This is a genomic window from Nitrobacter hamburgensis X14 (genome assembly GCF_000013885.1).
In the GTDB taxonomy this organism is placed as follows: domain Bacteria; phylum Pseudomonadota; class Alphaproteobacteria; order Rhizobiales; family Xanthobacteraceae; genus Nitrobacter; species Nitrobacter hamburgensis.
This window is the reverse complement of the sequence record NC_007964.1, coordinates 2,621,537-2,675,294: the sequence shown is the minus strand read 5'-3', so window position 1 is coordinate 2,675,294 and position 53,758 is coordinate 2,621,537. Positions and strand designations below refer to the sequence as shown.

At 60.0% G+C, this 53,758-nt stretch carries 71 protein-coding genes (2 of these 71 cut by a window edge); 49 read left to right on the top strand and 22 right to left on the bottom strand.

The features are described 5' to 3' along the window. From rplI to NHAM_RS12295, 9 genes are all read right to left on the bottom strand, one after another. Nucleotides 1–456 carry the 5' portion of a 50S ribosomal protein L9 gene (rplI, locus tag NHAM_RS12330; RefSeq protein ID WP_011510878.1) on the bottom strand. 153 nt of this gene lie to the left of the window's left edge, so only the first 456 of its 609 coding nucleotides appear in the window; the start codon lies at nt 454–456; the stop codon falls past the left edge of the window. Between the two features lie 42 nt (nt 457–498). Continuing rightward, nucleotides 499–1,485 carry a hypothetical protein gene (locus NHAM_RS12325; protein WP_011510877.1) on the bottom strand — a complete coding sequence of 329 codons (987 nt, stop codon included), beginning with the start codon at nt 1,483–1,485 and terminating at the stop codon, nt 499–501. A gap of 712 nt (nt 1,486–2,197) precedes the next feature. Then, entirely contained in the window at nt 2,198–3,163 is a 966-nt protein-coding gene (locus NHAM_RS24030) for a hypothetical protein (protein WP_081434995.1), read from the bottom strand. 23 nt (nt 3,164–3,186) lie between these two features. Continuing rightward, entirely contained in the window at nt 3,187–3,597 is a 411-nt protein-coding gene (locus tag NHAM_RS24910) for an excisionase (RefSeq protein ID WP_198136928.1), read from the bottom strand. A 94-nt stretch (nt 3,598–3,691) separates the two neighbouring features. Then, complete coding sequence (locus tag NHAM_RS12315; RefSeq protein ID WP_011510875.1) at nt 3,692–4,282, bottom strand: hypothetical protein; 591 nt, start codon at nt 4,280–4,282, stop codon at nt 3,692–3,694. Between the two features lie 2 nt (nt 4,283–4,284). Further along, complete coding sequence (locus tag NHAM_RS12310; RefSeq protein ID WP_011510874.1) at nt 4,285–5,007, bottom strand: hypothetical protein; 723 nt, start codon at nt 5,005–5,007, stop codon at nt 4,285–4,287. Nucleotides 5,008–5,033: 26 nt separating this feature from the next. After that, nucleotides 5,034–5,255 (bottom strand): hypothetical protein, encoded by a 222-nt coding sequence (locus NHAM_RS12305; protein ID WP_041358062.1) that lies wholly within the window; start codon nt 5,253–5,255, stop codon nt 5,034–5,036. Beyond that, nucleotides 5,245–5,574, bottom strand: a complete 330-nt coding sequence (locus NHAM_RS12300) for a hypothetical protein (RefSeq protein WP_011510873.1) — start codon at nt 5,572–5,574, stop codon at nt 5,245–5,247. The genes NHAM_RS12305 and NHAM_RS12300 overlap by 11 nt, the downstream gene beginning before the upstream one ends. Further along, entirely contained in the window at nt 5,571–6,227 is a 657-nt protein-coding gene (locus NHAM_RS12295) for a Rha family transcriptional regulator (protein ID WP_049769333.1), read from the bottom strand. The genes NHAM_RS12300 and NHAM_RS12295 overlap by 4 nt, the downstream gene beginning before the upstream one ends. A gap of 596 nt (nt 6,228–6,823) precedes the next feature. On the opposite strand from NHAM_RS12295, the gene NHAM_RS12290 reads away from it, so the two are divergent. Further along, nucleotides 6,824–7,285, top strand: coding sequence for a hypothetical protein (locus tag NHAM_RS12290; RefSeq protein WP_011508810.1), 462 nt, complete (start codon nt 6,824–6,826; stop codon nt 7,283–7,285). A 724-nt stretch (nt 7,286–8,009) separates the two neighbouring features. Here the strand turns inward: NHAM_RS12290 and NHAM_RS12285 are convergent. Continuing rightward, nucleotides 8,010–8,525: a hypothetical protein gene (locus tag NHAM_RS12285; protein WP_041357530.1), complete on the bottom strand. Its 516-nt coding sequence runs from the start codon at nt 8,523–8,525 to the stop codon at nt 8,010–8,012. Between the two features lie 547 nt (nt 8,526–9,072). Further along, the gene (locus tag NHAM_RS24025) at nt 9,073–9,735 is read right to left on the bottom strand and encodes a LexA family transcriptional regulator (protein WP_011510871.1); all 663 of its coding nucleotides are present in this window, start codon (nt 9,733–9,735) and stop codon (nt 9,073–9,075) included. 570 nt (nt 9,736–10,305) lie between these two features. Here NHAM_RS24025 and NHAM_RS12270 point away from each other — a divergent pair. Genes NHAM_RS12270 through NHAM_RS12230 form a run of 10 tightly spaced genes read left to right on the top strand, consistent with a single transcriptional unit; the run spans nt 10,306 to nt 15,711 of the window. After that, nucleotides 10,306–10,893 carry a hypothetical protein gene (locus NHAM_RS12270; protein ID WP_157043617.1) on the top strand — a complete coding sequence of 196 codons (588 nt, stop codon included), beginning with the start codon at nt 10,306–10,308 and terminating at the stop codon, nt 10,891–10,893. Continuing rightward, nucleotides 10,890–11,096, top strand: coding sequence for a hypothetical protein (locus tag NHAM_RS26720; protein WP_157043616.1), 207 nt, complete (start codon nt 10,890–10,892; stop codon nt 11,094–11,096). Before NHAM_RS12270 ends, NHAM_RS26720 begins: the two co-directional genes overlap by 4 nt. Beyond that, nucleotides 11,093–12,106 carry a hypothetical protein gene (locus NHAM_RS24020; protein WP_157043615.1) on the top strand — a complete coding sequence of 338 codons (1,014 nt, stop codon included), beginning with the start codon at nt 11,093–11,095 and terminating at the stop codon, nt 12,104–12,106. The genes NHAM_RS26720 and NHAM_RS24020 overlap by 4 nt, the downstream gene beginning before the upstream one ends. Further along, complete coding sequence (locus NHAM_RS12260; protein WP_157043614.1) at nt 12,018–12,749, top strand: hypothetical protein; 732 nt, start codon at nt 12,018–12,020, stop codon at nt 12,747–12,749. Before NHAM_RS24020 ends, NHAM_RS12260 begins: the two co-directional genes overlap by 89 nt. Continuing rightward, complete coding sequence (locus NHAM_RS12255) at nt 12,746–13,879, top strand: hypothetical protein (RefSeq protein WP_011510866.1); 1,134 nt, start codon at nt 12,746–12,748, stop codon at nt 13,877–13,879. The genes NHAM_RS12260 and NHAM_RS12255 overlap by 4 nt, the downstream gene beginning before the upstream one ends. After that, nucleotides 13,876–14,157, top strand: coding sequence for a hypothetical protein (locus tag NHAM_RS12250; RefSeq protein WP_041358055.1), 282 nt, complete (start codon nt 13,876–13,878; stop codon nt 14,155–14,157). Before NHAM_RS12255 ends, NHAM_RS12250 begins: the two co-directional genes overlap by 4 nt. Continuing rightward, nucleotides 14,154–14,348 (top strand): hypothetical protein, encoded by a 195-nt coding sequence (locus NHAM_RS12245; RefSeq protein ID WP_157043613.1) that lies wholly within the window; start codon nt 14,154–14,156, stop codon nt 14,346–14,348. Before NHAM_RS12250 ends, NHAM_RS12245 begins: the two co-directional genes overlap by 4 nt. Further along, nucleotides 14,345–14,680: a hypothetical protein gene (locus NHAM_RS12240; protein ID WP_011510865.1), complete on the top strand. Its 336-nt coding sequence runs from the start codon at nt 14,345–14,347 to the stop codon at nt 14,678–14,680. Before NHAM_RS12245 ends, NHAM_RS12240 begins: the two co-directional genes overlap by 4 nt. Nucleotides 14,681–14,701: 21 nt before the next feature. After that, nucleotides 14,702–15,292: a transcription termination/antitermination protein NusG gene (nusG, locus tag NHAM_RS12235; RefSeq protein WP_011510864.1), complete on the top strand. Its 591-nt coding sequence runs from the start codon at nt 14,702–14,704 to the stop codon at nt 15,290–15,292. Further along, a complete protein-coding gene (locus NHAM_RS12230; protein WP_011510863.1) occupies nt 15,289–15,711 on the top strand; it encodes a hypothetical protein in 423 nt (140 codons plus the stop codon). Before nusG ends, NHAM_RS12230 begins: the two co-directional genes overlap by 4 nt. Nucleotides 15,712–16,248: 537 nt before the next feature. Here the strand turns inward: NHAM_RS12230 and NHAM_RS27590 are convergent. Next, entirely contained in the window at nt 16,249–16,422 is a 174-nt protein-coding gene (locus NHAM_RS27590) for a hypothetical protein (protein ID WP_011510862.1), read from the bottom strand. A gap of 447 nt (nt 16,423–16,869) precedes the next feature. Next, a complete protein-coding gene (locus NHAM_RS12225) occupies nt 16,870–17,070 on the bottom strand; it encodes a hypothetical protein (RefSeq protein ID WP_011510861.1) in 201 nt (66 codons plus the stop codon). A 53-nt stretch (nt 17,071–17,123) separates the two neighbouring features. On the opposite strand from NHAM_RS12225, the gene NHAM_RS12220 reads away from it, so the two are divergent. From NHAM_RS12220 to NHAM_RS12085, 28 genes are all read left to right on the top strand, one after another. Next, nucleotides 17,124–17,699 (top strand): hypothetical protein, encoded by a 576-nt coding sequence (locus NHAM_RS12220; protein ID WP_011510860.1) that lies wholly within the window; start codon nt 17,124–17,126, stop codon nt 17,697–17,699. Nucleotides 17,700–17,928: 229 nt separating this feature from the next. Next, a complete protein-coding gene (locus tag NHAM_RS12215) occupies nt 17,929–18,477 on the top strand; it encodes a hypothetical protein (protein WP_011510859.1) in 549 nt (182 codons plus the stop codon). Next, entirely contained in the window at nt 18,407–20,188 is a 1,782-nt protein-coding gene (locus tag NHAM_RS12210; protein ID WP_245269877.1) for a phage terminase large subunit family protein, read from the top strand. The genes NHAM_RS12215 and NHAM_RS12210 overlap by 71 nt, the downstream gene beginning before the upstream one ends. Before the next feature lie 107 nt (nt 20,189–20,295). Next, the gene (locus NHAM_RS12205; RefSeq protein ID WP_245269876.1) at nt 20,296–21,801 is read left to right on the top strand and encodes a phage portal protein; all 1,506 of its coding nucleotides are present in this window, start codon (nt 20,296–20,298) and stop codon (nt 21,799–21,801) included. Further along, nucleotides 21,801–22,037, top strand: a complete 237-nt coding sequence (locus tag NHAM_RS12200) for a hypothetical protein (RefSeq protein WP_041358049.1) — start codon at nt 21,801–21,803, stop codon at nt 22,035–22,037. The genes NHAM_RS12205 and NHAM_RS12200 overlap by 1 nt, the downstream gene beginning before the upstream one ends. 15 nt (nt 22,038–22,052) lie before the next feature. Then, nucleotides 22,053–23,108, top strand: coding sequence for a head maturation protease, ClpP-related (locus NHAM_RS12195; protein WP_011510855.1), 1,056 nt, complete (start codon nt 22,053–22,055; stop codon nt 23,106–23,108). A 14-nt stretch (nt 23,109–23,122) separates the two neighbouring features. Further along, a complete protein-coding gene (locus NHAM_RS12190) occupies nt 23,123–23,776 on the top strand; it encodes a head decoration protein (RefSeq protein ID WP_011510854.1) in 654 nt (217 codons plus the stop codon). Between the two features lie 85 nt (nt 23,777–23,861). Next, nucleotides 23,862–24,893, top strand: coding sequence for a major capsid protein (locus NHAM_RS12185; RefSeq protein WP_011510853.1), 1,032 nt, complete (start codon nt 23,862–23,864; stop codon nt 24,891–24,893). A 51-nt stretch (nt 24,894–24,944) separates the two neighbouring features. Next, nucleotides 24,945–25,325: a hypothetical protein gene (locus NHAM_RS12180; RefSeq protein WP_011510852.1), complete on the top strand. Its 381-nt coding sequence runs from the start codon at nt 24,945–24,947 to the stop codon at nt 25,323–25,325. Then, the gene (locus tag NHAM_RS12175; protein ID WP_011510851.1) at nt 25,325–26,110 is read left to right on the top strand and encodes a hypothetical protein; all 786 of its coding nucleotides are present in this window, start codon (nt 25,325–25,327) and stop codon (nt 26,108–26,110) included. Before NHAM_RS12180 ends, NHAM_RS12175 begins: the two co-directional genes overlap by 1 nt. Before the next feature lie 3 nt (nt 26,111–26,113). Beyond that, on the top strand, nt 26,114–26,638 hold the full coding sequence (locus NHAM_RS12170) for a phage baseplate assembly protein V (protein ID WP_011510850.1): 525 nt from the start codon (nt 26,114–26,116) through the stop codon (nt 26,636–26,638). Between the two features lie 12 nt (nt 26,639–26,650). Next, a complete protein-coding gene (locus NHAM_RS27585; protein ID WP_041358047.1) occupies nt 26,651–26,845 on the top strand; it encodes a hypothetical protein in 195 nt (64 codons plus the stop codon). Nucleotide 26,846: 1 nt separating this feature from the next. Further along, the gene (locus NHAM_RS12160; RefSeq protein ID WP_011510849.1) at nt 26,847–27,224 is read left to right on the top strand and encodes a GPW/gp25 family protein; all 378 of its coding nucleotides are present in this window, start codon (nt 26,847–26,849) and stop codon (nt 27,222–27,224) included. Then, nucleotides 27,221–28,270 carry a baseplate assembly protein gene (locus tag NHAM_RS12155; RefSeq protein ID WP_011510848.1) on the top strand — a complete coding sequence of 350 codons (1,050 nt, stop codon included), beginning with the start codon at nt 27,221–27,223 and terminating at the stop codon, nt 28,268–28,270. The genes NHAM_RS12160 and NHAM_RS12155 overlap by 4 nt, the downstream gene beginning before the upstream one ends. Next, nucleotides 28,267–28,929 carry a phage tail protein I gene (locus tag NHAM_RS12150; protein ID WP_011510847.1) on the top strand — a complete coding sequence of 221 codons (663 nt, stop codon included), beginning with the start codon at nt 28,267–28,269 and terminating at the stop codon, nt 28,927–28,929. Before NHAM_RS12155 ends, NHAM_RS12150 begins: the two co-directional genes overlap by 4 nt. Further along, entirely contained in the window at nt 28,930–30,702 is a 1,773-nt protein-coding gene (locus NHAM_RS24015; protein WP_011510846.1) for a phage tail protein, read from the top strand. Beyond that, a complete protein-coding gene (locus NHAM_RS12140) occupies nt 30,699–31,235 on the top strand; it encodes a DUF4376 domain-containing protein (RefSeq protein ID WP_011510845.1) in 537 nt (178 codons plus the stop codon). The genes NHAM_RS24015 and NHAM_RS12140 overlap by 4 nt, the downstream gene beginning before the upstream one ends. Before the next feature lie 42 nt (nt 31,236–31,277). Then, nucleotides 31,278–32,714: a phage tail sheath subtilisin-like domain-containing protein gene (locus NHAM_RS12135; RefSeq protein ID WP_011510844.1), complete on the top strand. Its 1,437-nt coding sequence runs from the start codon at nt 31,278–31,280 to the stop codon at nt 32,712–32,714. A gap of 59 nt (nt 32,715–32,773) precedes the next feature. Continuing rightward, entirely contained in the window at nt 32,774–33,289 is a 516-nt protein-coding gene (locus NHAM_RS12130; protein ID WP_011510843.1) for a phage major tail tube protein, read from the top strand. A gap of 9 nt (nt 33,290–33,298) precedes the next feature. Beyond that, nucleotides 33,299–33,592, top strand: a complete 294-nt coding sequence (locus NHAM_RS12125; RefSeq protein ID WP_011510842.1) for a phage tail assembly protein — start codon at nt 33,299–33,301, stop codon at nt 33,590–33,592. A gap of 17 nt (nt 33,593–33,609) precedes the next feature. Further along, nucleotides 33,610–33,849 carry a hypothetical protein gene (locus NHAM_RS12120; protein WP_011510841.1) on the top strand — a complete coding sequence of 80 codons (240 nt, stop codon included), beginning with the start codon at nt 33,610–33,612 and terminating at the stop codon, nt 33,847–33,849. Continuing rightward, nucleotides 33,850–34,098, top strand: a complete 249-nt coding sequence (locus NHAM_RS12115; protein ID WP_041358046.1) for a hypothetical protein — start codon at nt 33,850–33,852, stop codon at nt 34,096–34,098. It begins immediately after the preceding gene. After that, nucleotides 34,077–36,098, top strand: a complete 2,022-nt coding sequence (locus NHAM_RS12110) for a phage tail tape measure protein (protein ID WP_041358045.1) — start codon at nt 34,077–34,079, stop codon at nt 36,096–36,098. The genes NHAM_RS12115 and NHAM_RS12110 overlap by 22 nt, the downstream gene beginning before the upstream one ends. Next, nucleotides 36,098–36,523: a phage tail protein gene (locus NHAM_RS12105; protein ID WP_011510840.1), complete on the top strand. Its 426-nt coding sequence runs from the start codon at nt 36,098–36,100 to the stop codon at nt 36,521–36,523. The genes NHAM_RS12110 and NHAM_RS12105 overlap by 1 nt, the downstream gene beginning before the upstream one ends. 6 nt (nt 36,524–36,529) lie before the next feature. Continuing rightward, on the top strand, nt 36,530–36,742 hold the full coding sequence (locus NHAM_RS12100; RefSeq protein WP_011510839.1) for a tail protein X: 213 nt from the start codon (nt 36,530–36,532) through the stop codon (nt 36,740–36,742). Between the two features lie 3 nt (nt 36,743–36,745). Continuing rightward, nucleotides 36,746–37,816 carry a phage late control D family protein gene (locus tag NHAM_RS12095; protein WP_011510838.1) on the top strand — a complete coding sequence of 357 codons (1,071 nt, stop codon included), beginning with the start codon at nt 36,746–36,748 and terminating at the stop codon, nt 37,814–37,816. A 237-nt stretch (nt 37,817–38,053) separates the two neighbouring features. Continuing rightward, complete coding sequence (locus NHAM_RS12090; protein ID WP_041358044.1) at nt 38,054–39,088, top strand: FkbM family methyltransferase; 1,035 nt, start codon at nt 38,054–38,056, stop codon at nt 39,086–39,088. Beyond that, complete coding sequence (locus tag NHAM_RS12085) at nt 39,048–41,384, top strand: glycosyltransferase (protein WP_081434993.1); 2,337 nt, start codon at nt 39,048–39,050, stop codon at nt 41,382–41,384. Before NHAM_RS12090 ends, NHAM_RS12085 begins: the two co-directional genes overlap by 41 nt. Before the next feature lie 184 nt (nt 41,385–41,568). Here the strand turns inward: NHAM_RS12085 and NHAM_RS12080 are convergent, their stop codons facing one another. Further along, complete coding sequence (locus tag NHAM_RS12080) at nt 41,569–42,606, bottom strand: class I SAM-dependent methyltransferase (RefSeq protein ID WP_011510835.1); 1,038 nt, start codon at nt 42,604–42,606, stop codon at nt 41,569–41,571. A gap of 202 nt (nt 42,607–42,808) precedes the next feature. Between NHAM_RS12080 and NHAM_RS12075 the strand changes: the two genes are divergently transcribed. The 7 genes from NHAM_RS12075 (at nt 42,809) to NHAM_RS12045 (ending at nt 46,370) form a co-directional block, all read left to right on the top strand. Next, on the top strand, nt 42,809–43,579 hold the full coding sequence (locus tag NHAM_RS12075; RefSeq protein ID WP_011510834.1) for a M15 family metallopeptidase: 771 nt from the start codon (nt 42,809–42,811) through the stop codon (nt 43,577–43,579). Next, nucleotides 43,579–44,016, top strand: a complete 438-nt coding sequence (locus NHAM_RS12070; protein WP_011510833.1) for a hypothetical protein — start codon at nt 43,579–43,581, stop codon at nt 44,014–44,016. Before NHAM_RS12075 ends, NHAM_RS12070 begins: the two co-directional genes overlap by 1 nt. Continuing rightward, nucleotides 44,016–44,456, top strand: a complete 441-nt coding sequence (locus NHAM_RS12065; protein WP_011510832.1) for a hypothetical protein — start codon at nt 44,016–44,018, stop codon at nt 44,454–44,456. Before NHAM_RS12070 ends, NHAM_RS12065 begins: the two co-directional genes overlap by 1 nt. 16 nt (nt 44,457–44,472) lie before the next feature. Beyond that, nucleotides 44,473–44,658, top strand: coding sequence for a hypothetical protein (locus NHAM_RS12060; protein ID WP_157043611.1), 186 nt, complete (start codon nt 44,473–44,475; stop codon nt 44,656–44,658). Next, complete coding sequence (locus tag NHAM_RS12055) at nt 44,658–44,888, top strand: hypothetical protein (protein WP_011510831.1); 231 nt, start codon at nt 44,658–44,660, stop codon at nt 44,886–44,888. Before NHAM_RS12060 ends, NHAM_RS12055 begins: the two co-directional genes overlap by 1 nt. Before the next feature lie 115 nt (nt 44,889–45,003). Beyond that, entirely contained in the window at nt 45,004–45,627 is a 624-nt protein-coding gene (locus tag NHAM_RS28215; RefSeq protein ID WP_011510830.1) for a hypothetical protein, read from the top strand. Between the two features lie 227 nt (nt 45,628–45,854). Next, complete coding sequence (locus NHAM_RS12045) at nt 45,855–46,370, top strand: HNH endonuclease (RefSeq protein ID WP_245270062.1); 516 nt, start codon at nt 45,855–45,857, stop codon at nt 46,368–46,370. Nucleotides 46,371–47,029: 659 nt separating this feature from the next. Here NHAM_RS12045 and NHAM_RS27580 read toward each other — a convergent pair. Together NHAM_RS27580 and NHAM_RS12030 are read right to left on the bottom strand one after the other, a co-directional pair. Beyond that, nucleotides 47,030–47,182, bottom strand: a complete 153-nt coding sequence (locus tag NHAM_RS27580; protein WP_198136925.1) for a hypothetical protein — start codon at nt 47,180–47,182, stop codon at nt 47,030–47,032. An 87-nt stretch (nt 47,183–47,269) separates the two neighbouring features. Then, nucleotides 47,270–47,713, bottom strand: a complete 444-nt coding sequence (locus NHAM_RS12030; RefSeq protein ID WP_011510828.1) for a PRC-barrel domain-containing protein — start codon at nt 47,711–47,713, stop codon at nt 47,270–47,272. A 527-nt stretch (nt 47,714–48,240) separates the two neighbouring features. Between NHAM_RS12030 and NHAM_RS12025 the strand changes: the two genes are divergently transcribed. Then, nucleotides 48,241–49,185 carry a hypothetical protein gene (locus NHAM_RS12025; protein WP_011510827.1) on the top strand — a complete coding sequence of 315 codons (945 nt, stop codon included), beginning with the start codon at nt 48,241–48,243 and terminating at the stop codon, nt 49,183–49,185. 36 nt (nt 49,186–49,221) lie between these two features. On the opposite strand, the gene NHAM_RS12020 is transcribed toward NHAM_RS12025, so the two are convergent. The 6 genes from NHAM_RS12020 to rpsF form a co-directional block, all read right to left on the bottom strand. After that, nucleotides 49,222–49,518, bottom strand: a complete 297-nt coding sequence (locus tag NHAM_RS12020) for a hypothetical protein (RefSeq protein ID WP_011510826.1) — start codon at nt 49,516–49,518, stop codon at nt 49,222–49,224. Between the two features lie 266 nt (nt 49,519–49,784). Beyond that, nucleotides 49,785–50,063, bottom strand: a complete 279-nt coding sequence (locus NHAM_RS12015) for a hypothetical protein (protein WP_157043610.1) — start codon at nt 50,061–50,063, stop codon at nt 49,785–49,787. Nucleotides 50,064–50,381: 318 nt separating this feature from the next. Beyond that, on the bottom strand, nt 50,382–50,708 hold the full coding sequence (locus NHAM_RS24895) for a hypothetical protein (RefSeq protein ID WP_081434992.1): 327 nt from the start codon (nt 50,706–50,708) through the stop codon (nt 50,382–50,384). A 76-nt stretch (nt 50,709–50,784) separates the two neighbouring features. After that, the gene (locus tag NHAM_RS12010; protein WP_011510824.1) at nt 50,785–51,132 is read right to left on the bottom strand and encodes a hypothetical protein; all 348 of its coding nucleotides are present in this window, start codon (nt 51,130–51,132) and stop codon (nt 50,785–50,787) included. Nucleotides 51,133–51,571: 439 nt separating this feature from the next. Beyond that, the gene (gene rpsR, locus NHAM_RS12005; protein WP_011510823.1) at nt 51,572–51,811 is read right to left on the bottom strand and encodes a 30S ribosomal protein S18; all 240 of its coding nucleotides are present in this window, start codon (nt 51,809–51,811) and stop codon (nt 51,572–51,574) included. Between the two features lie 5 nt (nt 51,812–51,816). Further along, nucleotides 51,817–52,260: a 30S ribosomal protein S6 gene (gene rpsF / locus NHAM_RS12000; protein ID WP_011510822.1), complete on the bottom strand. Its 444-nt coding sequence runs from the start codon at nt 52,258–52,260 to the stop codon at nt 51,817–51,819. A gap of 384 nt (nt 52,261–52,644) precedes the next feature. On the opposite strand from rpsF, the gene fabD reads away from it, so the two are divergent. Both fabD and fabG read left to right on the top strand, forming a co-directional pair. After that, the gene (gene fabD, locus NHAM_RS11995) at nt 52,645–53,604 is read left to right on the top strand and encodes an ACP S-malonyltransferase (protein ID WP_011510821.1); all 960 of its coding nucleotides are present in this window, start codon (nt 52,645–52,647) and stop codon (nt 53,602–53,604) included. 19 nt (nt 53,605–53,623) lie between these two features. Further along, on the top strand, nt 53,624–53,758 hold the 5' portion of the coding sequence (gene fabG, locus NHAM_RS11990; protein ID WP_011510820.1) for a 3-oxoacyl-[acyl-carrier-protein] reductase. Its footprint extends 603 nt past the window's final position; only the first 135 of its 738 coding nucleotides appear in the window; its start codon is at nt 53,624–53,626; its stop codon lies beyond the right edge, outside the window.

Genomic DNA, 53,758 nt, shown 5'->3' with positions numbered 1-53,758 from the left:
CTCGGCTTCGTCGGCGCTGCGGGCGACGGTCACCATGACATGGGCTTCCACCTCCGGATGGACCGCGACCGTCAGCTTCTGCTGACCGATCGTCTTGATCGGCGCATCGAGCCAGACCTGTGGGCGGCTGACAGTGATGCCGTCCTCGGCCAGCGCGGCCACGATGTCGCGTACCGTGACCGAGCCAAATAGCTGACCGGTCTCGGACGCCTGGCGGATGATGACGATGTCGCGGCCGTCGATCTTCTCGGCGACTTTGGCGGCTTCGCCCTTGGCCTTGATGTTGTTGATTTCAAGTTCGGCTTTCATGCCGTCGTATTTGGTTCGATTCTCGGCGGTCGCACGCAGGGCCTTGCCGCGTTTGAGAAGGAAGTTGCGGGCGAAACCGTGCTTCACCTTCACGACATCGCCCATCTGGCCGAGCTTGGCCACGCGTTCCAGCAGAATGACTTCCATGTTCGATCCCCTTGTTCGGAGTTGAGCGGGTTTGCGTTGAATTCACGATTTAGGTGCGAGCGGCGGAGGCATGTGCCGTTGCAGGTAGCGTTGGCGAAATCCGAAAATCGCGTCGCCGATGCCGATGCCGACCATCGTGATGAGGGGCCAGACGAACACCAGCACGACGGCGTAGATGCAGGCGAGCCACAGCGTGCGGCCGCGTTGCGCGAGCGTGATCGTGTGCAGTACGGCGAAACCCACGAGCGCATACGCCATCATCAGGCACGCGGTGACGATCTGGGCCAGCATGGCCGGCAGTCCGCCGACGAAGCACAGCGCCAGAGCCACGGTCGTCGCAACCAGCGCCATTGGCGGGAGCGTTGTTGTTTTCATATCAGGCCAGGGGCGTCGCAGCCGGCCAGAGGTGGCGGTGACCTTGGCCGCGAGCCACACGTTGAGCGTCAGCGTCGTCATCGCGATCGTTGCGGCTGCGGCGGGAGCGATGGCCACAAACGCATCGACGAACTCCGAGCTGCGATCGCGTGACGCCGCATCCTGCACATTGACAATGTGCTGCAATCCGCGGCGCAGCGTATCCGCAATCGTCGATGCGTCGGAACCGAGCGTGAGCAGCGCGGCGGTCGTGGTCAGGGCGGCGAAGCACGCGATCCAGATCAGAATGCGTCCGAGTGGATACCAGTCAACAGGCGGCGGCCCGGCCGGAGCCGCGCCGGTGCCGTGCTGCGGCGCATCGGCCGTGACAGGGCGGCCGAGCAGGACCAGGTGCCCGAGCCACCACGCCGGTAGTGCGACGGTCAACACGAAGGCGGCGGAATAGGACGGGCCGAAGATGCCGCCGAGCCCGGCGCCGGCCAGAGCGCCGCCGATCGCCGCGCAGGTCGGTCCCCATCCCATCGCCGCGACCATCAGCGGCAGTGGGGCCAGATAGAACAGCAGCAGTGAGACGAGCGCTCCCGAAATGATCGAGGCGAACATCAGCGCCGACGCGCAGCCGGCTGCAACTGCAATGAGAAGGTTTCTGATCATCAGCTGTCCCGCTCCTTTCGAGCGGTTAGATTGCGGTCAGCGAAATATCGCAGCCGAACCAACTATTTAGAGTTCTGAGGGGGTGGTCCGTACCAGTTACCGTACCAGAAACACCCCTGAAATGTTCATGGCCCCCTACGGGGCCATGGCGGCTTGTAGGGCATCTTGCCCGGCGGATCAACTTCATTGGCGGAGGTACAGGCGAGGGTTTCTACGCGCGGACGCATGCGCAGTCCGATTCAAATATTGACGGAGCCAGACCCAAAGAAGTAACGGGAACGTCACTGAACGCGGCAGGACGGTCATTTCCACCGAGCAACTGACCTGCTCAAAATGCTGGCGAGCTGAAGCCGCCGGACTAATCCTCTGAAGTTTTGATCCGATTGTTGGTCCACACTCCTGATTTGTTAGGAACTGTACTAAATTAGCGACGTTATAGCCTCATCATCGACCGTCCCCTGGTAACCATCGATGACTGAGAGCAGCGGCTCCCGCCAAGCGGAGCGGATCGATGTGCAGTAAATGCGAAAATCTGCGTCAAACGATTGCCCGCATTCGCGGGTTTCTAGTGGATCTAACAGATCCGAGCAGCATCTGCCTGACTAAGGCAGACATGCACGCCTTCGAAGAAAAACTGGCTGTGTTGGTCGTCGAGCACCAACATGCGCTGAAGTAAGGCCGCCTCAGCGGGCCGGCCTCTTTCGTCGCATCCTTAACGTCCGAACGTCTGCGCGGCGCCGAGCAAGGTGTCGAAGGTTCCCGGCATGACGTGCCGGTACGTCTTCCGGATCGTGGCGACGGATACCCCGCAATAAAGGCTCACCGTCTCAATATCGACGGCCCGGCCGGTCCGCCGGTCCGGCGTCAGATACCAGGTGATCGCCGTGTGCCGGAGGGTATGGCGCAGAATCTTACGCTCCTTCACGTCCGTGTCGAGCCCTGCCGCCTTTACGGTCGTGGCCCACGCCTCTTTAACGACCGACACCGGCCGGCCCTGCCATTCGATCACCGAATGCTCTGAGATACCCAGGCGCTTCCAGCGGCGCATGTGAGCCAGCAGCCGCGGCGGCAGCGGAACTGTCGGCTGCTTTTTGCTGGTCGCCTCCTTGTTGTCCGGCTTCCGTTTGAAGATGCCGCTGTCGAGATCGACATAGCCGCGGCCGATCGTCGGCATCACCGCTGCGTTGCAGATGTCGCCATTCCGACTGCCGGTGTAGATGCCCACCAGGATATAGCGGGCGACATGGCGGGCGGTGAGCTGGCCGCGCCGGCCGAACCCGTTCGACTTCTGCCGCGCGCGCCAGGCTGCCCAGATCAAGCGGGCAGCCTCGTCCCGGGTCAGCCAGCGCTCGCGCGCCTTCGACGGCGCCGGCAGCACCGGCCGGAATTTGGCCTGCACCCCGCCGACCTTGTGCTTGATGTGCCGGTTGATCGCGGCGGCGAGGATCTTCAGATCTCGGTAGGCGGCGCTTGGGGCGGGCAGGTCGGTCCCGACCACAATCCGCTTCTCGCCGACCTTTTTCATGACTGAGGCGTTGCGCTGCGCGGCGTATTCTTGCTGCAACTCGCCATCGAGGTCGCCTACAGTGCGGTCACCAAACCAGTTTCCCATGTTCTGGCAAACGGTGATCAATTCGCGCTTGCGGTGCGCCGGCATTGATGAAGCCGCGATGCGCATAATCTCGACAGCGAGGGCATCCGCTATCTTGATGCTATTCGGATCACTTTGGCTGATCGCTTTTTGCGGGTTGTGCTTTTTGAGGATGTAGGCCGCAAGTTTTCTTTCAGCCCCTCCGCGATCGCGTTCATCGCAGCCAGTGCCGAGGGTCCGTTGTCCGTCTCGGATGACCCAGGTTGGATGCCGGTCGCTGGATCTTTGGAGGGCAAGTCGGGGGCCTTTGCTGGGACGCGGCATAACGCTCTCATTTCCTCAATCGCCGACAGGGTGACGAAATACTTTCCGGCGATCTTTTCGTGTGCGAGCTTTTTCGCGACAACCAGCCGCCGCAACGAAGCCGCGGTCATCGACCCGCCAGGGAAGCCCAGTTCGGCCGCTACCTCAAGCCTCAGGGGCGTGGTTGGCGTGACAGTCTCGGGTGCCGGAAAATTCATGTCCGCTATCCACAGGCCCTACGACCAATCCCCCCGGACTCCGGGACCGGGGAGGGGGATAGTCGCGGATCGCGGGCCGGCCATGCGTACAGCATCAGATGGTTCCATGGAGGCGTTGTGGACCGTCCGGCGACAACACCTTGGCAATTCCCCGGAGGCAATCGCATGCGAGTTCATCGAACTCACACCCATCGTAAAACTCCAGGAGGTAGAAGATCAGCGCTGACGCTGCTTTCGCGGTGCGCGGCGGCTCATCAATGAACGACTGGATGATATTCCAACGTTCCTTGACGAAGGCTTTGATTTGCCGGTCGATCTGGTAGACACCCGCCGCCTTGTTCCAGCGCAGGCACTCAGCCTTCCGTTCCCGGTAGCGACGCTTGGCATCCAGATACTCTCGCTCGACGACATCCGCAGGCATGCCCTGGTCAAAGAACTCGCGGCGCGCCCTCTTGATCTCATCGCCACCGATGGCGGAATAGTAATGCCACGCGATGAGGGCGAGGGGCCGCTTACCGTAAATCTGCTGCGCTGCTGCGATGGTCTGATCTTCCGCCTCCGAGAGAGCCAGGACCTGTTCGCCAAGAACCTTGTGACGACGGATGCGGTCGAACGTGGTGTCCTTAAGAGGCGGCGAAGACGTCGGAATGGCTTTGCTGGGACTGGAAAAAGGAAGCTGCAGCATGATCAGCGCCCCACATTCTCAGTGTCGATTTTGAGGGACTTCAAGACCGATCGAGCGCGTGAAGTCAGGCTAACGGAATCCAGAAAAACGTCAGTTCGTTTGCGCGTCCCTGTTTTGAGGGCCTTGTGCACCGCGTCATCGAATAAAACGTATTGCAGCGCATATTGTGGATCGCCATAGAGCTCGCAGCTCAGAGTGAAAAGTTCCTCGATTAGAAAAGACTGATATCGCTGTAGTAACCCCGCGCGCGTTAACCGCCGTCCCTTTGAGGCTTTACCCGGAATCTTCTTCGGTTGCCGAAAAGCCGTGGCGCGCTTCAGGTTGGCCGCGATTTTCCGAAACTGAGTTGCATCAACCGCTTCCTCGATGCTGTCGGTCTCGAGACAGTCAAGGTAGTCCACGACAGCCTGCACTTGCCATGCAACGTCAGAAGCCGAGTTGCACTCAGCATTCACAATGGCGTCGAAAATCTGATTGAAGGGCGTCATCGCAGCAGCCAGATCAGCTTCGGAATATTCGCCCGCTGTGAGCGCATCCGCTGTGATCCCGTCCACTTTCGCTCTGGCCTTTTTCAGCCAATAGACCAGCATCGGAATGGGCTGGTTGTTCAGGTCGAAGCCAGCCGGCGTTGTGCCGAAGATCGCATCGACTGCATCGACACCGGCCGGTTTGGCGACTTGCGGACAAGGGACAGTCTCAGCCGGTCTTTGTGGAAGCTGAAGCATTGCTGTTCTCCGATCGGACGCGCCGATCACGCTCCGCAGAAGATTGCGGACCAGAGTGCGGCGGTTGAAATGAAGAGGGCGATGGCGACGATCAACGCGGCGCCCTTGTGGGAGGTTTCCACCGACGGTGTAAACCTGCTGACGCCCCTTGCACCCAGAAGCTCCATCCTGCGCTTATCGACAGGAGCGCTATTGCCGACCGTGGACCAAACAAGCTCGGTAAAATTCGCGACGCGCCTATTGAGCATCGATCTGCTCCACGAGCGCGCGGAAGATGTTGGCGCAGTCCCGAACCGCGCGGATATTCGACGCCTGGCTGTCATCCCGTTCGCGCAGGCCGGTGGTCGCGAGGTTGATGTTTGCGTCGGTCGCCCATTCCACGAATGCACGCGCCGTGCCATAGACGTGGGTCCATGCAGCGTCTGCCGGTGTCGGCGGCACATACAGCGGGTTCTTTCGGGACGGCGTTCTACGGCGTCTAAGGCCGCACATCGCCGCATCCACAACAGCCTCGCGAATGGCGGCCGGGGTCGGTCCTTCGCCGCGATTTGAGGATTTATCGATCACGGCTTCACCTCCCGCGGGGTGATCCGAATCCAGTCGGGAGCATGCTTTGCAAAATGCTCGACGCCTTTCGCCGTAACCCAGCCCCGCAGATGCGACTCGCCGTTGGCGTCGAGTTCTGGCCGGATCTCAAAAAGACCACGGCGGACGAATTGCGACCGCGGCATCAACTTCTTGCCGCGATAAAACAGATGGTCGATCTTCAGCCAGTTGCAGAACTTGTTCGGGTAGCAGCCGGCGGCGGTGCCAGCTTCTTGATACCCGAGCAAGCCATCGGCTTTTACGAACTGGTCGTAAAACTCGACCTTAGGCTGTTGCTCAATGAGTAGCGTGTGCTGTTGTTCGATCTGACGCGCTTGGTCTGCCGCGAGCTGCAAGGCATCGGCAAAGGATTGCGGTAGGGCGCGGCCACTGGTGGACTCCAGCTCCTGCCAGCGGTCGACGAGCCGGGCAGTGAACTCCGGGGAGAGTTGGGCGACGACAATGTAGCTGTCGCGCTTGCCTATCCGGTACTCAGTAGCCTTCCGCCCTAGCGTGTCGGGGTATTCCACCGTTGGTGGAAGACCGATTACACCCCGCTCAACCAGGCGTTCGACCGTGCGCTTGACGCTGTCGTGCCGGCTCTCGACCAGCTCCGCGATCTCGCGGCTCGACATCGTCGGCGCGACGCCAGTGGCGAACGGGGTGGGCTGTGCGGCGGTTGCTGGAAGGTGAAGCGCCGGGACAGTCGATGACTGGCTGTGCGCGGATACTGCGGATCGCATTCACTCTCTCCCCGGTCCCTGTGGTGTTGGATCGTGAGAAGAGTATTTCGAAAAACAGAAAATCAGTCAACTATAAAATTTCGATAATCAGAAAATACATTCAGGCCCTGTCTCCGAATCAGGGGACTCGACTCTCGTCCGCGATCAAGGTTTTATGAGAACATAAGAAGAACAAACGGGGCGGGCTGTTGGAAGCGTTTTTGTTGAATTGCTCGGATTGCGGCCGGGCAAGGCGGATTACGACGGAGGCATTGGCAGCGATCGGATTGGAGCCCGGTCGGGATACCTGGGGGCGGTTTCACTGCTCGGAATGCCGACATGCCGGCGGTGAGGGCAGAAACATCGTGGTCATCAAAGTGGAGAGTAGAAATGAGCCAGATCACCTATTACGTCGTTCAGCCGTTCGAGTTGGATAAGAACGGTATTAGGTAGCAAACTCACCAAGCAATGGATGGTCTAGCGAGCCGCGTTTTGCGACCTTCCTGCCTATGTCCGACTCCATCCGCCTTGCCCGCACCGATACCTACGAGCACACCATTTCGGGCTTGCTCAAAAAGCGCGCCGATCTGTTCAACGAAGCCGAGCGCATCCGCGATCGAATGGCCGAAATCAAAAACGACATTAGCGCGCTGGATCGGGTGCTAGGGACGCTCGGTTATACCGGCGATCTGGACGCCGAAATGCCACGCCAGAAGCGGCAAGTCCTGTTCGGGCGCGGAGAGCTAACGCGGGCGATTTTGGACGAGCTACGGGATGCGCCGCGACCGTTAGGAAGCCGAGAGATAGCTCAAGGAATTGTTGCGCTGAGCGGTCAGGACGCGCGGGATCGTAAGTACGTAACGGACCTGACAAGGCGGGTCAGCAAGGCGCTTCGGATGCTCAAAGAGAGCGGGTCGGTACGGTCTCTCGGGGATTGCAAGGGTAATTTGCGATGGACGTTGCAGTCTTGAAACTTCTATCCTAAAACCTACCTGCTCGCGCATTGGAATAGGGGTATCTTCACTCCAACGAATCATTGACATTCTGAGCGATCTTTGATGCTTGGAGTTGATTCGTTGCGCCTGTTCCCTTAAGCATCTCAAATCGTTGAGGTTCCAATAGAGAGCTGGAACCTTTGCGGCTGGTTTTTGTTTTTTTACGTTCGGCCGCTACAGATCGTAGTGTCCTTACCTGGAGTGGACACCATGCCTAACTCAACAGACCTTCGCCTTCTCGCCCCAAAGGCTTTCCCTTCCCATGCTTATAAGCAGGAAAGTGAAATCCGAAATGACAATAACAGCGAGAAAACACGCGAAGATTTGTGGCTTGAAGCTGCTCGGCTTCAACGGGCTGAAATTTCGGCAAGCCAAGTCGACTTTCTTACGGAACTTCGCAGGCGCACCCGATAGTAATTTAGCAATTTTGAGGTAAGCGTGCCTGTCGTAAATGTCGCGGCGGATGATATTATCGCGCGTGCGAAGTATTTCCGGCAGCGGGTGGAAATCCAGCTAGCGGCACCAGCCCCGGCCCGTCTCAGAAGCTACCAGTCACGCGCCAACGCGACCGATAGCCTCTGACGGTACTGAATAGCCTTATATTATCATGTACCACCTACCTTTCGACCCGCCTTCAACGGGTGCCGCACTTGGTTAGAGATCAGCCGGACCCTTGCGGGTCCGGTTTTCGTTTAAACGGTCAGTCAAGGATCGACTCGCCCGTATTGTCATTCGTCGGCGGCTCTTCAATCTCGTCTTCGCCGCGAACGGCTGCGCTAGCTTTTGGCTTCTTCACATTCGGGTACCACGCCAACAGTCCAAATTGGCCGTTCGGCAGCTTGTGAAACAATGCCGTATTCTTCGCGAGCGAATTGCGCAGAGATTTTTGCGCGATGTCCTCCGACTTCGTATCGAACTCGTACCCACCGGCAACCAACGAATCGTAGATTTCACGATTAGCTGCCGCGCCGAGGTTCTGTGCGCGCCTCATCTCCAGAATCGTCCGAACCGATGCAGCGAGTGGCTGGCCGTAAAACTGATCTGACCGAATCTGAGTAGGCAGCGCCGTAGCAGCGCTCTCCAATGAATAGGCTGGCGGACGGCCGATAGCGCCGCAGAGCGTGTTGACCGTCTCTTTCTTCTTTCGCAGCGACGCTTCTTCCGCCGTGATTTCGGCGGCCAGCTCGCTGATGACCTGATCGACCGTTTTGGACATGGAATCGGCTTCCGGTTTTAAGACTTCACCCGTATATGGTGAGTCGGGTTCCCCTGCAACGGATATTTCAATGCACTTTTCCATCATCAACACCGTTGATTGTGTTGCGAATTTCGCAACATGTTCAAGTTGATGCGTCCCAAAGAAGGTAACGCGATGATTTCTAACAGATTCACAGAATCAAAATGGCCGCGCGTTGCGGCCTGTGGGGTGGCTAATAAGTCGCTTGGTGAGTTTGCTACCTAATACCGATGAAATCCCGAAAGGCAGGGATTACCGCTCGGGCGTGTTCGGCGGCTTCTCGAGTGAGCCAGACAGAGAGCCCCCAGCTTTTACATTTTGCTTTGTCGCACGGCCGTCCAATTTCGGCGTGCGATTGGATATCGCGGGCTCTCATAGGCAATCTTTTGACTGCTTTCAGTAAGGGCCCTGCGTAGGGCTGTGATGAAGGTGGCGGACAATAGAACGGGCAGTCAGAATGGAAAGGTTCAACCATAAATCTCGCTTAGCCCCTAACACGTTGTAGTTAAAACACTTATAACGATACTCACCCCAACAAATCCCGCAGCGTCAGCACGCGCCAGACGTTCTTCACCTCGCCCATATCAAACTCGATATCGGCCGGCGGGTTGAACTGCTGGCAGTAGAGCCGCAACCCGGTTCGTCTCACCAGCCGTTTTAGGAAGCCTTTGGACTGGTCGCCCTCCTTCTCGGGGTAGATCTCGACCACGATGTCATCGCCTGGCGCCGGCGGTCGAAGCTGGATGTAGATCAGTTCCCCTGGTCCGAAGCGGGGAGCCATACTTTCGCCAGCCACGTTAAGGGCTTCCACGTCCTTTGCGTTGGCGATGCCGGGCGGACGTTTCACCCTATCAATCACATCTCCGAAGTAGAAAAACCCGTCGTCGCCACCGACGGCGACACCGCGGACGCTGACGGTGCGTTCCCCGGTATTAGGCCAGCCTTCGCTGACCTTGGTGACTTCGGACTGTTCCGGACCGGAGGGGTGGATGATTTTGGTCTGTTTTGGCGGCGGCGGCGCCGACTCAAGGTATTCTTTCACGATCGGGATTTCTCGCGCTTTTAGCTCGCGCGTTCCCTTGAGTAGACTTGTGATGGCCGAGGGTGCCCGGCCAAGCGCCTTTGCTAGGCCGGTCTGGCTTTTGCCCGGCTTCTTTAGCCCCTCAATAATCCATTCAACGTCAGACATTTACACAGCTTCCTGAATTTCAGAAAGGCTGTCGATTACGAAAATCGGAAATTTATCTTGACGCAATGTTCTGATTATCAGAACATTGCAGTTATGGAGCCAGCTCATTCGATCATCCACCGCCTCGGAGGCGAGGCCGTCGTTGCCACAATCACGGGGACCGCCTCTACGGCTCCGTACCGCTGGCAATACCCTCGTGACAAAGGCGGCACCAACGGCGTCATTCCGCAGCGTCATCACCTGGCGCTACTGGATTATGCAAACGCGAATTCGATCGCCCTGACCGCATCGGACTTTCTCCCGACCAGAGCCGCCCCCTCCGAGCCGGAGCGTGCGGCATGACGGCGGCATCCATCAATGCACCGTCCACCCCATCACCCGATAGTACAGCGCCCCGTGCTGGCGCTGCATCGCCCGATCCCATTCCCGAAACTTCCGAATCGCTAACGCCCGGTCATGACACCGGCGATCGCGCAGCAACGCCTGCCGCCGCGGTCGGCTGATCGATCGGCGTGCGCGCCGGTCTGTCTGTGTGCGTTCCATTTTTCCAACCTCGTGTGAGTGAACTCGATGCACGAAGCCTACGCAGGAACGGCGGGTTCGCCAAAAAAGGGGAGTGACAGATTGGGTAATGTTTTTCCCAGTTTGAGTACCATTTCCCCTCTTCAGGCGGCGATCACCAACGTCTTCAAAGTCAAACAACCCCATAAAACGTGGGCTTTAATCGCAAACACACTGAAGGTCAGTGAGCGTACCGCCAAACACCGGGTAGCAAACGCCCGGGCGTACACAGTCGAAGAACTGCAGGTGATTCTGCAGGGTGAGAACGGTCTCGAATTCCTGAACGTGCTCATGGCCGATGCAGAGCCGCGTTGGTGGTGGTGGGCGAAGCGCGTGATGGCGATTGCCGCGCGGCGTCGGCAGGCCGCCGAGATTGATCAAGAAATCCTCAAACTCGAAACAAGCCCGCTGGCTGAGGCTGGCGCGCGCCGTCGTATCAAAGGTGACATCGATGCCAGTAAAAACGTCGGTGCCAAACTCGCCCGCGCGGAAACCGCCTTGGGGTTTTTGGCTCCGAACACTGATCGCGCTGGGCGTGGCGCCATGGCTCCGACCAAAGCCCAAACCGTCCGAACAGTCGGAGGGCGAGGGCGATGAATAGATCCTGCCCGCCTAATGTTGCCAGCCTGTTTTGCAGCAAGGCAATCGCTGTTGCTCTTGGCGCAGGGTTGGTGCCGGCGCCGACGAGCCCGACGGCTGAACCGCGCGAGATCGTCGACAGCGTCCGCGCCGGCAACGTCATCGCCGTGGCGACGCCGTCGGGTGAGTATTTCCTGTGGCCCTTGTGGAGGGCCTCATGAGCATGAACTACGGCGTCGTCAAGCCATCGTTCTGGACCGGAGCCACCGGCCGGGCATTGCGTCAGGATGTCGATGCCCAGGTGGTGGCGCTGTACTTGATGACGTCGCCACACGCGAACATCATCGGCGTGTTTCGATGCCCCATCGACTACATCAAAATCGAAACAGGAAGGACCATCGAAGGGGCTTCGAAGGGGCTTACCAAGCTCTGCGAACTGGGCTTCTGCAGCTTCGATCCCGAGACCGAGACGGTCTGGGTCCGCGAAATGGCACGTTTCCAGATCGGTGATGCCTTGAAGGGGGGCGACAAGCGCATCAAGCACGTCATTCGGTTCTTCGATGAAATTGAAAATCCCCGCTTCAAACGGGCGTTTTTCGAAAAGTACGGTGCCGCGTACCAACTTCCAGAACCACCAAAAGCGCCCGATGATGAAAGCCCCATCGAAGGGGCTTCGAAGCCCATTCAAAGCCCCATCGAAGCCACTGTCACTGTCACAGTCACTAGCACTGACACAGTCACACCTCATCCTTCGGATGAGGATGCAAGCCCCATCGAAGGGGCTTCGAAGGCCCTTCGTAACATCAAGCCAATCAGCAAGCGAAAAGCTTCGCCTCAAAAATCATCCGTGCCGGCCGATCTGCGGCTGCAAGGCCTTCGCGATTACTTCACCGAGCAAGCCGACCGACTTGGAGTGACCGACGGCGCCAACGAGTTTGATCGCTTCATCGATCACCATCGCGCCAAGGGCAGTACGTTTGCTGATTGGGAGGCAGCGAGCCGCACTTGGCTGCGCAACTCGGTGAAGTTTGCCCAGACCTCGCCCGCCCTGCGGAGCGGTAGCCACCCCCAACAATTCCAGGAACGCGTCACCAACGGCTTCGCAACAATCCTCATGGATCGCAAGCGACAGGAGCAACAGCATGCAGATGGTCCGATCATCGACGTCACCCCAAATCAGCCAGGCGGATCGAGCGGCACTGACCGACGCAAAGAACTCACTGGTCGGTGACGAACTCACGCGACCGCTGGCGCCCGATGTCCGACAGCGGCTTGCTGCGTTCGTCGACAACACCGAGTGCTTCAGGGTACCGGCAACCACCGACCAGATCACAGGCGAGATCGCTGCGCTCATGCTGGCGTTCAAGTCGGCGAGGGCGGTCTCAAGCGACGAGGCTGTGGCGATGACGCTGGCCTACACCGATCTGCTGTCGGACCTGCCGTTGTGGGCGATCCAGCGAGGCTTCCGGAAGATCAAACTGGGCCAGGCTGAGGACGTGAGCCTTGATTTCCCGCCTTCTGCACCACGGCTGCGCAAGGTCGTCGCCGACGAGATGATTCCGCTGCTGACTGACCGCACCAACATCCAGCGCGTACTCACGGCGCGTGTCGGTTTGCCGGATAATCCCGACCGCGTTGTCCGGCCAACGCTTCGGCAAATGAAGGAAAAATACGGTGAGAACTGGGGATTAAACCTCAGCGAACCACCGCGCGAAGCCAAGCCAGAGTTCAGGTCGCTTCAAGGGGATGCGCTCAAAGCGCACTATGACCGGTATGGCCTGGGTTTCGAGCCAAAGCCGCAACGTCATGATGACGTAACGGAGAACGTAACGGTCGACGTAACGTTTCAGGATCAAAAGGCGGTGGCGCGGTGACCCATCGCCCGATCGCTCCCATCGAGATCAACGGTTTCATCCCCGGCGGCACGCCGCGGGCGAAGCCGATCTTTGAGTGGGTCGATCCGGCAACGTTGCTCGTCGACGAAGGCTATCAGCGCGACAGCAGCGAACGCAGCCTGAAACTGGTCCGCAAGATCGTGGCCGGATGGGATTGGGCCAAGTTCAAGGCGCCGTGCGCGGTGCTGACCGATGCCGGGCTCGAACTGATCGACGGCCAGCACACCGCCATCGCAGCCGCCACTCATCCCGAGGTCGACCAGATACCTATCATGATCGTGGACGTCGACGAGCGCGCCGAACGGGCGGCGGCCTTCATCGGTCACAACAAGGACCGCGTTGCCGTCACCGCCGCCCAAATCCACGTTGCGGCTATTGCCGCCGGCGACGCTGAAGCGGTCGGCATCGAGGCCGTCTGTGACGCTGCGGGTGTTCGCACGCTGCGCGCACCGTCGAAAGAACCGAAGCCGGCCGAGACCATGGCGATATCGGCGATCGGAGCCGTCATTCGCGGGCGAGGGTGCGATGATGCGGTCAGGGTGCTCAAGATTGCGGTGGAGGCCAAGGTCGCGCCGCTGACGCAGATCGAGATCAAGGCCATCGATCTCCTGCTCTTCGGCGCGGACTACCGCGGCCAGATCAGCGACGGGACCTTTGTGGCGACGATCAGTGCGATGGGCCGAAAGGCATACAACGACGCGAACGTGTTCCGCGCCGCCCATCCGACCACGCCGCTCTGGAAGGCGCTGGCGATCACTTGGTTCAAGGGTCGCAGGTCGGCAGCGCTGAAATCCCAGCCGTCCGCTGCCCTCAAAATTGAGGCATCCAAAAAGACACTCGGCAAAGCCGTGGCGAAGATTTCCCAAATCGTGCCTGCGCCTATCAGCGACAATGAGGATAGGCCGCGCTCGCTCTTGCCGCCGGAGCGCAAGGGCCAATCTGTGGCCGACGGGGCGAAGCGGGACGACCGCCCCTCGTTGCGTGGCTGGGTCGCAGGCAACCACCTTCGGCGTTGCGGCCCGTGCGGCTCGCCATTTGTCGGCGGGCTGAGGGCAACGGAGTGTGCCGACTGCGCCTATCGAGCCGAAGAGGTTTCGAGGGCGTCATGAGCAACGTCGTGCAGTTTATCCCGCGCCGATCCGACCGGGTCGTCATCGACTGCGCGCGCGTCGCCGAAAGCACGGTCCTGTCTTGTCGGGGTGAGAAGCGGATTGTCCACGCTCCACCCGTGTTGAGGTACTTCGTCACGCTGTACGAGGCGTGTGGAGGTGAGATCGGACTTTGGGATGGCGCGTCTTACGGGGAGGCTCGCGAGGCCGCGCGCGAGGCCAGCGCCGATTGGCGCAACTGCACGATCATAGACCACGTCCGCGAGGTGCCGGTGTGATGCGCGCCCAGGTTAACCCCAACGTTAAGGCCGGGGAGATTCCGGTGATCAAGTTTGACGACGTCGGCAAGCTGACGCTGATGGCCGCCGCGGGTGGGTTCGTCATGTGCCGCCGTCCTGGCTGCTATCCAGTCATCCGGACGATGAAGGAATGGCGATCGCTCAGCGATAAACCGTGGTGCGCTGAATGATGACCCGCCAGATCCTGCCCCAGCGTCGCGCCTGCGAAACCTTCCAGATCAGGTTCTGGAACCAGCAGTTCTACGTCACCGTGGGTTTCTATCCCGACGGCAATCCCGGTGAGGTCTTCATCGACGGCGGCAAGACCGGGCAGGGCGTGCAGGCGACCGCCCGTGACGCGGCCGTGGTGTTGTCACTGGCCCTGCAGCACGGCACGCCCCTGGAAACCATCAAGCGCGCCATTTCACGCGACGGGGCCGGTAATCCGACGGCGATTATCGGTGCCATCATCGACCGACTGACGGAGGATCACGCCGCTGCGAATCCGGCGAGCCGGGCTTGAGTTGCGAAAGGGCTATTGTCGATGACAGGCAAATCAATTTGGTACGTTCTTCAAACGAGACCAGCGCACGAAGACAAGGCGGCGCGCGGCCTGGTGGCGCGTGGGTTTGATCCTTACGCGCCAGTCGTTTATCGCCGCGTTCCGACCGGCCGGCGGGACGACAAGGGGCGCAAGCTGACCCGCGAGATCGCCCGACCTATGTTCCCCGGTTATATTTTCGTTCAGTTCGATGCCGGCGATGAGAAATTCGCGGAGGTTCGGATCGTCCCGGGAATCACCGGCTACCTCAAGGACGAAGCGGGTGAACCGCAGGCGGTACCGGACGTGGCCATGGACCTCATCGCTGTGAGCGAAACAGAGGAATTTGGTCGCTACCTCGATGAAGAAGAGCGCGCGCGGCGGGCGGCGTTGCGGGCATCGAAGCGCAAGCGGGGTCCGCCTGAATTTAAAGCCGGCGATGACGTTCGCGTAGTCCGCGGCGAGTGGAAGGACTGGATCATGAAGGTATCGAAGGCGGATGACCTCGGTCGGGTTGTCCTCCTGTTCCATATCTTCGGGCGAGAAACAAAAATCCATGCAGATCAAGCGGACTTGGAGGTCGCGGGCGTATGAATGTGGGATGGGCTCCTAGCAAAGACGAGCGTTTGCTTGCGGTAAAAGGTGACGGCGCGTCGTTTCAGGAAGCTTGCGAACGTCTTGGCGTCTCGCGCAGTGCCGCTATCGGTCGGTATCATCGGATTAAGGGCACGGTTTTCCCGTCGCAGGCACAGCGCCGCGCCCGGCAGGCTGAAGAGACCCGCCGCCAACGGCGCATCAAGTCTGAACGCGAGAAGGTGCACGCCGCAATACTGGACGCGATGGAGGAAGCCATCAACAACGGCATGAAACGCAACGACGCCATTGTGTCAGCGGCAAAGGCCAAGTGTCCGATCGGGCTTGTAGCCAAGCGTCTTCAGCTTTCGCGGCAGCGTGTGGATAAAATACTCCGAGACTACGAAGTTGCATTTGGTAACAAATCAAATCACCCGTAAATGGTAAGGCGTTCGGTCGGCGCCACGTTGGAACGCTCGACCGCTGCGCAGGCATTCAAGGTAGAGGCCTGACGACTGTGCGGCAGGTGCTAGTCACCGTGACAGACCGCAGCCTTAAGGGCTGTGGACCGCGCGGAGCGTCCTTCAACGGTTTCGAGGATTGTTGCGTTAGTACCTCGATCGCGTTTGGGCCAGACGCCAGACGCCCTCTGGACAACGATCTTTAATCGAGCGTCAGCCTTTGATGCGGATTCCGGATTTTGGCTCCAGCAATCGGATTACGTAAACCGTAGCGACGAGTTGCAAATCCCGCCTTGACGGGCGTCGACGGCGACCCTCGCTAACTTTTGTATTTGGGATCGTGAGAGTGATGTTTGTCGCGCTCACCGCCACCACCAGACACCTTAGAGGAGCGGCCGCTTGTTGGCTCCCCGGGTCGCGGTGTTTTCTCTTTGATAGACTTCTCGGGATGCTTCCTGTCCTGCTGTGAAGAACCAGGCCCGCCAAAACGCTCCACACTCTCGTTTTTGTGCGCCATCATCGATCCTGCTGGTAGCCTTGGTGTGTCGTGTTTACCTTGATGTTGCCGTGTCGACCTTGTTGATCAAAGTTCTCTCGCTCAGGGATTTCATCGTCCCGCTTCACCTTTGGGTCGCTTCCTGTGCCCTTCGGGCTGCGCTGTTCAGGTGGCACCCGCGGCATCTTTGTCATTGCTAAACCTCCATCGTTTAGAGGGGTCAATGCTGGTAGAGTTTGATTGTTCCGAATGGCGGCGGATCGGTTGTGGAGGTCGCAAGGTCTCTTTGTGAACAATCAGAGAAAGCGGAACCGTGATTGATAAAGCCTGTCTCGCAGAAACGACCTAGCCCTCAGCGCGTTCAATCCGGCAGTTGAGTGCGGGAGGTGGGCGTGCGGAATTCGCATTGGCTGATGTTGGGTGCGATCGCGGTGATCGTGATAGCTGCGGTGTTGGTAATGTTCCCGCGCAAGGTGCGGGAGGATCACGAAAGTTGGCGGGTGCCGCGCTGTTCGTCCGAAGTCGGCGACTGCGCACCAACTATCCGACCCGAGGGATCGGGCGGCCCATGGATACCGAAGCCATCAAGCGCCGAGCGTTTGAGAAGCAGTTCGCAAGCTCATTGATGGGCTCCAGTTCCGTCAGTCCTTTTTCTTTGCAAGCGCGTCCCGTTTGTTGGCCAACAGTTCCAGTTCTTTCGATTGTTGAGCAATCCTGTCTGACACCAAGGCATCGATTTCAGCCCCTGACGCCGCCGCGGCCTGTTCGATCAATTGCCGGATATTGTCCCGAATGATACTCATCCGGGCCTCGATCTCTGCGATGGCATGCGTTCTGACCATCGGCGCTTCTCCGCATCTCGGACGGATATTAACTCACTTTGGGGTTAAATTCTATGACCGCCAGTGTCGTTAAGGTCCGTTGGGCCGACCAAAACCTGAAGCACTTCGGCAAGAAGCTGGTCCAACTCAACACGCGGTTTCCGAAGGTGTTACCGCGCATCGTCAACCAGGTCGGCGACCGCGCCAAGACGCAGGTCATTCGCAACCTGACGCGCCAGACCGGGTTGCCGCGCAAGACGATCGTAAATGCGGTCGGCGATCCGGGTAGGGCGCATGCCCGCCGGCTGTCCTACGAGATGGTCACGCGCGGCGGAAACATTCGCCTAAAATTCCTCGCACCGCGCGAAACGCGGCCCGGTGTGACGGCAAAGCCTTGGGGCAAGCGCCAGCTCTTTCCCGGCACCTTCATGAAGGGTGGTCGGTTTCCCCACCGCAAGGTGGTCGAGAAGTTCAACGGTCATGTCTATCGACGGCTCAACACGTCAGGCACCAGGATCACACAGGCGAGATCAGGAATGTTCATCCCGACCGAGATGACCACAGGCTCCACCAAGGCCGCGTTCGAGCGCATCGCTGCGCCGCTGCTTCAGCAGCGCGTCGAGGCTGCCATTCACAAGCTGCTCGGGTGACGGAATCGGTAGGGTTGAGCGGGGGTGCGGCTTCTGTGGCGGATCAGCAACATCGTTGCCGATGGGACACACCCCCAGGTTGGGTCCCTTTCCAGCCTCTGCCGGCCTAGCGGGGACGGGTACCTGCGGGATTTCAGTCTATGCAAAAAATCCTAAGGGGGTTCCGCCGCCATTGATAAATAAGGGGAATTTCGACGCTCTATTTTGGGTCGTCGATTGAGCGTTCAAAATGGTCAAAACTCAGTCGTTGAATGGCGAGGTTTCAGCGAAGGAACTGGCTGAATTATTTGGGATTTCGGACCGTTCTGTCCGCGAGTTGCACGATCGCGGGACCGTCAAGAAATCGGCACGCGGCCGCTACCTGCTCACCGAGAGCGTCCAGCTTTACACGGCGCATCTGCGCGGCGTTGCGGCGGGGCGCGGCGGCGAGGGTGGCGTTCTTGATCTGACGGTGGAGCGTGCGCGGCTTGCGAAGGAGCAGGCCGATGCGGTGTCCTTGAAAAATGCGGTGATGCGGCGCGAGTTGGTGCCTGTTTCGGACGTGGAGCGGGAATGGATGTCTGTTGGCCGTCAGGTCCGCAGTGGAATGCTGGCTGTGCCTTCGCGTGTTCGCCAATCTCTCCCGCACCTCACTGCCTTTGACGCCGATCTGATTGATCGTGAAATCCGCGATGCTCTGACTGGCTTGGCTGATAATGACAGCGATCATGAAGTTGCGGTCGGCGATGTGGTCGAGTCTGACGCCGCCGCCAAAGCTAAAGTTGTCGGAGTGGATTGAACGAAACGTCCACCTCCCGGCCGAGGTATCGTCATTGTCTGGCCTGATGCGACTGTGGCGGTTTCAGCGCGATATCGCGGATGCGATCGGCGACACGGCAGTCGAAAGGGTGACGTTGGTCAAGTCGGTTCGCATCGGCTTCACATCGCTCCTGACAGGCGCGATCGCGAGCTATTGTTCGAACGATCCGGCACCTATCCTGGCCTTACTGCCAACGGAGTCCGACTGCCGCCGTTACGTGGTGGCTGACATCGAGCCGATCTTTGATGAATCGCCTTCGCTTCGTGGCATGTTGTCTGATGGGAGTGACGAGTCTGGCCGCAACACGATCCTGGCTCGCAGGTTCCCGGGAGGCTCTCTGACGTTGGTCGCGGCCAAGGCGCCACGCAACCTTCGCGCTCACAATGCCCGCGTCCTGTTCATGGACGAAGTGGATGGCATGGAGATGACTAAGGAAGGGCCGCCAACGATTCTCGCTGAAAAGCGAACCATGTCTTTCGCGGATCGAAAGATCGTGACGGGATCGACGCCGATCTTCGAAGAAACCAGCCCGGTCATTCGGGCTTACGCGAAATCGGATCAACGTATCTTTGAAGTCCGCTGCGTTGAATGCGGCGAGTTCCACGAAATCGTTTGGAGGGACATCCACTGGCCCGAAAGTGAGCCGGAAAAGGCGCACTGGTGCTGCCCTGGTTGCGGAAGCGTGGTTGAAGAAAAGCACAAGCCGGCAATGGTAGAGGCGGGGCGATGGCGGGTGACGAAGCCGGAAGTTGTTGGGCACGCCGGCTTCCGCGTCAACGCTCTGGTGTCGCCCCACAAGAATGCGGCGTGGGGCATCCTCGCGAAGGAATTTCTTGAGGCGAAGTCGGACCCCGGCTCGCTGCAAATCTTCGTCAACACGATCCTTGCAGAAGGTTGGCGCGAGGAAGGCGAGGAGCTCGATGAGGCAGAACTCTCAACCCGGGCCGAGCTGTTCGGCTTGGTCGCTGACGAGAATGTTGGGTGTACCGGCATCCCAGAGTTGGTGATGGTCATCACCGCCGGCGTCGACGTGCAGCGCAAGGATCGCCTGGAGGTCACCTTCGTCGGCTGGGATGAGGCGGGCAACGCTTACGTCCTCGGGCACACGGTCATCTGGGGTTCGCCGGAAGATGAGACGACGTGGTCCGAACTGGATTCGGTCTTGGGGACGAAATGGAGCCATCCCCTCGGCGGCAAGATCGGCATCGAAGCCGCCTGCGTTGACAGCGGCGACGGCGAGACGATGGAGTCGGTTTACGCCTTCTGTTTTCCCCGCGCCCGCAAGAAGGTGCTGGCGATCAAAGGCGTCAACGGAACGCGCCCCTGGATCGAGCGGTCAAAGCAAAAGATCAAGGGTGGCTATCTCTGGATCGTTGGTGTCGACGGCATCAAAAGCACGGTCTATTCGCGCCTGAGACGGTCGAACATGATCCGCTTTTCGCGCGATCTGCCGACCGTCTGGTACGAGCAATTGGCGAGTGAGCGCGTCGTGGTCAGATATTCGCGGGGCCAGCCGGCGCGACGTTTCGAGCGTATATCCGGCAAGGATGCCGAAGCGCTCGACTGCACGGTCTACGCTTTCGCCGCGAGGCAAGTCGTCAACGTGAACTGGGCTCAGCGTCGCGAAGTTCTGCGGACAAATGAACCAGCGGCGAAGAAGCCGCGCGAGAGATGGGCAGCATACAAATGAACACACGGACGCGCCGACGGCGCAAAGGCCCGGAGCCTTCCGCTGGCGCTGTACCGGTCCAGCCTCGCGCGCAATATTTGCGTGGTGACCGCTCCGGAATCTTGCAGATGCGCCGCGCTATCACGCGCGACGGGACCGTTAATGTGCGGGAGGCGGCGGCGAGGGCGGCGGCGCTGGCCTGGGATTTCATGCACAACTCCGGCTGGCTGGCTGGAGCCGCAACACAGGTCATCACCGACACGATCGGCACCGAACTGAAACTGAACTGCCGCCCTAATCTGTCGCGGCTTGGCTACGATGCGCAAGAGCAGTCGGAGTTCTGCCGGTTGGTTGAGGCCGAATGGCACCGCTACGCGTGGGAGCCGCGCGAGTGCGATCTGGCAGGCAAGGCCACGATTGCTGAAATGCTCGATGGCGTGATCCGCTATTATCTCGCCAGCGGCGAAGCCTTCGGCATTCTCGACTTTTTGCCGACCGGCCAACGGAAGCGTTATGGCATCAGGACCGGGACCAAGATTTCGCTTGTCGCGTCGCATCGCTTGAAGCGAGAAACAAACGAATTCAACGGGATGGACCAGGGCATTTTTCACGACGCGATCGGACGCCCGACCCATTATCGTTTCTGCCGCCGCGAAAGCGGCATGGATGTCGACCACGATATTCCTGCTTATGACGGTCGCGGCTTGCGCCGCGTGGTGCATGTCATGGACCGCGGCGACAACCCCGACAGCCCGCGCGGCATTTCGCCGATGACGCCGGTGATGAAGGTCGCGGCGCAATTCGACCAGCTTGCCGATGCCACACTGGCGACGGCGTTGATGCAGACAATCTTTGCGGCGACGATCAAGAGCCCGGAAGCGTCGGCGGCGGCGTTCGAAGCGATCAACAGCCTTGGCGAAGATTATGACGATCTTCGCGGCGACCTGATGGATGTCTGGGGCCAGCGCCTCTCCGCTCTGAAAGAGGGTGGTATCTCGATGAACGATCCGGCGCGGATCAACCATCTTGGACCAGGCGAAGAATTTACAATGCACACGGCCTCGACGCCAGGGTCGCAGTACCTGCCATTCTCGCAGAATCTTCAGCGCGAAATGGCGCGGTGCATCGGCATCACTTACGAAAGCCTGGCGATGGACCATTCCAGCGCCAGTTATTCGAGTGTGAAAATGTCGATGGCGTCGATCTGGCCGATCGTTCTACGGCGACGGGAGCGGATCGCAGCGCCGTTCTGCCAAGCAATTTATGAAAACTGGCTCGACGAGATGATCTGGTCGGGGGCAATCCCGGTCAAAGGCGGATACGCCGCCTATTCCGCCAATCGCATCGATGTCGTCGATACCGAGTGGCGCGGCCCTGAGCGGCCAAGCGCCGACCCGTACAAAGATGCGCTTTCGAACAAGATCGAGCTGGAGATGGGCGCGACCACGATGCAGCGTATCTACGCCGCCAAGGGGCTGAATTGGGAGGAAGAAACCGACCAGATTGCCCGCGAAATGGACAAGCTGAAGAAAATCGAGATGCCAGCTCCCTTTGGCAGGAGCCAGGGTGGCGGCGCGGGCCCCAATGGCGCGGCCGCCGAAGGTTTGCGCGAGCCGGCGAAGGTAGTCGAGTGATGGCTGGAATCGACTGGTGCGCAAAGGCCGCGGCGTTGCGCACCCGCTATGAGGCATTGCGCGACGGTACCGCAAATTCGGAAGTCCGGTTCGGCGACGACATGATGAAGAAGACCAAGGCCTCTCTGGATCTTCTTCTTGCTGACCTGAGAGAGGCCGAACGTCTTTGCGCGGAAAGCCAAGGCGGGCGGGTGCGGCGCCGCTACGCCGCCACCGGGCGGATGCGCCCTTACTAATCAAGGAACACCGACATGGCTGTCTATCAGGATGGCGAGCTCGTCTTGTACGGGATCGTCGGCGAGAGCTTTTGGGATGAAGGATTTACGGCCAGCGAAGTTCTCGCCGCGCTGGCCGAGCATGGTCGAGACAATGATCTGACTGTGCGGCTCAACTCGGGCGGCGGCATCGTGAATGACGCGATTGCCATTTACAACGCGTTGTCTACCCACAAGGGCAAGGTCACGATCCAGGTTGACGCGATCGCGGCGTCGGCTGCGACGGTGATTGCGATGGCCGGCCAAGAGATCGTCATGAGGGTCGGCTCGATCATGATGATTCATGATCCGATGAACGTAACCTTCGGCAATATTGAAGATCACGAAAAAACCATCGAGCAATTGACCGCCTACGCCAACCAGATGGCGTCGATTTATGCCGAGCGGTCTGGCAACGAGCTCGATGACGTTCGATCCGACATGAAAGCCGAGATTTGGCTCACTGCCGAGCAGGCGGTCGAGAAGGGTTACGCCGACAAGGCCGAAGCGGCCAAAGCTAAGGCCGTTGCTGCATTCGACTATCGCATTTACGCGCACGCGCCGAAGTCACTGACGGCGATGGCGGTGAAGAAGAATTGGTCTTTTGAGGCCAAGGAGCCGGCGGCTTCCGCCCCGGTCAACCCCAGTCAGAAAGGAAATCTCATGACTGATAAAGAGCGGGCGGACCAGTTGGCCGCCGAACTTGATGCCTTGAAGGCGAACAAGGACTCCGCCGCCTCCGCCGCAATGCAGGCAGAGCTTGCAACGCTTCGCGCTGAAAAGGAGGCCCGCACCAACACCGACGCCATCATGGCGCTCGACGAGGCAAAGGGCCGCGAGGCGCAGGCCAAGGCTCTCGCTGACGTTGGTGTGAAGGTCGGCGCGGCCAAGGCCGTTCTGTCTGCGGCGCCCTCTGTCGACGCTGGCACTCCCGGCACTGCCGAGTACGAAGCGGCCCGCGCCGCCGGGGCTGGGCTCAAGGGCAATCATGCGCCGAAGGCAGATGTCAACGCCGGCTGGGCCAAGGCCTTCGCCCGCACCAACGCGTCCTAACAGGAGAAGCGCAAATGACCACTCTTAATGAGGGCCGTCATCCGGGTGAAGCTGTGATGACCGAGGCCAACGGGAACCGCAGTCGCGAATCCCTCACCATCGCCGCCGAGCAGACGATCGAGGCAAACACGATCCTGGCGAAGCGCGCCGTCGCTGCCGATGTCGTCGCGACGCCTTCCGCCGCCGTAGGCAACACAGCGTCGGCTGGCACGGTCGCCATGGGTACGCCGCCCGTTACCTCGAAGGTGAAAGACGGTCGATACAAGGGCATCGCTGTGACCGCGACCACCGTGAGTTGGGAAGATCCTGACGGCAAGGAGATCGGTGTTTCCACCCACGGGACTGAATTCTCAAAAGGCGGCGTCAAATTCACGATCACGGCTGGCGGTAGCGCCAACGTGGCCGGCGACGAATTCTATATCGACGTGGCCGCCGATGCCGAGGACTTCGAGCATATCGCCTATGCCGTTGCCGATGGCTTGCCGATTGGCGGCATCGCAATCTATCCGGCGACCACCGGCGCGAGCGAGACCGCGAAGATCGCCGCGATCGTCCGTGACGCCGAAGTAAACGGTCACTGCATCGCATGGCCCGCCGGCATCACTGCAGCGCAGAAAGCCGACGCTACACAAGAGCTGGCCGCTATCGGCATCATCGTTCGCAACTGATCCAGCCGAGCGGCCAGTACGCCGACCTTCACCCTATCGTGGCCCGCCATTGAGCCGGCCTAATCTTCGAAAAAGGAGAGCCGCCGTGCTCGATATCTTCAACAACGACGCATTTTCGGTCACGTCGCTCACCGACGCGATCAGTGATAAGAAAGTCCGACCCGGCCGTCTTGGCGAGCTTGGCTTGTTCAACACCACTTCTGTCACCACTCTCACCATTGCGCTGGAAAGCATCGGCGACACCATCCAGTTGGTGGCGCCGTCGCCGCGTGGCGCTCCCGGCGAAACGCGCGGGAACGAGAAGCGGTCTGTCCGCAACCTGTCCATCCCGCATTTCCAGCGCGACTGGTCGGTTGTGGCCGACGAAGTTCAGGGTATTCGCGCCTACGGCTCGGAAACGCAGCTTATGACTGTGCAGGGGCTGGTTGCCCAGAAGATCGCGCAGAACATCGCCGATCTGGATCTGACCGACGAGTATTCTCGCATCGGTGCGATCCAGGGCATCGTCACCTATAAGGGCGGGCAGACGCTCAATCTGTTCGACGAGTTCGGCGTGGCTCAGCCGGCCGAGGTCGACTTCGACCTCGACAACGCCAGCCCGGCTTCTGGCGCGCTTCGCAAGAAGTGCGTTGGCATCATTCGCGACACGCACAAGGCGCTGGGCGGCGTGCCGTTCCAATACCTTCATGCCTTTGTCGGCGACACGTTCTTCGATCAGTTGTTGGCGCACAAGGAGGTCACCGCAACCTACGAGGGATGGGGCGACGCGCGCATTCTTCGCGAGAGCTATGTCGGAAAGAACCGGGCATCCAATCCAATGTTCGAATTCGGCGGCATCGTGTGGGAAAACTACGGCGCGATCGACGCCAGTGGCGACGGCGCTCTAATGGGTATCACGGCGACGGCCGCCAAGTTCGTGCCGATTGGCGTCCCTGGCCTGTTCCGCACCTACTACGGCCCAGCCGACTACATGGAGACGGTCAACACCCTTGGGCAGCGCCTCTATGCAAAGCAGTGGCCGATGCAGAATGGCAAGGGCGTGCATGGTGAGACGCAGACCAACGCGCTGCATATCGCAACGCGCCCCGCTGCGCTGCTGCGCGCCAAAAACACCTGATAGCAGCGGCGGCGAGGCAGAATAGCCCCGCCGCCACATTCGGAGGCGATCATGCAGCCAGCTCGCTATCATTCCGCTCGCGATGAGCTTTTCGCGGCTGTTGATGAAGAAATGGCCGAGCCGGTGCGGCTGGCCTTCATGAAAAGTGGTGTCGTCGATCCTGACCGGCCAACGGTTGAGATCGAGGCGATGCTACGTGTCGGCGGCGACAAGGAAACCAGCGTTGCTGGCAGCGCGGCGCAGTCGTGGCGCACGCAGATCGCGGCGCAGCGTGGCGAGTTGAGTATCGACCCCGTCAAATATCCGGCGCTCTCTTTTAGAAGGGGCGACAAGGTCAAGGCGTTGTCGAGGCCGGGCGAGCCGTGGTTCGAGGTCCTCGCCATTGACGATCGTGGCATGGCGCGGCTCGTGTTGCAGTTGGGAGAGGCTTGATGATCGGGCGGACCGCATTGCGCATGGCGGCGATCGAGGCGTTGAAGGGTCACACGATGGTCGGCGGCAACGTGCTGGACAGCGAGATCGGCGCGCTTGATGTCGGCGCCGACGGCAACCTGCGCACGGATCAGGAAAAACCGTTCATTTCGGTCTACGTCGAGGGCGCAAAGCTGGAAGGCGGTGCGGATATCCGCGCGCTGCACAGGTCCGGGCCGACCGAGCTGGTCATCGAGATCGGCATAACCGCCGCGATGGTCGAGACCAATGGCGAGACCGGCGAGTCGTCGATCGTTGGGCTTCAGATCCCGCCGACCGATCCCGCCTTCGAATTCTTCCTCGATTGCACGGGGCAGCAAGTGGTCAACGCACTGACCGATCCGGGCAACGCCTGGGCGGAAATCTGGCGCGGCTTGTCGTCGGGCGTCATCAAGATCGAGCGCCGTCGCACGGCCGATGCCACCCATGGTGTGCGTATCGCGGCTCACCAGATGGTCATCACCGTCGATCTGTTGCCTGACCCGGTCTATGGCGAGCCGGTGGCGGCAACGTCGATCTGGAAGAAATTCTTCGACAAGTTGGCCGGCGACATCAACCCGATCACGGTCAAGAAGCGCGCCGCGCTGCTGGCGCTGCTCGGCGATCCCGACGTGACGTTGAACAGCGAAGCGCAGCGGCGACGGTTCGGCATGACGCTGGAAGAGGTGCGGGCGCTGTTCGATAGCGCGGTGCCCGCGGCTGAGGCGACCGAGCCCAATATCGCGTCGGTCGCGATCGAGGACTGAACCGTGTCCAGCATCATTGATCGCATTGTCGAGTTGGGGCGGCGGATCGCGGATCTTGAGCGGCGCAACCGCAATCGGCGGCGCACCGGCGTCATCACCGAAGTCGATCACGCCAAGGGCCTGGCGCGGGTCAAATTCTCGGAAAAGCCGAAGCCGTATCTTTCGCCATGGGTGCCATGGCAGGAGATCGCCGCCGGCGGCATCAAAACGCACATCCCGCCGACCGTGGGCGAGCAGGTCGATGTGGTGTCCGAAAGCGGGGATTTGACCGACGCCGTCATTGAGATGTCGACGCCGTCAAATTCAAACCCGCGACCGCATGACGGGCCGGAGCTTGTCATCGTCAGGGGCGATGCCCGGTTTGAAATGAGCGACACGTTCGTGCGCGGCAAGTTTAAGGATGCTCGGTTCGTCGCCTCCGACAAGGTCGCGAAAATTCGCAAAGGTGGCTCGTGGATCGTGGCCGACGGCAACGGGGTGATCGTGTCTCACGAGCCGGTCGTCGGTGCCGATCCCGATCCAAACTGAAGGGGAAATGACATGAAGGTTATCGTCAAGATTTCGGGCTTCTACGCGGGCACCTGGCATGACGCGGGGCCGCGCGAGGTCGAGATGGCCGACCGCGTCGCCAAGCCGTTCCTGCCGCCCTATGGCGACCAGCTCGCGCGTGCACCGGCGGCGTCCAAGCCGGTCGAAAAACCAGCCGTCAAGCCGAACGAGAAGAAGGCCGGCTGACTTGGCCTCGACCGGCTTCAATCGCGAAACAGGTGAGCTTCTTCGCGACTTCGACCACGTGCGGCAGTCCATCGGCGTCATTCTGACGACGCCGATCGGCTCGCGCGTGATGCGCCGCGAGTTCGGTTCAGAGCTGTTCGACCTGATCGACCGGCCGATGACCGATCGCGTCATTCTCGCGATCTACGCCGCCGCGGTGATGGCAATCGCGCGCTGGGAGCCGCGCTACGCGTTGACCGGTTGCCGTCTGACCCGCTCCGGCGCCGACGGCGTGATCGGCCTCGAACTCAACGGCACCTATTTTCCGCGCGGTCACCTCGGCGATTTCACGCCGGCCGGTGACCAGCGCATCATCGTTCCAATCCGGGGCACCGCATGAGCCGCTTTGTTGCACCCGATCTCGAGGCGCTGGGCGACGTTCCGCAGGTCGTTCCCGTCGATTTCGAGGCTATCAAGACAGCGCGGGACGAGTTTCTTGTCGCCGCGCTGGCGCGGGTCGGGGTCGATTATGACGTGACCGGTTTGGAGACCGATCCGCTGGTCATCGCCTATTCCGAAGGCGGCGGCTTTCAGGAAATGAACTTCCGCCAGCGGGTCAACGAGGCAATCCGCGGCTTGTCTCTGGCAACGGCGATTAGGGGCGATCTCGACCATATCGGCGCGACCTATGCCGGCATCGGTCGGTTGATCTACCCGAATGCCGCCGACGATCAGCCGGCGAATTCGCAATGGGACGATCTGCGCGGCAAGTGGGTGGAGACCGACACCATCTTCCGCGCCCGGATCAAGCTGGCGTTCGAGGCGTTCTCGACCGCCGGGCCGGAAGGCGCCTATGTGTTTCACGCGCTTGAGCTCGACGGCGTGCGCGATATCGCCGACGCCGCGGCTTATTCCGAAGAGGATGCCGCCACTTATAGCGCGACGCTGCACAGCGACGCCTATTCGATGGGGCTGATCGCCGCGCCTTTTGCGGGCCGAAACGACGGCGACCCGGTGCTGGCGCCGGAGATCCTGATCGTGGCGCTGCCGACGGAGACGTATGGCGCGGTCGACCAGGCGCTGCTGGACCGCGTGTTCCGCGCCTGTACGGCCGAGGATGTGCGGCCGCTCGGCGATAACGTTCGCGTCGAGGCTGCGACCGTGACGGCCTACAACATTGCCGTGACGCTCTATTATGCGCCGGGGTCGGATGCGTCGGCCATGGCGGCCGAGGCCAAGCGCCGCCTTGAAGCCTATGCTGCCGATCGGCGGCGGATCGGGTTGTCGATCCAACGCGAGGTGATCGGCGGACGCGCGGCGATCGACAACAATGTGACGGTCGAGGTTGTGTCTCCCGTGGCGGATATCGAGCCCGGATCGAAGGGGGTCGGGCAGGTCGGGACCATCGCCGTCACCACGGTGCAGACGCAGGGGTCGTGGGAATGACGCCGGCGGAGGCTGTTGCAGCCGTCGCGCCCATTGCCGATGCCATCCTGCCGCGAAGCGCCGCGCCGATCGAGCGCGCGGTGCTGGCGGCCGAGCTGGCGAGGATCGCGATCGTCGATCCGACCGTGATCGTCACGATCTGGAATCCGGCGACGTGCCCGGATGTGTTGCTGCCCTGGCTGGCGCAGGGCGTTTCGGTCGATGTGTGGTCCGATGCCTGGCCGGAAGCGCAGAAGCGCGCGGTGATCGCCGCGTCTCCGATGGTACATCGGTTGAAGGGCACCTTGGGCGCGGTCCGGCGCGCGCTGGCGGCATTCGATCTGGAAAGCCGGATTGTCGAATGGTGGCAGGACGGCTCGCGTCGCGGCACCTTTCGCATTGAACTGATCTACCGCAACGGCGGGCCGGTGTTCGACCTCGCGACTCAAGGCTTCGCGATCCAGTCGGTTGCCGCCGCAAAGCCGAAAAGCCGCGTGTTCACATCGCTGGCGATCCTGCGGGCGCGGGGGCCGGTTTATGTCGGCGCGCTCGCTCGCTCCGCGATTAGTGCGGCCGCGCATCCATTTGTATTCGAAACGCCGGTGTTGCGCGCCACGAATTACATGGGCGCGACCGCCGCGTCGATCATGTCCGCCACTGCCCACGTAAAGGCCGCTTAAATGCCACAGACTTCATTCGCAGTCATGACCACGCTCGGCCGCGCCAAGGAAGCCGCGGCGCTCGCCAACGCGACCACGATCGAGATCACGCATATCGCCATCGGCGACGGCGCGACGGTGCCCAGCGGTGGCGAGACAGCGCTTTATAACCAGATCGCGCTGAAAACGATCAGCGGTCATGGCACCGTTGTCGGGGCTTCGAACGTTGCCTATTTCGACTGCTACCTTGCCGCCGGCGAGGGGCCGTACACCATCCGCGAAGCCGGGCTCTATGATATCGACGGCGACCTGATCGCGATCGCCCATTACGATCCGCCGATCAACAAGCCGACGCCGGACAGCGGCCAGACCGTCGAGGGAACGGTGCGGCTTGAGGTCGCCTTCTCCGATGTCGCCAACGTCATCATCAAGGTCGATCCGTCGATGCAGGTCGCGCTGCAACGGCTGACGCGGTTGCCGTGGATACCGATCATATCGATGTCGCTTGCGACGCCACCGGCGTTGCCGGTCGCCGGCGACACCTACGTCATCGCCGCCGATCCAACCGGCGCCTGGGCGGGGCAGGCCGGCAAGGTCGCGGAATATACCAACGCCGGCTGGGCGATCATCACGTCGCCGGAAGGTCACGGCGTCAGCTTGCCCGATGGTCGTGTGTTTGAGCGTATCGGCGGTAGCTATGTCGAAAAGATCGCGCTCGATGCGCAGAGCGGAAAGTGGGTCTATGCAGAAGCGGCCGGCACAGCCAATGCACTGACAGCCGCGCTTGTTCCGGTGCCTACGGCGTACATTGACGGGCTGACCGTGCGTGTGAAGATCGCCGCGACAAACACCGGGCCGGCCACATTGAACTTGAACGGGCTCGGCCCGCTCCCAATCCAGACGCCGCGGGGTAGCGAACTCGCCCAAGGTGATCTGATTGCCGGCAGCATCTACACGCTGATCTGTACCGGAGCCGGTTTTGTGTTGTCGGGCATTGCCTATAGCGAGGTTCCGATCGTCGCTGCCACGCCCACGCTCTACGTCCGCACTGACGGCAACGACGGCAACGACGGCTCGGCGAATGACGCCGCCCATGCTTTCGCGACGATCGCGGCCGCAGTCGCTTATGCGAGATTGAGGTTTTACCTCGCTGGCGCAACGATGACGATCCAGCTCGGGAATGCCGGAGATTACGCGCCACCAGGCGACGTTAACGTCGGTGGCGGGGAAGTCGCGATCCTCGGCGACATCGCCAATCAAGCGAATTACATTATTTCAGGTATCGGCCCCCCGGGTGGATCATCTGGCCTTGTTGCCGCGGTAAACGGCAAGGTCAATCTTCGCGGTATGTCTGTCAACAACACGGGCATAATCAACTCCAACACGATCGCCGCCGGCGCTGGAGTAATGGATCTAACCAACGTCACCCTAGGGACGTCAAACGCTAGCGTTCCCGCGCTAGTCGCCGCGTCGGCCGGTGGCGGTGTTTCAGTCAACGCTGGATGCATTATGGGCGGCTCGGCTATCTGTATGTGGCTCGCCTCGGGTGGAACCATAACGATGCTCGCCGACGTCGCCACTGCGAACGGTGCGTCTTGGTCGAATTCTACCATGCGCGCCACAATCTGCGGCTCGTTCCAGCTCGCTGGGCCGTTCTCGTTCTTTGGAACACCGGCCACCGGCCCTCGTTACAGCGCGGGCCTGAACGGCGTCATAAGTGTGGGCGGCGCCGGGGCGAACTTCTTCCCCGGCGGCACCGCGGGTTCTACCGACACCGGAGGCCAGTACGCATGAGATACAATCCTCTCGATTGGTATTGGCTGGCCGACGACGGGCGTGTCTACAGCAGCGCACAACAGGCGCGGGTGCCGGACGACGACGCGGCCTGGCTTGTGCGGCAAGGCTCTGGCGCCTGGACGCCGTGGCCCCGCGACGAGGCCGGCGAGCAGACAGACGCAGCTTTGCAATGGGTGCTGGCGCCGTATGGCCTGTTTGTAGACCTCCTGGCCTATGCCGCCGACGCGCGCTGGCGTCGAGAGGTAGGCGGCATCACCGTCGCCGGCGTGTCTGTGGCGACGGATGATCGGTCAAAGCAGATGATCATTGGCGCGCGCATCGCTGCCGATGCAGATTCCAACTGGTCAACATCTTGGGTTGCTGCTGACGGTTCAATCGTGCCGGTAAACGCGACCACCATCATCGCGATCAGCGACGCCGTGCAAGCGCACGTCAACGATTGCTTCACCGCCTATGCACTGGTGAAGGCCGATATCGACAGCGGCGAAATCACCACGATCGCCGAGATCGACGCAGCGTTCGCCGCGTAAAAATCCCCGCAACATCCAGTCCTCAACCCAAGGAGAGCCGATATGGCTTCTGTGTCCTTTCACCACGGCACGCGCGTATTCCAGTCTGGCGAGACCCCGGTGTTGGTCCGCACCGCGCAAACCGCCGTCATCGGCCTGATCGGCACCGCGGCCGACGCCGATGAAGTCAAATTCCCGCTCAACAAGCCGATCCAGATCCTGCGGCCGAGCGATGCCGAGGGGCTGGGGAGCGACGGCACGTTGATGGAAGCGATCGACTCGATCTTCGATCAGGTCGGCTGCCCGATCATCCTGGTGCGTGTCGAGGAGGGCGCGACCACGCCGCTCACCTGGGCCAACGCGGTCGGCAATCAGGTGTCGTTCACCGGCGTGCATGCCTTCCGCCGCGCCAAGCCGGATGGCCTTTATAAGCCGAAGCTGCTGCTGGCCCCCGGCCTGACCCAGACGTCGCCGGCCGACGGCATCGCCTCGATTGCGGTTGGCGTGGGTGGCTCCGGCTACGTCGCCGACACCACGACGGTGACGATCGCTGGTACTGGCGGCGTCGGATCGGGCGCCGAGGCCGCGGCTGTCGTTGAGGCGGGCATCATCACCTCGATCCTCGTGACCAAACCGGGTTATGGCTACACCGGTGCAGTCACCGTTACCATCGCGGGCGACGGTGTGGATGCGACGGCGACCGCCGCCAAGGGCTCGGTGATCAACCCCGTCGTCGCCGAGCTGATGGGCGTCGCGGAAACGCTCAAGGCGATGGCCTATGTCGATGCGCCGGACACCACCGACCAGGCGGCGGTGCAGTATCGCGGCCTGATCAACTCCGGCCGCATCTTCGTGTGCGATCCGAAGGTGCTAAAATTCGACACCGCCCAGGCGCTCAACGTGCCGCAGCCGTCGTCGCCGATCTTCGCCGCGCGCCAGGCCAAGATGGATCTGGAGCAGGGCTTCTGGTGGGCGGGCTCGAATACCGAGATCGCCGGCATCGTCGGCACCAACCGGCCGATCGAATACGGCGTCCAGTCGAACTACCTCAACGAAAATCGCGTCAACACCATCGTCAACATCGACAACACAGGGTTCCGGCTGTGGGGCGTGTGGACCTGCGACAGCGATCTGCTCTGGCAGTTCGTGTCGGTGCGCCGCACCGCCGATGCCATCAACGAGGCGCTCGAGGTGGCCTATCTCGAATTCGTCGACCGGCCGTTTTCAAAGGCAAACCTCAAGTTCATGATCGAGACCGGCCGCGCCTTCCTCCGCACCATGGAGCTCGAGGGCGCGATCCTGCCCGGTCATGACGTCTGGCTGCTCGAGAGCAACACCGACAACGATCTGGCGCAGGGCATCGTCAAGCTGGGCGTCAAGTTCGAGCCGCCGGCGCCGATGGTCGATATCCGCATCACCAGCTATCGCAACATCGCCAGCTATACCCTGCTGCTCAATCAGGTGGCGCAGGAAATCAGCTCCGGTTCGCTGGCTGCGTAAAGCACGGCCTTCGTTCTCGCCATCCATTCATCAGCCAGCTTTTTTAAGGAGGGCATCAAATGCCGTCGAGTTCCGATATGCCGCGCTACATCCTGCGCAACTGCACCATCTTCGCCGATCGCGTGTCCAAGATCGGTCAGGCCAGCGAGATCACGCTGCCGGTCCCGACCGAGAAGGTCGAGGAAATGCGCAACGCGGGCATGGTGATGCCGATCGACGTGCCGATGGGCTTTGAGAAGGCCGAGGCCTCGTTCAAGCTCACCGGCTTCGACCCACAGGTGATCACGCTGTTCGGTCTCACCGTCGGCCAGGAGCGCGAATTCATGGTCACCGGCGCGCTGGCGCACGAGGACGGCACCATCATCAACGCCACGGCCTACATCCGCGGCCGGCTGATCAAGACCGATCATGGCTCGTGGAAACCGGGCGAGGTCGGCGAAAACGATTTCCAGATCACGCTGCGCTATTACCGCCTTGAGGTCGACGGCCGCACCCTGATCGAAATGACGCCGTTCGACGTCTCGATCGGCGGTCAGTCGCAGACCAGCAGCATCCGCGCTGCGTTGCTGGCGTAAGGAGCGGTCATGTCCCACACTGTCACTTTCACTCCGGAATCCCCGATCACCTATAACGACAAGGCCTATCCGGCGCTGACGCTGCGCAAGATGAAGGCCAAGGACCTGGTCGCCGGAGATCTCGTGACCGGCGACACGCGGAAAGCCTTTGCCATCTATGCGTCGATGGCCGGGGTGCCGATTGGCGTCATTGAGGAGCTTGATATCGATGACTTCGAGCGATTGAGCGAGGTCGCCGCGCCGCTGATGGGAAAGTCGGCGAAGGCTGCGATCAAGGCGGCCAAGGAAAAGATCGCGGAGTAAACAACGAAGGCGACAGCGTGATTGTCGCTGTCGCTACCCTTGCGCGGCACCTGCACACGCCGATCGGCGAAATTGAAGATATGGAGATGGACCGCTTCGAGGCGTATTCGAAAGCGCTGGATACCATCCTTTTTGCAGAGTCTGGAAAGCCTGGACGGCGCAAGTTCAATCTCCCTGACGGCCATGAAAGCATCGCGGAACAAGCAGGCGCGGTGCTCGATGGAGCGTTTGCGAAGCATCGAGCCAAGGAAAACTAAGTGACGACCTTAACGTCAAAACTGATCGTCGAACTGATCGACCGGGCGTCGGCGCCATCGCGCGCCATCGCCGGGGCCGTCAATCGGTTGACGGCGATGCAGTCGCGCAACGCAGCGGCGCTGGCGTCGGCGCATACGCAGATGTTTGGCGCGGTGGCCGTCGCTTACGGTCTAGCACAGGCGATCGGCGCGCCGGTCAATCAAGCCATCAAGCTCGAAAAAGCGCGATGGCCGACGTTAACAAGGTGACCAACTTCAGCGCCGATGGCTTGAAGAAGTTTGAGCGCGATCTTCGCGGGCTTGCGACATCCGAAATTCCTTTGGCCGTTACTGAACTTGCCGCATTGGCGGCAGCCGCGGCACAAGGCGGCGTGCCTGAAACGGACCTGCTCGATTTCACAAGAATGACCGCGAAAGCGGCGGTCGCGTGGGAAGTGACCGGCGCGGTTGCCGGTCAGAACCTCGCGAATCTGCGATCGGCGCTTCGGCTGTCGAACAAGGACCTCGGTCTGTTTGCTGACGCCATCAACTACGTTTCCGACAACACCGCGTCGTCCGCGCCGGACCTTGTGGACTTTTCCAAGCGCGTTGCGGCGCAAGGCGAATTCTTCGGCTTCGCCAAGGAACAGGCGCTGGCGTTCGGCGCGGCGATGATCGGTGCGGGCGCAGAAAGCAACGTCGCGGCGACGTCGTTTCGGAATATGGGGCGGGCCCTGACGCGCGGCAGCAGCGCCAGCAAGGCCCAGCAAAGGGCTTATGAAAAGCTCGGGCTGAATTCGTCACGCGTCGCCAAGACGATGCAGAAAGACGCCGTCGGCATGACGCTGAACGTCATGAAGCGGATAGGCAAACTGCCCGCGTATATGCAGGGGTCCGTGATATCCGACCTGTTTGGCGACGAAGCGCGAGCGCTGGCGCCCTTGCTCGGAAAGTTGGAAATTCTAACGGACGCGCTCGGTCTAGTGGGAGACAAGACGAAGTACGCGGGCAGCGTCGAGAAGGAGTTCGCCAATCGCGCCGCTACGACGGAATATGCGCTACAACGCTTTCAGAGCCGCGTTCGCGAGGTTGGCCTCGTGGTCGGCGGTAGCCTGCTGCCGCCGCTGAAACATGCGCTCGATGTGTTAGGGCCGCTGGCGCTGCGATTTGCGAAGCTGGCCGAAAAATATCCCGGTTTAACCCGGGCGGTCACATTGACGGCCGCCGGTCTCGTTGGATTGCGGATCGCCGGCTTCGCGGCCGCGTTCGGTCTCCGGTGGATGTGGGGCGGGGCGCTTGCGGTGGCGAAGGGGGCGATGCTCGGTTTGGCTGGTGCAGTTCGCGTGGCGTCCATTGCCCTGATGCCGTTCGGTGCGGCCTTCCGGGCCGCACGCTCTGCCATAATGGCGACACGCACAGCCATTCTGGCATTTGCGGTATCCGCAGCGATGCTGGGCACTGGCGGCGCTCTCAGGGCAGCAGCGGCGTCTATTTTCAGCATGGCGACTGCTATGCGGGTGCTCAAGTTCGCCGTGATCGGCACCGGTATCGGTGCTGCGCTCGTCGGCCTCGCCGCTGCGGGAACGTGGATCTACAACAATTGGTCCGGCATCAAGGCGCTGTTCGCCGGCATAGGCGAGGGCCTTATGGCTGGACTTGCGCCGGTGATGCCGACAATCCAGCCCATCATCGATGGCTTCAATTGGCTGTCAAACACCCTGTCGTCGATATTCGGGCCGATCGATGCATCGAAGGAAGGCTGGCGGTCGCTCGGCGTCACGATCGGCACCAGTATCGGCGGAGCGATCACCAGCGTGATCGAGAAAATCAAATCGTTGATCGGGTGGATCACGTCGGTTCCCGGCAAGATTGCCGGCATGTTGGGCTTTGGCGGTTCGGGTAAGACGCCTGCTGCCGCTGCCGCGACCGTGGCCGCGCCAGCCATCGCCGGTGCGCGTGCGGCCGGCGGGCCGGTGAGGGCGGGCAGCGCATATCTCGTAGGCGAGAACGGCCCCGAGATTTTCCGGGCGCGGGCAAATGGCGCGATCTCCAACACGCTCGACACGGTGCGGGCGATCAAGGCGCAGGCCATGGCCGGTGCGGCGAAGGCAGGCGGTGGCGCCGCGGTGACCAATGTCGGCGGCGTTACGATCAATGTGCAAGCATCGCCCGGTCAGTCGCCCGAGGCAATCGCGGCGGCCGTCGAGAAACAGCTTAGTTCAAAGCTGAATGCGCTCTCGCGTGGCGCCTATAGCGACGGGGTGTATTGATGCCGACACCGATGGCTCTTGGTCCGTTCGGGTTTGAATCGTTGCGCTTTGGCTACGACGGGGTTTCGCGCGACCTGTCCACGTCGTGGGCTGACATCCAGACGGTTGGCGGTCTGGATCGCCTGCAATGGCTGGGCGGCGAAGCCGACCGGGTGAAGATCGAGGGCGTCGTTTTCCCGGAGGAGTTCGGCGGGCTTGAGAGCCTCGAGGGTGTTCGCTCGGCCGCCCGCGATGGAGCGGTGCTGCCGCTGGTGACCCTCGGCGGCAATGTGTTCGGCATGTACGTGATCGAAGTCGTCTCGGAATCGCAGCGTTTTCACGATGCAGCCGGCCGGCCGCGCAAGGATGTCTTCATGATCAGACTCAAGCGATACGTCGGCAACGACTTCTCGCCGATCTCCATCATTCAATCGCTGTTCGGGTGAAGCGCGATGGCGACGGTCTACACCACAATGCAGGGCGAGATGGTCGACATGATCTGCCGGCGCGTCTACGGCGACGAAAGCGGCTATGTCGAGTTGGTGCTCGATCTCAATCCCGGCCTCGCGGCCGCCGCGATTCCGCTGCCGATTGGGACGAAGATAGCGCTGCCGGGTTTGCCGCGCTCGGCGCCGGAGCGGAAGATCGTCAGCTTGTGGGATTGATCAGTGAAAACCCCTCGCGCTGAAATCTCGGTGAATGGCCGGCCAGTCGCCTCGATCTTCAACGAACGGCTGATCTCGGTGACGATCGTCGACAAGGAAGGTGTCACCAGCGACACGATATCCTGCGAATTGAACGACGGAAATCCGTTCGCGGAAATCCCGCGCAAGGGCGATATCATCACCGCGAAGCTGGGCTATCTCGAATCGGGGGTGCTCGATTTTGGCCGCTACGTCGCCGACGATCCGGAGGTGCAATGCCTGCCTTACAAGCTGTCGGTCAACGGCAAGGGCACCGACATGCGCGAGAAACTGAAGCAGCACGCCGCGCGGCATTGGGACAAAAAGACCGTCATGGATATCGTCTCGGATATCGCCAAGGATCAGGGGCTCACCGCCAAGGTGGACAGCAAGGTCGGCGGCTATACCTATGAGTGGTTCGGGCAGGAAGATGAAAGCGACATCCACGTTGTCGAGCGCCTGGCGCGGCGGCATGACGCGCTGTTCTCGATCAAGAACGGCAACCTGATCTTCGCCGCCAAGGGCAGCGGACAATCGGCCAGTGGCGCTGCGCTGACGCCAGTGGTCGCGACGCCCGACAACATCGTCGCGGAAACCTGCAAGACGACGTTCGCCTATCGCAACAGCTTCGCCAAGGTCAAGGCGCACGCGCAGAACCGTAAGACAGCATCGCGCGATGAGGTTGAGGAAGACAGCGACAGCAACGGCGAGGCCGATTTCACGCTGCCGGAGCCCTACGCCGACAAGGATGAGGCCAAGCGCGCGGCCGGCGCCAAGGCCAAGGACCTGAAGGCCGAGACGATCAGGACCTCGGTGACGCTGTTCGGCGATCCGGCGATCCGCGCCGGCGCACCGCTGATCTATGCCGGCGTGCGGCCGCAGCTCGACGGCATTCAATTCATCATCGAAACCGCGACGCATACGCTGTCCAAGAGCGGCTACACGACGCAGATCGAAGCCAAGCTTGGCGGCAAGGGCGAGGCCGGCGCGACGGGTGGCGGCGCAGGTACGACTTCCGGCGCCGATATTGACTGGCAGAAAGAATTGGGCGGTTAACTGGGTTAACTAAGCAACAGTTCGCAGCAAAGATGTTAGTATCCGAGTCTCGGAAGAAGTTGTCTATCTGACCAGAGGTCCAGGCATAGGCCGCACCAATAGCAATTGTCATCGAATTGGTTGCGCTCGAATGCAGTCGCACCTGCAGCGGCGAAACCCCCGTCGGCCGCTTGACTTCATGCCACGCTCCAGCAATTTTACATCCTCTCCGGTAGGTGAATAGGGTTGGCTTATAATATGTTGAAATATATAGCGAAACGCGCCTTACGGCCGATTACAAGGCGGCTAGCGTTTAGGACGGAGGCGAAAGTCCAACAAGGCATCAAGCTCTTGTCGGAGGAAATGAATCGACGATTTGCAGAGATTCAGCGGCAGAATGATCGGTTGCGAATCGAACTGTATTTTTCCCAGCTTTCATCTGGGCGCACATTCTCGCCGACTAAAGCGGTGGAACTTAAGGTGCCAAATTCGAGCATCGAAATGGTCTTATGCGGTCCGGCAGAAGACCGTAGCATCATAGGCGCAATCGAGTACCAACAAGGATACTATGAACCGCATGTCATAGCGGCGCTATCTCGATTGATCCCTGAAACGGCGTCATGCATCGATATTGGTGCCAATATCGGTGCAATATCTCTCCAGCTAAGCAAAGTTGCAGCGAGAGGGCACGTCTACTCATTTGAACCCGCGTCGGCCTCTTTCGGATATTTGACACACAACATTACTGCGAACGGCATAAATAATATCACCGCTTACAATTTGGGGGCCTCGGACAAGTCTCAAGACCTCGTACTTAACTATATCAGCGACCTCTCTGGATGCTCTTTTGTTTTGGGAACGACTAACGCACTACCGGAAGAGCTTTCGACGGCGAAGCAGGAAACCATCCACTGCATCGCTATCGATGACTGGGTTAGAAGGCACAACATTCCTCCGATCGACTTCATAAAGCTCGATGCTGAAGGAATGGAGCAGTCCGCTTTGCGGGGTGCTTCTGACCTGCTGATGCGTGACAAGCCTGATCTTGCGATTGAGTTTAATCCTCACACCAGCGACGATTTCGGGCATGGTACTTCAGAGGAACTGTTTGAGACCCTCAATCGCTATTGGGACCAGATTTACCTGACACCACGTGATGTCTCAGAACTTCCGATTTTAATCCGGGATTACAATCATCTCATGGAGATGGTGAAGCTGGGGCCTGGATGGGAAGACCTTTTTTGCACGACCGATGATCGGCAAAGAGCGAGATGCAATGTATCTGCTCATTGATCTGCGAGGTTGCCACTATCATCAAGATCGTGGAATTCCGAGTTATGCCCAGTCTCTCGCACTTCAGGTTGCGCGATCCGGCGCGGCGATATGCTCTTTCCTTGTGCATAAAGATAGGCCGTCTTTGAGTGAAGAGGGGGCGCTGAGAGAGTACGGGGAGGTACTTTATCATGAGGACGTTTCTCGCGTCGGCATACGTCGGTGCGACGCCTTCCTAATTACGAGCTTGATGCACGGGCTTGACACGGTGGATGAGCTGGAACGATTGGCGGTTCCGTTAGAGGTGATGGCACATCGTCCAATGGTCTGCGCAGTCCTCTACGATCTCATCCCGTTGATTTTCAAGGAGGTGTACCTCCAACATCCGGCAACATCTCGTGGATATTTTGCCGCGTTGAACACTCTGAAACTATGTGACCATATCTTTTCGATCAGCGAGGCAAGCGCCAGCGATGCTGTGCGGATCGCAGGAATTTCGCCAGCAAAGATAACGACAATTTGGGGCGGCATTGACAGCAGTCGCTGGGTCGTTAGTCACGAAAGTCATCTCAGCACGCGATCCACGGAAGTCGTCTATGTCGGAGGCGAAGATTTCCGCAAGAACATGGCGGGGCTGGTCCGGGGGTTTGGGCTTTACAAGAAGAACAACCCATACAGCGAACTAAGTCTTGCTGTCGTTTGCTCTCAAAGCAGAGCCGGTAAGAAGGTGATGTCTGAGCTCTTAAAGTCTGAAGATCTGAAGGAAGGAGTCGATGTTAAGCTGACAGGCTACTTGGCTCATGACGAATTGGTTAAAAGAGTGGCAAGCGCTAGATCGTCGATTTTCCCCAGCTTGTACGAAGGACTGGGTCTTCCGATTCTTGAATCATACGCTGCAGGGACGCCAGTGTTTGGGTCGGATAAAAGTGCAGTTGCCGAGATGGTGCACCCAGCGTGTCGGTTCAATCCTTATTCGGTAGGATCGATTGCGGCGGCATTTGAAAACATCGAGCATCGCGAGGAGTTATTTGAAGCGTCACTAGAATTTGGCCGAGATATATTAGGAAAGTTCAGTTGGGGGAGGTCTTCCAAGATCGTAACGGCAACGATTTCCGGACAACTTGCTTCTAGAAGACCAAGCGGTCACCGGGCCGACGTCCCTATGATCGGGCTATTTGGGCCTTCGTCACCGGAACAGACCGGCGTTGGCATTTACAATTCCACGGCATTTTCTGGAAGCAAGAAGCGCATTGTGCTGTTCACGGACTTCACGGGCGAAAGATCCATTCAACAGAAAACGACCGCAATAAAGACTCTCAGCAGAAAGCCGGATCTGCTCTTAGCTCCGGTCGCTGAGTTCTCTCGTTTTCAGCCGCCGGGCAACTACCTTGCGCACGTCTTTGCAATTGGGAATTCACATCACAGCCTTTCCGCTCTCAAAGCCGCAATAGGGAATAGGGTAATTGGAGTACCGCGCGTGCTTTATTTGCATGAAGCACGCGTCACGGGGCTTCTGCTAGCCTACTTCGGCGGGGACGCCAATATGTTGGCATCGAGGCTCACAGAGTATTACCCTGAACTCGGAGCTTGGTGTTGCCATAGAGCAACCCTCCTCGATATCTTGAGCTGCCATGTTATGGGTGTTCGGTTACTGATTGCGCTGACTGGTGCATGCACGATCTTTGTGAATTCTCGCCGTGCTAAAACGCTCATTGAAGCGGAACTTTCGAGCTTCTCCGAGTGCAAATTCGAAGTCCTCTTTCACCCTGTCTTTCCGCCAGGGGATGCCACACCAGAACGCCGCGCTCCACATGATGAAATCGTTATTGGTCATTTTGGAATCGTCGGACCGATGAAGAGACCGGAATTGCTGATCGCGGCATCGCGCATAATATCTCATGATAGGAAGGTGCGTCTTCTTTTTGCGGGTTACTCAGCAAGCGCGGCGATCCATTCGCTGGATGCCCCCGAGTTTGTCGAATGTATCGACGCTCCGACGGATGCCCGCATGATATCTCTCATGAGAGGGGTGGACATCGCCGTTCAGCCGCGTGAACCCGATCACGGCGAATCGTCCGGAGTTATTAACCAGTTGATCTCAGTGGGTAAGCGTCCGATCACCAGTTCAGGAACAGCGGCAGACGATCTCGGAGAACTTGTTTTAACCGTACCGCGGGGGGCGACCGCTAAGACATGGTCGGACGCAATACTGAAGGTGCACGAATCGGACCGCACCTCGATTTCTACCAAACATCTTTCTGTTGAAGCCTTCGGACGCGCTTTTGATGCAGCCATTGACCGACTGAAGGTTGATTAGCGGCTCTCATGACTAGGCGCGCTGCTGAAAAAGCATCGCTCTCTATTTAGGCCTCCCAACAAGGACTCCCACCAATGCCCAACCTCTCCTCCGAGGTCGCGGCTGCGCGGCCGTATGCCGAGTTTGTCGGCCGCGACCGGTACATCGAAGCATCGAAGGTGGTCGCGAACAATCTCTCTTGAAGTCAAATGCGGCGCGCCACAATGGTATCAACAAGACCGTTCGTATCGGATTTGAAGCGGTCGTATGAAAGCCCGACGCGCTTCAGAGATTCTCGAAAAAACGGTTCTTGGAACCCAAGCTCCATCCAGCCATGCGTCCGCATCGCTCGGAGTGACAAGCCATCAAGCCGCGGCCCCCATGGGTACGGAACTGCTGTCCTCCAAGGGCCTTCTGTGTCAATGACGGGCTCACAGCCAAACAATAGCATCCCTTCCGGGTTCAGGAGCGGCAAGCAATGCTTGAGTGCGGCGACGTGCTGAATTGAATGATGGAACGCTTGGTAAAAAAATATTCGGTCAAACGGTTGCAGGCCCTCGCCACTCAGAAAATTACCGACGATGGCGGTAATCGGACAACCAATCCTCGCGGCTTGTTGCTGCACGATTTTGATACTGTTGGGGTCAATATCGATGACAGTAACGTCGCAGCCTAGCCTTGCCAATAGAAGCGAAATCTGAGCATCACCACACCCGTACTCAAGAACGCGGGTTCCGGGCCGCACGTCAAGTGTGCGGATCAGTTGTCCGAAGCTCTCCAAGTATCCAGCGAGAAAATTTCCGTCGTGAAGATAAATGCCCGGTCTTGCGACACGATCATCGATGTTCACCGGCGTATATTCGAATAACTCGCTGTACGATGATCGGCCCGAAATCTCGGCATGAATTGCCATGATCTTATTGGCATAGGCTTGCGAAAACGGGTCGGCTTGAATGTGGATAAAGCTATCATCGGCAAGGTAACAATTGCAAAGCAGAGGAATGCGGTCGGTTTCCGCGATGTCCTTTAAGCTTTCGCAATAGTCATCAAACTCTTTCAGGGACGAAAGAGCTTTCATGGCTGGACCAGTTTGAGAAACCTCGACTACTGGAGCGGCGGGTGGCGGCGCCTCAACGACTGAGGCATCCCGCGTTCTTAGAGATTCTTCGATCGATGAAAGATAGTTCACTATACGACGTGTGTGGAACACGCGTTCGCGGATATCTGAAAATAATTGTCGCATCTACATGCCCTTATTCCGCTGAAATTGGGGATAGCACGGCTCCCGCCCTCTAGCCACACCCCAAAGGACCAATCCAATGCCCAACCTCGATTCCGGGGGCGCTGGCGTGCGGCCAGGGCATTGATCATCCGTCGCGGCGCGTAGCCGGCCGCAATCCACAAAAACCTGAACCGACCAACCCATCTTCCGGGAGCGCGAACCTATGACGAAATGGCCGAAAGACAATCAAGCCGATCTGCTGGCGTTTTACGGCACGCCAGGCCCCGATGTGGAGCGGCAGCTGGTCAACGTCGTGCCGCCGTTCCAGATGTATTACGACGGCAAGCCAGTCGCCCGCATTCGGTTTCATCGCAAGGCGGCTGCCGCGCTTACGGCTGCGCTGAACGATATCTGGGAGCACTACGGCAGCGACCAGCGCAAGATCGACGCACTTGGCATCTCGAAATACGCCGGCGCGTACAATCCACGTAAGGTGAGGGGCAGCGCCACCAAGTGGTCAAACCATGCCTATGGCGCGGCGATCGATTTGAACGCCGAAGAGAATGGGTTCGGCAAAGGCCACGGCACCATGCCGCAGCCGGTTATCGACGCCTTCAAGCGTCAGGGCGCGCGCTGGGGCGGCGACTATCGAGGCCGCACCGATCCCATGCATTTCGAATTCTGCGACGCCAGCGGCTATCCGGGCCCGGTAGCATTGATGGATATGCCGCAGGTCGATGGCGATAGCGATCAGGGTGATGACGGCGGCAGCACCGAGTTCAGCGCCCAGAGCAAGCCATCATTCGGCAAGCGGGTTCGCAACTGGCTGGTCGGCCTCACGTCGAGCGGCGGCGGCCTTGGTTTCCTCGGCTATCTGACGAGCTGGGAGGTGGTCGCCATTCTGTGCGGCTTCTCACTGCTCATGACCGTACTGATCGTCTGGTTTTTCGGGCCGGACAAGGTCCGCGGCTGGGTCGCGCGGCAGGTGTCGTGATGGCAGAACATCATTGCACCTGGTGGGAATACACCGGCCGCTACACTGCGAGCATCGGTGGAATTTCGTCACCGATCATGCGCGACCTGAAAACAGGCGAGGAGGTGTCCAGCCGGGAATTGCCGGTCGGCGCGCTGTGGGATTGCAACCAGCCTGCCAACGGCAGGGATGATCGTCGGTATTTGTACCCGGTCGGTGCGGACGGTCGCTCAATCGCCTGTCGTCTTCCGGACGGCCGCGATTGGCATATCGACAGCCGTGCCTCGAACTGCACCATGAAGGATGATGCTGGGCATCGTTGCTGGATCCGCCACGGCACCGTCGGCGAAGTAATCCATGTCGACAAGGTCGGCAACACCTGTGCTGCCGGCGCGGGTTCGATCGCTGTGCCTAGCTTCCATGGATTTTTGCACCATGGCGTGTTGAGGGGTTGCTGATGGCACCCCTGTTCTGGTCTATCGCCACCTCCGACATCGCCCTGTGGATCGATGCCGTGATCCTGGCGGCTGCCCTGATCGTCGGCTATGCGCCGCTGCTTAAGTGGTTTCCCGTGATCGGGCCGTATGTCCGGGTCGCTAAACTCGTTGCATTCCTCGTGTTCGGAATTCTGAGCGCGGCTGTTTCGCATCGCCTTACTGATGAGAGCGCAGAACTCGCCCGCGTCAAAATCGATCTCGCGTTCTCGCAGCTGCAGCTCGACACGCAAAAGCAGGCGGCGGAAACGGCGGCGAAGCTCCGCGCCGAGGCCGAGGCCAAAGCCGAACAGGCAAATCAGAAGGTGACGGACTATGAGGAACGGCTTGCGAAACAGCCTGCAGATCACGGCTGCAATCTCGATAGCGATGACGTGCGCAGCCTGCACGACATTGCCCGGTAGCCCGACTATGGCGTCGGTGCAGATACCACGCGACTGCGAGCTGCTGGCGGCGACGGTGCCGTATCCAGCCGTCACCAAGGGTCAATCCGCCAAGGCGGCCGTGGCGCGCCACAGGGCTGCTCTGGGGCAGGCCAACGGCAATCTGGTTGCCACGCGCACCTGTCAGGAACAGCAGCGCCAGCGCTTCGCGGGAGGCCGGTAATGAGCGAAGTTCACAAATTCGACGATCTCCCGACCCGTACCAAAGACTTCCTGACCAATATCCGCGACGACGAGATCGACACGCTCAACGACGGCATCCGCCTCGTTGGCGCTATCAGAACCGTCGGCACCTTCATGAAATGGCTGATCGTCGGCCTGATCGGCATCCTTGCCGGTTTCGTGATGGTCGGGGAATCGATCGCCAAGATCGCCGCCTGGATACGCGGCTAAATCTCGCCACGCCGATCGGGACTGCCGACCCTGTAGATGGGGGCATTGGCCGGCAGTCCCTTAGCCGGGAGGCGTTCGGCTAGCCAACCATATCCAAAAGATCATTGGAGAAGCCATGCGACCAACCGTCTTTCTGGCGGCGCTTTGCGCTGTTCTGCTCGCGTCGAATGTCGATGCAAGGCCGAAGCATCATTCTTTGCAGAAAACGCAAAGAACGAACCTGCAAGAAAACTTTGCAGGTTGCTCCGTTCCGGTCATGCGGCCGTGCGGCCTGTCCGCAACCCGTGAAAGTCGCCAAGTAAGGCGGCTGGTTCGTCAAGTTGGCCGCTCAGATCGTCAAGTATCGCCCCGAACGCCACCCGTTGGCCTCCGTCGCGTCATGGCCGATGGAGCGGGGATGGTGGTCGGAGGCCGCCCGGCCGGCTGTCCGCGTCGCTACTGCGGCTGCGGTGCCTCGCTCTATCTGTTCGGCAAGATCATCCCGTCGCTGAACCTGGCGGCGAACTGGTTTCGCTTCCCGCGCACCTCACCCGCTCCGGGGATGGTCGCGGTCAGGCGGCACCACGTGTTCGTGCTCAAGCGGCATGTCAGGGGCAAGATTTGGCACGTTTTCGATGCAAATTCTGGCGGTGGTAAAACGCGCCTCCACAATCGTTCGATTGTTGGTTTTTCTATTGTGAACCCTCACGGCGCTTCGCGCGCTCACGTCGTCGAAGCTCGGCCTCAATGGCAGTTCTGAGAAACTGAGTCCGGTTCTCGCCCTCATCCAAAACAGCAGCAATGCGCTCAAGCGTCCCTTGATGAAGGGTCGCTAGCACCTTTGTCTCGATTTCCTTTTTTCTGCCCACAGCCGCTTGCGTAGTGGATATACGAAATCTGGTCAAAGCAGCCTCTTTTCATATATACGATATTACAAGTATCATATATATCATTCATCGCATTACGTATATATGAATGAGGTTGGATGTGCTGACGCAAAATGAGCTAAGGACCTTTCTCAACTACAATCCGGAGACGGGAATATTCCTCTGGCGCGACTATCCGCTACCAAGCGGGAAAGCGCGACGTCGCTATGGGAAAGCATCAATCGGATCAATCGCCGGATCAACAGATACCTATGGTTATCGAGAAATCCGGATCAACTACAAAATGTACAAAGCTCATCGATTGGCTTGGCTGTATGTCTATGGGGCATGGCCGGAAGGTGAAATAGATCACGCCAATGGCGTCCCCGGCGACAATCGGATTGCGAATCTTCGGTTAGCCACACGCGCCCATCAAAACGCCAATACGCGGCGACGCCGCGACAACAAGTCCGGATATAAGGGGGTGTGTCGTTACGGCGACCGGTTCCACGCTTTTATCGGTGTAGGCGGTGGGAAAACCAAATATCTCGGCTCGTTCGCTACAGGCCAAGAGGCTCACGCCGCCTACCTTGACTTCGCCAAGAAGATTTACGGCGAGTTTGCGAGGGCGGCATGAATTCCGGCCGCGGCAAGACCCGCGTCCATCCTCGCTCGATTGTCGGCTTCCAGATCGTCGATCCGCACGGAACAAGGGTGGCGGCACAATGAGGTCGCTTCTCGCAATCGCCACGCTTCTGCTGCTCGCCGGCTGCGGTCCGTCCGGCCCGAGCGAGCCCGACATGGCCGGATGCGCGGTGCGCGGCGGCGGTCCCTCCATCTCAAGTCGTGAGGTTGCTGACTGTGCTGTTGACCGCGCGGAGATCGAGCGGGGGCGGGGACACCACTAATTCTACCCCAACACGGGGCCGTCACGAATCATCAGTAGACCGCTGTCTGGACGCTATGTCCGCCTTGGACTAGCTCCGCTCTCAACTAGCCCGGCGCTTTACGGCGTCGGGCCTTTTTTCCACTTCAAGCGTGCCACGCGCCTGATCTGTTGACGTTCCGCGGACCGGCGGATCGGTCGGAGACCGAAACCCATCCAGGCCGATGGGATGACGTTCCGGACAAAAGAAAAACCCGCCGGTCCTTTTCCCAGCGGGCAAGTTCTCGTCCAAGCTATGGGCGGCCCGCAGAGTCAGCCGGCGGGGGCGTGGTTGGGAGTGGGGACTGCCGATAACCCCCATCCATCCAGACGAATGAGCGGGAGAGGGCTCAGCGACTCGCCCAGTCAACTCAGGCCGCAAGATACACCATGTAGACCACCGCGAAGCCAGCCACGACAAGTCCAGTGCTCGCGAGGAGTACGTTGCGCACGCTGGGGCCGCGCTCTGCTCCTCGCGCTTCTCTTGCAGTCTCAATGATGTGTCCGTCTTCGATCTTTGCCATAGTCCATCTCCCGAGCATGACATTGTCGACATCGTGGACGGTCACGATCTTGGACGGCTCGTCCACTCTGCACTTCATCCAAGCGGTTTAACCCGGACGTATCACTACCTCGTTATCGTACTTGTCGAGCACTGCGTATCGGGCGTTCCAGTCAAAGATGGTCTCGGTGCCATGCTTCGGTGCGCCCTTCAGCCGATTACCGCTTATGTCGGAACGGTACCCGCCAAGTTCGGCATCGTATCTAAGTAGCTTCCAGGGCACCGGGTAATGATCGTTGCCGATGCCGAGAAAGCCGCCGAAGCTCAGCACGGCGTAGGCGATCTCTCCGCTGGTCTTGTCAACCATGACGCGTTCGATGGAACCTATCTTCTTGTTCTCGGCACCATAGATAGCTTTCCCTGACTCTTTGTCACTGGCGGTCAGGCGACCCGTAGGGCGCGCGTTATCGGGAGCCGGCGACGGATGGTCACCTCCTGGGTCCTGATGCACATCTTTGCCCACACTGGGGCGCGTTTCGGGATCGTAACTCATAGGAAGCGCCTCCTTTGTAGTTCATCCGATGTAGGCCAACGGGCGCGCCTCGAGCGCGTTCCGAAGGAACAGCGGTTCCTTCGTTACGGTTGGTTCATCTCTCGTATCGCGGTCAGTTTCACGCAGCCGACGCGCGTTCGCGCGCCGCGAACTGCCGGGCGGCGAGATCGAGTTCACGATGAAGCGGCTGCGGGCGCGAATTGAGCGCGAAAATGTGAGCGATGCACAAGAAACCCGCCGGCGAGGGGCGTCACCGGCGGGTCGGGGTCCTTGGGGGTGAACGGTTGCTGGACCGTCCGGGTAGGTAATGCGCGGGACGGGGAGGGGTTCCGTCGGTTCCAATTTCTGGAAAATCTGATATACTTGGAACTTCGAACGCGAAAAGCCGCCACGGAACCGCGACGGCCTTTCGTAGATCGAACCAGCTTGGCGCTGACTCGCTCTGTGCAACCGTGAATGTAACCATTCCGGAGAACGTGTCTAGCCAAGTTGGGCACCACCCCAACAGACTGAAAAGGCTAGATAAAATGGCTAAAAGCCAAGACTTGGTCACCGGCCCTCAACAGCTCCGTCTCGACTTGCAAATTGCAACAGAACGCGAAATTGATGGCGTTCTCATGGGGGTCCTTAGTGACGGGACGCCCTACCTGAACATTCGCGGCTTAGCCCGGATGTGCGGCGTCGATCACACGTCGATTCTCGATATCACTGCGCGATGGCAAGCAAATCCTTTGCGTCCACGCGAAGCGCGCATCAAAGAGCTGGTTCGCGCGCAGTCCGGTGACGATAATATCGTCTTCATCGCGACGAACCTTAACGGGACGATCCACCACGCGGTCCCGTCAGCCGTATGTATGGCAATCCTCGAATATTATGCCTTCGAAGCCAAAGGCATTTCAAATGCCAAGGCCGCTGAAAGCTTCCGGACCCTAGCTCGCAAAGGCTTCCAAGCGTTTATTTACGCACAAGTTGGCTACAATCCGACTGGTGCAAGTGACATTGCCTGGAAACAGTTTCACGACCGGGTGTCTCTGTCTTTCCACACAGTGCCTGATGGTTATTTCAGCGTATTCAAAGAGCTGGCCGATATCACAGTGACGCTCATCCGGTCGGGCGCCAATCTTGGGTCAAGTTTCATTCCTGACATCAGTGTTGGGCAACATTGGGGTAAGCACTGGACGTCAAACAACCTCGATGCGGTTTACAGCGATCGCATCAAATACGATCACAATTATCCTGACTATTTTCCGCAAGCGCTCTCAAATCCCCAACCAGCATATTGCTACCCCGACGAGGCGCTGGCTGAATTCCGCGATTGGATAAAGAAGGAATACGTCGCAAACAAAATGCCAAGCTATTTGCTCGGCAAAGTGAAGCAGGGACAAATTCCGGCACCCGCTGCGGCCGTGGCGCTCGATGCATTCAACCCCAAGAAACTCCCACCGTCGAAAATTAGGCCACAACGGTTCTGATCGAACGACTAAGAAACCCCGCTCCGGCGGGGTTTTCTATATGTCGTGGTGCGTTCTCAGGTCAGCCAGAGCTTCTTCTGGTGTCTTGAACGTGTTCGCAGAAGTCGGCGCCCACCCGACGAGGCTGCCGTCTTTCCCGGCAATAACCGGAACCCATCCACGCTCCGTCAGTGTAAGTCTGATCTGGTCGTGTAGTTGAACTTTGTAGCGTTCTTCACTGATCAAAGCCCATTGTGACGCAACAACTTTGGCCTTCGTCGAGCCGGAGGAGCCTTCTCGCTCACGTGCCTTTATCAGTGCTCGGATGTGGATCAAGGCTTTACGTTTGTTCATTGAAGATCCCCAACGGAAGCGCTCCGGCGGGTTCTTCTATTCGGTCTTGTGCTTCGCTGCCATCCGCTCCCGGTAGGCTTCTACGCCTTTCTGCCAATCTGATCCCGGAATGATCTCGCCGTTATCGTCGCAATTACCAGCCTCGATCTCGGCCGCAGCAGTTTCCCAATGGCTATCGACCTATGCTGGGATATCGGCTTCGGCCATGCCGTTTCGGCGGCAAACCCGTTCGCAGACTTCGCGGGCGAGGGGTTCGATGTTGGACATCAGCGCGCCTCTACGATCTCAATCCGGCATGAAACGAGCGTTTCCAGAATCGTTATCCGAGTCCCGGATGTATCGATCGCGAACAGCCCATAGGCAATGCCGTGCGCTATGCCGGCGCCATATTCCGCCACGTTGCCGCCGGCCCGCAAAAACGCGGTGTTCGTGACGCCGGTATAGGCCCAGCCTTGTGCGCAGGTTAGCTCGCGGGCGATCTCGGCCAGCTTTCGCGCGGCAGATTCCGGATTGGCAAATGGGCGGGACTCAACGAATTTGACCATCGGAATACGCATGCCAAGTTGACGCTATCTTGGCAAGCCGCGCCGATCTTGATGCTCCGGGCAGCTTACGATCTCGACGGTCTCATGATGCCTGATCCAAAAGTTTAGGCGGCTTCACCGTCCTGCCGTTCACCGCTGGCGACAATCCTAAGCGATCCGTCAGGCAGCGGACATTGTAGCATCTCCGCCTCATCCCACGGCGCGCATACAGACGTCGTGCTCTTCCGATCAGAATTGTGCGCCGGCGATGGTCTCTATCGCAGCAGCAAAGCCGGCGACGCTGTAAAAAAAGCCCGCATCGCTGCGGGCTTTTTGTTATTACCAACCGCGGTATCCGCCGAAGCCGAACGTTATGCTCGGCCCGCCATAACCATATCCCCTGCCGTAGTACGGACTGCCATAGTACCTCGGAGCGTAGCCGTAGCTTCTGTAATGCGGACGGTAGTAACGATGGCCATAATGGCGATGGTGGCGGTAGTGACGATGGCCATGGTGGCGATGGCGCCGCTGAGAGCTGATGTCGGTCGATGATTGGGTTACGTCGGTTGGGGTCTTTGCCCTCACCGGATGGTCTGCCGCGTTTGCAGCGGCGCCACCGATCAATGCGGCTGCGCCAACTGCCAACGCCATAATAAACTTTCTCATAAGAGCACTCCCTTTAACGTGTAGATGGCTAATGGACGCGGGCGTTTTGCGTTCCGGCGTGCGACATTAAATCCCCCTAAGCGGCTGGACAACCGTTCATATTCAATAACGGGGTCGTAGGGCGGCACTGCGCAGAGTGGTCAGAATGACCAGACATCGATCTCGCGGCCAAGATCGTGGGCGACGGCGCATCCTCGCCGCCCAGGAACAGCCGCGCACTCCACTCCTCACATTCAAGCCGGTGCGCCAGCCGCAGATGCTCCTCGGCCGCCCCATGGGCGGCTTCGACCTTCTTCACCAGTGTGGCATGCAGGCTTTCGACGCGCCGCAGCTCGCGGGCGTAGTGCTTCCGGTCGCCGCCGGACAACGGCATCTGGATCACGCGGGGTGACATGTCGCCCATCAAGCGCAGCTTAAGCGCCATGGCAAACCGCCGGTCGGAACCGAGCGGGTGAGCGCGCGTTTGGCACAGCTCAATATGCACCGAAATGCCGGAATGAAAGTCCCGCGGCCGTACCAGTTTCGTACCAGAAACGGGCCGAAAAGCCGTGCACGAAATGAGAACATTCGGCGGCATAGGTATTGATTTTGCTGGGAAAAGGGTGTGTGGCTCTAACGAGCGGTTAGAGGTCCTTTTTGAACCCCAACCATCGGCGACCGGATGACCCGGAAGCCTTATGAAAAAAGATGACGGGCGGCGGGTGTGAACGCCGTCGCCCATCGCCGAATTAGAGCGTTTCCGAGCGAAGCACGTCCTCGGGTTTGATCCGAGGAGGACACCGGTTCGCGTGAAGAAAACGCGTCAAATCAAAATCATGGAGCCCCGCTTCTGATGGCGTCAGAAGCGGAAAGGCTCCAGGACTCTAGCGGATGACGTAAGGAAGCAGGCCGAGGAAGCGCGCACGCTTGACGGCGCGCGCGAGTTCGCGCTGTTTCTTGGCGGATACCGCCGTGATGCGGCTCGGCACGATCTTGCCGCGCTCGGAGATGTAACGCATCAGCAGCTTGGAATCCTTGTAGTCGATTTTCGGCGCATTCGCGCCCGTGAACGGGCAGGTCTTGCGGCGGCGGAAAAACGGACGGCGTGCACCGGCATCAGCCATGATTCTTACTCCTCAACCACTGCGGGGGCTTCCTCGCGCGGCCGACGGGGACCGCGGTCGCCACGGAAGCCGCCTTCGCGGTCGCCACGGAAACCGCCGCCACGATCGTCGCGCTCCCGGTCGCGATCGGCCTTGCGCATCATCGCGGACGGACCTTCCTCGTGTTCTTCGACGCGGATCGAGAGGTAGCGGATGACGTCTTCGTGGATGCGTTCCTGGCGCTCGATCTCGCTGACCACCGCGGCGGGCCCGTCGATGTTGAGCAGCACGAAATGCGCCTTGCGGTTCTTCTTCATGCGATAGGTGAGCGAGCGTACGCCCCAGTTCTCGGTCTTGGTGACCTTGCCGCCCAATCCCGTGATCACACCGGTGATCTGGTTGGTCAGTTCTTCGACCTGCTGGGAACTCGCGTCCTGGCGCGCGAGAAAAACATGCTCATAGAGAGGCATGGGTGTCCTTTCCTAAAGTTGGCGCAGACCTCGGCGGCAAGCCCTTCGAGACCTTCGGAAAGGACTCGGGATAAGCTCAGAAGGCGGAAGCACGGGACGACGGACCGACGGGCCCTGCCGCATCAATATCGCCTGACAGGTGAAATTGCTGAGACCGTCCGTTCAGCTCCCGGCCGGGATCCACGGATGGCGCGGGTTATACGGATTTTCAGGCCGCTTGCAAGAGCAGGCGCCGGTCGCGCGCACCGTCGAAGCCGTCAATCCCTGCCGCCAGGCGGATCCGGGACGGCGTGACCGTGGGCTGATAGGGTCTCGTCCGCCCGCCCTTCTTGACATCATCTGGCGCGCGGTGTCTCTCCGCTCGGGGTTTCAAGGGGCGGACGCATGACAGCGGCATTTACCTTTCCTGGGCAGGGTTCCCAGACCGTCGGTATGGGCAAGGCACTGGCGGACGCTTTTCCGGTCGCGAAAGCCGTTTTCGACGAGGTGGATGCCGCTCTCGGCGAGAAACTGACCGCCATTATCTGGGGCGGTCCCGCTGAAACCCTGCAACTGACGGAGAATGCCCAGCCGGCATTGATGGCGGTCTCCATCGCCACGCTCCGCGTGCTCGAGGTCGAGGCCGGATTCTCCGTGGCCCGTGATGCCGCCTTCGTGGCCGGGCATTCGCTCGGGGAATACTCCGCGCTGGCGGCCGCGGGAAGCCTGAGCATCGCCGATACGGCGCGGCTGCTACGGACACGCGGCCTCGCCATGCAGAAGGCGGTACCGGTCGGCGTCGGCGCGATGGCGGCGCTGCTGGGTCTGGATTACGAGACCGCGGTGGCGGTTGCCGACGAAGCCGCGCAGGGTCAAGTCTGCCAGGCCGCGAACGACAATGGCGGCGGGCAGGTGGTCGTGTCGGGCGACAAGGCGGCGGTCGATCGTGCGGTCGAGATCGCAAAGACCCGGGGCGCCAGGCGTGCGATGCTGCTGCCGGTGTCGGCGCCGTTTCATTGCAAGCTGATGCAACCGGCCGCCGACGCGATGGCCAAGGCGCTGGCTAACGTGACGATCAATACGCCGGCCGCGCCGGTCGTATCCAATGTGCTGGCCGCGCCGATCACGGACCCGGACGAGATCCGCCGCCGCCTGATCGAGCAGGTCACAGGGACCGTACGCTGGCGAGAGTCGGTGGCCTACATGGCGGGACATGGCGTGACGCGCTTTTTCGAGATCGGAGCCGGCAAGGTCCTGAGCGGGCTGGTCAAGCGCATTGCGGATGGCGCTATTGGCGTCGCCGTCGGCGGACCGAACGACATCGCGCCGGCCAGGGAAGCGCTGGCTGCCGCGCAACCGGCGTAAGCGAGAGGGAGAGGACACGATGTTCGATTTGACCGGCAGGACCGCGCTCGTGACCGGCGCGACCGGCGGCATCGGAGGCGCCATTGCGAAGGCGCTGCATGCGCAGGGAGCGACGGTCGCAATTTCCGGCACCCGGCGCGAGGTGCTGGAGGCG

Bases quoted from the DNA above. Each gene is read 5' to 3' on its own strand.
- NHAM_RS12325 (WP_011510877.1), bottom strand. From the start codon at position 1,485: ATGATCAGAAACCTTCTCATTGCAGTTGCAGCCGGCTGCGCGTCGGCG.
- NHAM_RS24030 (WP_081434995.1), bottom strand. From the start codon at position 3,163: ATGCGCATCGCGGCTTCATCAATGCCGGCGCACCGCAAGCGCGAATTG.
- NHAM_RS24910 (WP_198136928.1), bottom strand. From the start codon at position 3,597: ATGAATTTTCCGGCACCCGAGACTGTCACGCCAACCACGCCCCTGAGG.
- NHAM_RS12315 (WP_011510875.1), bottom strand. From the start codon at position 4,282: ATGCTGCAGCTTCCTTTTTCCAGTCCCAGCAAAGCCATTCCGACGTCT.
- NHAM_RS12310 (WP_011510874.1), bottom strand. From the start codon at position 5,007: ATGCTTCAGCTTCCACAAAGACCGGCTGAGACTGTCCCTTGTCCGCAA.
- NHAM_RS12305 (WP_041358062.1), bottom strand. From the start codon at position 5,255: ATGCTCAATAGGCGCGTCGCGAATTTTACCGAGCTTGTTTGGTCCACG.
- NHAM_RS12295 (WP_049769333.1), bottom strand. From the start codon at position 6,227: ATGTCGAGCCGCGAGATCGCGGAGCTGGTCGAGAGCCGGCACGACAGC.
- NHAM_RS12290 (WP_011508810.1), top strand. From the start codon at position 6,824: ATGTCCGACTCCATCCGCCTTGCCCGCACCGATACCTACGAGCACACC.
- NHAM_RS12285 (WP_041357530.1), bottom strand. From the start codon at position 8,525: ATGTCCAAAACGGTCGATCAGGTCATCAGCGAGCTGGCCGCCGAAATC.
- NHAM_RS24025 (WP_011510871.1), bottom strand. From the start codon at position 9,735: ATGTCTGACGTTGAATGGATTATTGAGGGGCTAAAGAAGCCGGGCAAA.
- NHAM_RS12270 (WP_157043617.1), top strand. From the start codon at position 10,306: ATGCACGAAGCCTACGCAGGAACGGCGGGTTCGCCAAAAAAGGGGAGT.
- NHAM_RS26720 (WP_157043616.1), top strand. From the start codon at position 10,890: ATGAATAGATCCTGCCCGCCTAATGTTGCCAGCCTGTTTTGCAGCAAG.
- NHAM_RS24020 (WP_157043615.1), top strand. From the start codon at position 11,093: ATGAGCATGAACTACGGCGTCGTCAAGCCATCGTTCTGGACCGGAGCC.
- NHAM_RS12260 (WP_157043614.1), top strand. From the start codon at position 12,018: ATGCAGATGGTCCGATCATCGACGTCACCCCAAATCAGCCAGGCGGAT.
- NHAM_RS12250 (WP_041358055.1), top strand. From the start codon at position 13,876: ATGAGCAACGTCGTGCAGTTTATCCCGCGCCGATCCGACCGGGTCGTC.
- NHAM_RS12240 (WP_011510865.1), top strand. From the start codon at position 14,345: ATGATGACCCGCCAGATCCTGCCCCAGCGTCGCGCCTGCGAAACCTTC.
- nusG (WP_011510864.1), top strand. From the start codon at position 14,702: ATGACAGGCAAATCAATTTGGTACGTTCTTCAAACGAGACCAGCGCAC.
- NHAM_RS12230 (WP_011510863.1), top strand. From the start codon at position 15,289: ATGAATGTGGGATGGGCTCCTAGCAAAGACGAGCGTTTGCTTGCGGTA.
- NHAM_RS27590 (WP_011510862.1), bottom strand. From the start codon at position 16,422: ATGACAAAGATGCCGCGGGTGCCACCTGAACAGCGCAGCCCGAAGGGC.
- NHAM_RS12225 (WP_011510861.1), bottom strand. From the start codon at position 17,070: ATGGTCAGAACGCATGCCATCGCAGAGATCGAGGCCCGGATGAGTATC.
- NHAM_RS12220 (WP_011510860.1), top strand. From the start codon at position 17,124: ATGACCGCCAGTGTCGTTAAGGTCCGTTGGGCCGACCAAAACCTGAAG.
- NHAM_RS12215 (WP_011510859.1), top strand. From the start codon at position 17,929: ATGGTCAAAACTCAGTCGTTGAATGGCGAGGTTTCAGCGAAGGAACTG.
- NHAM_RS12210 (WP_245269877.1), top strand. From the start codon at position 18,407: ATGAAGTTGCGGTCGGCGATGTGGTCGAGTCTGACGCCGCCGCCAAAG.
- NHAM_RS12205 (WP_245269876.1), top strand. From the start codon at position 20,296: ATGCGCCGCGCTATCACGCGCGACGGGACCGTTAATGTGCGGGAGGCG.
- NHAM_RS12200 (WP_041358049.1), top strand. From the start codon at position 21,801: ATGGCTGGAATCGACTGGTGCGCAAAGGCCGCGGCGTTGCGCACCCGC.
- NHAM_RS12195 (WP_011510855.1), top strand. From the start codon at position 22,053: ATGGCTGTCTATCAGGATGGCGAGCTCGTCTTGTACGGGATCGTCGGC.
- NHAM_RS12190 (WP_011510854.1), top strand. From the start codon at position 23,123: ATGACCACTCTTAATGAGGGCCGTCATCCGGGTGAAGCTGTGATGACC.
- NHAM_RS12180 (WP_011510852.1), top strand. From the start codon at position 24,945: ATGCAGCCAGCTCGCTATCATTCCGCTCGCGATGAGCTTTTCGCGGCT.
- NHAM_RS12175 (WP_011510851.1), top strand. From the start codon at position 25,325: ATGATCGGGCGGACCGCATTGCGCATGGCGGCGATCGAGGCGTTGAAG.
- NHAM_RS27585 (WP_041358047.1), top strand. From the start codon at position 26,651: ATGAAGGTTATCGTCAAGATTTCGGGCTTCTACGCGGGCACCTGGCAT.
- NHAM_RS12155 (WP_011510848.1), top strand. From the start codon at position 27,221: ATGAGCCGCTTTGTTGCACCCGATCTCGAGGCGCTGGGCGACGTTCCG.
- NHAM_RS12150 (WP_011510847.1), top strand. From the start codon at position 28,267: ATGACGCCGGCGGAGGCTGTTGCAGCCGTCGCGCCCATTGCCGATGCC.
- NHAM_RS24015 (WP_011510846.1), top strand. From the start codon at position 28,930: ATGCCACAGACTTCATTCGCAGTCATGACCACGCTCGGCCGCGCCAAG.
- NHAM_RS12140 (WP_011510845.1), top strand. From the start codon at position 30,699: ATGAGATACAATCCTCTCGATTGGTATTGGCTGGCCGACGACGGGCGT.
- NHAM_RS12135 (WP_011510844.1), top strand. From the start codon at position 31,278: ATGGCTTCTGTGTCCTTTCACCACGGCACGCGCGTATTCCAGTCTGGC.
- NHAM_RS12130 (WP_011510843.1), top strand. From the start codon at position 32,774: ATGCCGTCGAGTTCCGATATGCCGCGCTACATCCTGCGCAACTGCACC.
- NHAM_RS12125 (WP_011510842.1), top strand. From the start codon at position 33,299: ATGTCCCACACTGTCACTTTCACTCCGGAATCCCCGATCACCTATAAC.
- NHAM_RS12110 (WP_041358045.1), top strand. From the start codon at position 34,077: ATGGCCGACGTTAACAAGGTGACCAACTTCAGCGCCGATGGCTTGAAG.
- NHAM_RS12105 (WP_011510840.1), top strand. From the start codon at position 36,098: ATGCCGACACCGATGGCTCTTGGTCCGTTCGGGTTTGAATCGTTGCGC.
- NHAM_RS12100 (WP_011510839.1), top strand. From the start codon at position 36,530: ATGGCGACGGTCTACACCACAATGCAGGGCGAGATGGTCGACATGATC.
- NHAM_RS12090 (WP_041358044.1), top strand. From the start codon at position 38,054: ATGTTGAAATATATAGCGAAACGCGCCTTACGGCCGATTACAAGGCGG.
- NHAM_RS12085 (WP_081434993.1), top strand. From the start codon at position 39,048: ATGATCGGCAAAGAGCGAGATGCAATGTATCTGCTCATTGATCTGCGA.
- NHAM_RS12080 (WP_011510835.1), bottom strand. From the start codon at position 42,606: ATGCGACAATTATTTTCAGATATCCGCGAACGCGTGTTCCACACACGT.
- NHAM_RS12075 (WP_011510834.1), top strand. From the start codon at position 42,809: ATGACGAAATGGCCGAAAGACAATCAAGCCGATCTGCTGGCGTTTTAC.
- NHAM_RS12070 (WP_011510833.1), top strand. From the start codon at position 43,579: ATGGCAGAACATCATTGCACCTGGTGGGAATACACCGGCCGCTACACT.
- NHAM_RS12065 (WP_011510832.1), top strand. From the start codon at position 44,016: ATGGCACCCCTGTTCTGGTCTATCGCCACCTCCGACATCGCCCTGTGG.
- NHAM_RS12055 (WP_011510831.1), top strand. From the start codon at position 44,658: ATGAGCGAAGTTCACAAATTCGACGATCTCCCGACCCGTACCAAAGAC.
- NHAM_RS28215 (WP_011510830.1), top strand. From the start codon at position 45,004: ATGCGACCAACCGTCTTTCTGGCGGCGCTTTGCGCTGTTCTGCTCGCG.
- NHAM_RS27580 (WP_198136925.1), bottom strand. From the start codon at position 47,182: ATGGCAAAGATCGAAGACGGACACATCATTGAGACTGCAAGAGAAGCG.
- NHAM_RS12030 (WP_011510828.1), bottom strand. From the start codon at position 47,713: ATGAGTTACGATCCCGAAACGCGCCCCAGTGTGGGCAAAGATGTGCAT.
- NHAM_RS12025 (WP_011510827.1), top strand. From the start codon at position 48,241: ATGGCTAAAAGCCAAGACTTGGTCACCGGCCCTCAACAGCTCCGTCTC.
- NHAM_RS12020 (WP_011510826.1), bottom strand. From the start codon at position 49,518: ATGAACAAACGTAAAGCCTTGATCCACATCCGAGCACTGATAAAGGCA.
- NHAM_RS12015 (WP_157043610.1), bottom strand. From the start codon at position 50,063: ATGGTCAAATTCGTTGAGTCCCGCCCATTTGCCAATCCGGAATCTGCC.
- NHAM_RS24895 (WP_081434992.1), bottom strand. From the start codon at position 50,708: ATGAGAAAGTTTATTATGGCGTTGGCAGTTGGCGCAGCCGCATTGATC.
- NHAM_RS12010 (WP_011510824.1), bottom strand. From the start codon at position 51,132: ATGGCGCTTAAGCTGCGCTTGATGGGCGACATGTCACCCCGCGTGATC.
- rpsR (WP_011510823.1), bottom strand. From the start codon at position 51,811: ATGGCTGATGCCGGTGCACGCCGTCCGTTTTTCCGCCGCCGCAAGACC.
- rpsF (WP_011510822.1), bottom strand. From the start codon at position 52,260: ATGCCTCTCTATGAGCATGTTTTTCTCGCGCGCCAGGACGCGAGTTCC.
- fabD (WP_011510821.1), top strand. From the start codon at position 52,645: ATGACAGCGGCATTTACCTTTCCTGGGCAGGGTTCCCAGACCGTCGGT.